This window comes from Kitasatospora sp. NPDC023176 (assembly GCF_055560495.1).
The window spans coordinates 1-57671 of sequence record NZ_JBVHIP010000044.1; the positions used below are offsets into that span (position 1 = coordinate 1).

Here is a 57671-nt window from a genome sequence, read left to right on the forward strand (position 1 = left end):
ATACCCTACCCACACACCACACCCCCCCCCAACACCCCACCCCGAATAACACCCCCCCCCCCCCCCCCCCCCCCCCCCCCCCCCCCCCCCCCGGCACCCACCCACCCTCCCGAGAGCCCACCCCCACAAACAGACCCCCGCGTCAGCGTCCCCCCACCCCGTAGGCTTCAGGAGTTGAAGGGGAAGCCCGGCGGAGGGTTCCCCACCCCTGGGAGGGTGGATCATGTCGACGGACACACCGGGCTCACAGTCGTCCCTGCACCGGGCGAACCTGGAACGGGTGCTCCGCGCGGTGCGGATGGCCGGCTCGCTCACCCAGGCCGAGATCGCCCGCGGCACCGGCCTCTCCGCGGCCACCGTCTCCAACATCGTGCGGGAACTGAAGGAGAGCGGCACCGTGGTGGTCGCCGACACCTCCTCCGGCGGCCGCCGCGCCCGCAGCGTCTCGCTGAGCGGTGACGCGGGCATCGTGGTGGGCATCGACTTCGGCCACACCCACCTCCGGGTGGCCGTCGGCAACCTCGCGCACCGGGTGCTGGCGGAGGAGAGCGCCCCGATCGACGTGGACGTCTCCGCCGCGCAGGGCTTCGACCGGGCGGAGGCGATGGTCGAGCGGCTGCTGGAGCAGGCCGGGTTCCGCCCGGAGAAGGTGATCGGGGTGGGCCTCGGGGTGCCCGGCCCGATCGACGTGGAGACCGGCGCGCTGGGTTCGACCGCGATCCTGCCCGGCTGGACGGGCATCGCCCCGGGCCGGGAGCTGGCGGAGCGGCTCGGCATGGCGGTGCACGTGGACAACGACGCCAACCTGGGCGCGCTGGGCGAGCTGGTCTGGGGCGCCGGCCGGGGCCTGAGTGACCTCGCGTACATCAAGGTCGCCAGCGGGGTGGGCGCGGGCCTGGTGGTGAACGGCCAGATCTACCGCGGCCCGGGCGGCACCGCGGGTGAGATCGGGCACATCACCCTGGACGAGGCCGGCCCGGTCTGCCGCTGCGGCAACCGCGGCTGCCTGGAGACCTTCGTCGGCTCCCGCTACCTGCTCTCGCTGCTCACCTCCACCCTGGGCGCGGACCTCACCCTGCCCCGGGTGGTGGAGCTGGCCCACCAGGGCGACCTGGGCTGTCGCCGGGTGATCGCCGACGCCGGCCGCCAGATCGGTACGGGCGTGGCGACCTTGTGCAACCTGCTCAATCCGCGCCGGGTGATCCTCGGCGGCGACCTCGCCGAGGCCGGTGAGCTGGTGCTGGCCCCGATCCGGGACTCGGTGGCCCGCTACGCCATCCCCAGCGCAGCCCGTCAGCTGTCGGTGGTCCCCGGCACCCTCGGCGGCCGGGCCGAGGTGCTCGGCGCGCTGGCCCTGGTGATGAGCGAGATGGGCGAGTCCGGCGCCCTCGGCCATCGCTGAGCCGCGCACCCCACGCGCTCACCCGGACAGCCGCAGCCACCGGCGAACACCTGTTCGTCAATACGAATTGACGCACACCCCCTGACCGACCTCCGGGAATGGCGGTAACCGGCCGGTGGCACCGGGCGTGCCGCTCGGCGTCCGCCAAGCGGACATTAGACTCGACCGGTCGGTACCGGCCGCGACCACCGGCCTGCCGCCGGACCGGGCAGCGACGCCCGTCGGACCGTCCGTGGTCCGCGAACACTGAACGAGGAGGAACGGGTGGCCCTGCTGACCCGCATTCGGGGACCGCGCGATCTCGACCGGCTCACGCCCGGACAGCTGGCCGCACTGGCCCAGGAGATCCGGACCTTCCTGGTGACCGAGGTCTCCAAGACGGGCGGCCACCTCGGGCCCAACCTCGGCGTGGTGGAGCTCACCATCGCGCTGCACCGCGTCTTCGACTCGCCGCGCGACCGCGTCCTCTTCGACACCGGCCACCAGAGCTACGTCCACAAGCTGCTCACCGGCCGCCAGGACTTCTCCCGGCTGAAGATGAGCGGCGGCCTGTCCGGCTACCCGTCCCGCGCCGAGTCCGAGCACGACGTGATCGAGAACTCGCACGCCTCCACGGTCCTCTCGTACGCCGACGGCCTGGCCAAGGCCAACAAGATCCAGGGCAAGGCCGACCCGGTCGTCGCCGTCATCGGTGACGGCGCGCTCACCGGCGGCATGGCCTGGGAGGCGCTCAACAACATCGCCGACGCCAAGGACCTGCCGGTCGTCATCGTCGTCAACGACAACGAGCGGTCCTACTCGCCGACCATCGGCGGTCTGGCCAACCACCTCGCCACGCTGCGCACCACCCAGGGCTACGAGCGCTTCCTCTCCTGGGGCAAGGACGCCCTCCAGCGCACCCCGGTGGTCGGCCAGCAGCTGTTCGAGACCCTGCACGGCGCCAAGAAGGGCCTCAAGGACTTCATCGCCCCGCAGGGCATGTTCGAGGACCTCGGCCTCAAGTACATCGGCCCGATCGACGGCCACGACCTGACGGCCCTGGAGTCCGCGCTGACCAAGGCGCGCGGCTTCGGCGGCCCGGTGATCGTGCACTGCCTGACCGAGAAGGGCCGCGGCTACCACGCCGCCGAGAACAACGACGAGGACCGCTTCCACGCCGTCGGCGTCATCCACCCGGACACCGGCCTGCCGGTCAAGAACTCGGGCAAGGACTGGACGTCCGTCTTCGGCGAGGAGATGGTCGCCCTCGGCCACGAGCGCGAGGACATCGTCGCGATCACCGCCGCGATGCTCCACCCGGTCGGCCTGGCCCCCTTCGCCAAGGCCTTCCCGGACCGCATCTTCGACGTCGGCATCGCCGAGCAGCACGCCGTCACCAGCGCCGCCGGCCTGGCCACCAACGGCCTGCACCCGGTGTTCGCGGTCTACGCGACGTTCCTGAACCGGGCCTTCGACCAGGTCCTGATGGACGTCGCCCTGCACAAGCTGGGCGTCACCTTCGTGCTCGACCGGGCCGGTGTCACCGGCACGGACGGCGCCTCGCACAACGGCATGTGGGACATGTCGATCCTCCAGGTCATCCCGAGCCTGCGGCTGGCCGCCCCGCGCGACGCGGACCAGGTCCGCGCCCAGCTGCGGGAGGCCGTCCAGGTCGAGGACGCCCCGACGGTGGTCCGCTACTCCAAGGGCACGGTCGGCCCGGCCGTCCCCGCGGTCGGCCGGGTCGGCGGCATGGACGTGCTGCGCGCCGCCGAGGAGTCCGCCGGCGCCCACCGCGCCGACGTGCTGATCGTCTCGGTCGGCGCGATGGCCCCGACCAGCCTGGAGGTCGCCGAGCTGCTGGCCGCCCGGGGCGTCACCGCCACCGTGGTGGACCCGCGCTGGGTCAAGCCGGTGGACGAGGCCCTGCCGGGTCTGGCCGCCGAGCACCGGGTGGTCGTCACGATCGAGGACAACGGCCGGGTGGGCGGCGTGGGCGCCGCCGTCGCCCAGGCGCTGCGGGACGCGGACGTGGACCTGCCGGTGCGCGACTTCGGCATCCCGCAGGAGTTCCTGGACCACGCCAGCCGGAACGAGATCCTGGCCGAGATCGGTCTGAACGCCCCCGACATCGCCGAGAAGGTGGCAGCCCTGGTCGCCAAGCTGGACGCGGCGCGGGTCGAGGCCTGAGGCGCGGTCGGCGGAACGGGTCGGCAGTCCGCTGCCGGGTGACCCGTTCCGCCGACAACCGATTGTCGTAACCCCGTAACAGTTCGTCACGGAGCAGGCTGACAATCGCACTGAATGGCGGGACCGGCGCCATCCATGCCGATCCCGCCCGGTAGGTTGTCAACCGTGCCCACCCCCACCCGCCTCCGCCTCGCCGGACTGGTCGACCGCCTGCCCGCGCGCGCGCGTACCCACATCCGCCAGGGGTACTGGACGAGGCTGGTGCCGCTGCTCACGCTGGTCGCGGTGGCCACCCACATCCCGTCCTTCGCCCGGCCGGTCTGGAGCCCCGACGAGGGCTTCCTGGCCACCCAGGCGCGGATGCTCGCCGACGGCGGAGTCCTCTACGACACCGTGGTGGACCGCAAGCCGCCGCTGCTCCCCTGGCTCTACCAGGCCTCCTTCGCCGTCTTCGGCTCCGCCTCGCTGTGGCCGCTGCGCACCCTGGCGGTGGCGGCCCACCTGGTCACCGCGATCCTGCTGGCCTCGATCGCCCGCGGCCGCTGGGGCAACCGGGCCGGGGCCGGCGCCGGACTGCTCTACCTGTTGGTCTCCATCGGGCTCTCCCCGGAGGACACCCAGGCGGCGACCTTCGAGGTCTTCATGCTGCCCGCGATGGTGGCCGCCTTCCGGTACGCCGAGCGGCGCCGCTGGCTGGCCGCGGGCATCGCGGTCGCGCTCTGCTCGCTGACCAAGCAGACCGGCGGGGCGGTGCTGCTGCCGGTGCTCTGGATGCTCCTGCAGGACGCCCGCCGACGAGGGGTGCGCTGGCCGCCCGCGCTGTTCAAGATCGGGTTCGGTTTCGCGGTGCCGATAGCCCTGGTGGCGGTCATCCTGACCAAGCCGAAGGGCTTCCTCTTCTGGGTGGTCACCGGCAGCGGAGACTACGCCTCCTTCGGCGGCGCCTGGCTGCAGATGCTCGGCCGGGCCTTCGGCAACCTGGGCATCCTGGTCGTGGCGGGCCTCGGCTTCCTGTTCCCGGTCGGCCGCCGGCTCTGGTTCAAGTACCGCCACCGGCCGCTGCCGGTGGCCGGCGAGGAGCACGGCTCGACCACCGACCTGTGGGTCTGGCTGCTCTCCTCGGCCGTCGCGGTCAGTGTGGGCTTCCACTTCTTCGGCCACTACTACCTGCAGCTGATCCCCCCGCTGGTGCTGCTGGGCACCGGCGCGGTCGCCACCTCGGCGATCCGCTGGAAGCCGGTCCTGGTGTACACCACGGTCGCCGCCACGGTGTTCTGGGGCCTGGCGCTGGCCTGGCCGGGGGAGCAGATGAGCCGCAACACCGAGGTCGCCACCGCGGTCGCCGCCCAGACCACCCCCAAGGACACGATGCTGGTCTGGGGCATGCACCCCGAGCTGTACTGGCTGGCCGACCGCAAGCCCGCGAGCCGCTACCTGACTGCCGGCTTCCTCACCAACTACAGCGGCGGCAAGGACGGCAGCGGCAACGTGGGCGAGCAGTTCAGCGTCAACAACGCCTGGCAGACCTTCGACAAGGAGCTCGCCAACGGCCTGCCGGAGATCTTCGTGGACGACTCCGGCGTCGCCCCGTACCAGCCCGTGCTGGTCCCGCGGATCGAGAACCTGCTGGACACCCACTACGAGATGATCGGCGTCATCGGCGACACCGTCGTCTACCGCCTCAAGCACTGAGGCCCGAGCGGCGCCGAAGAACACGGAGGAGCCCCCGGCGACCGAGGTCGCCGGGGGCTCCGCTCGTAGCGCTACGCCTTACGCGGGCACCGAGGCCACGCCGGGGGCGAGGAACTTCTTGCCGTTCACCCGCTCCGAGACGCCCTCACGGTCCAGGTACGGGGTGATCCCGCCCAGGTGGAAGGGCCAGCCGGCGCCGGTGATCATGCAGAGGTCGATGTCCTGGGCCTCGCCGACGACACCCTCCTCCAGCATCAGGCCGATCTCCTGGGCCACGGCCTCCAGGGAGCGGTTCAGGACCTGCTCCTCGGTGAGCACCGAGTCGCCGAAGGTCAGCAGCTCCAGCACCTCGGGGTCGAGGAACTGCTTGCCGTCCACCCAGGTGTAGAAGCCGCGCTTGCCGGCCTTGACCACCTTGCCGAGGTTCTCGGAGACGGTGAACCGCTCCGGGAAGGCGCCGGCCAGGGTCTCCGAGACGTGCAGGGCGATGGCCGGGCCGACCAGCTCCAGCAGCACGATCGGGGACATCGGCAGGCCGAGCGGCTCGACGGCCTTCTCGACGCTGGCGATCGGGGTGCCCTCGTCGATGATGTTCTGGATCTCGCCCATGAAGCGGGTCAGGATCCGGTTCACCACGAACGCCGGGGCGTCCTTGCAGAGCACCGAGGTCTTCTTCAGCTTCTTCGACACGGCGAAGGCGGTGGCCAGCGACGCGTCGTCGGTCTGCTCGCCGCGGACGATCTCCAGCAGCGGCAGGATCGCGACCGGGTTGAAGAAGTGGAAGCCGACGACCCGCTCGGGGTGCTTCAGCTTCGAGGCCATCTCGGAGACCGACAGCGAGGAGGTGTTGGTCGCCAGCACACAGGTCGGCGAGACCACGTTCTCCAGGTCCGCGAAGACGGTCTGCTTGACGCCCATCTCCTCGAACACGGCCTCGATGACGAAGTCCGCGTCGCCGAAGGCGGCGGCCTTGTCCAGCGAGCCGGTGACCAGGCCCTTGAGGCGGTTGGCCTTGTCCTGGCCGATCCGGCCCTTGCCGAGCAGCTTGTCGATCTCGGCGTGGACGTAGCCGACGCCCTTGTCGACGCGCTCCTGGTCGATGTCGGTGAGGACCACCGGCACCTCCAGACGGCGGGCGAACAGCAGCGCCAGCTGCGAGGCCATCAGGCCGGCACCGACGACGCCGACCTTGGAGACCGGGCGGGCCAGCGACTTGTCCGGCGCACCGAACGGGCGCTTGGCCCGGCGCTGCACCAGGTTGAAGGCGTAGATGCCGCTGCGCAGCTCGCCGCTCATGATGAGGTCGGCCAGGGCCGCGTCCTCGGCGTCGAAGCCGGCCTGCAGGCTGGCCTTGTCGGCGAAGTCGGCGTCCTTGACGGCGGCGATGATGTCCAGCGCCTTGTAGGCGGCCGGGGCGGCGCCGTGCACCTTGGCGTCGGCGACCATGCGGCCCCAGAGGACGGCGTCGTCCCAGGCCTTGCCGCGGTCGATCGCCTCGCGCTCGACGACGACGTCGCCCTTGAGGACCTTGGCGGCCCACAGCAGCGACTGCTCCAGGAAGTCGGCCGGCTCGAAGATCGCGTCGGCGATCCCCAGCTCGAACACGTCCTTGCCCTTGAGCTGCTTGTTCTGGTTCATCGAGTTCTCGATGATGACCTTGACGGCCTTACCGGCACCGATCAGGTTCGGCAGGATGGTGCAGCCGCCCCAGCCGGGGACGAGGCCGAGGAAGACCTCGGGCAGCGAGAACGCCGGGACGCCCGCGGACACCGTGCGGTAGTCGCAGTGCAGGCCGACCTCGACGCCGCCGCCCATGGCCGCGCCGTTGTAGAAGGCGAAGGTCGGGACGGGCAGCGCGGCGATCCGCTTGAAGACCTCGTGGCCGCCCTTGCCGATGGCCAGCGCGTCGGCGTGCTGCTTGAGCAGCTCGACGCCCTTGAGGTCGGCGCCGACGGCGAAGATGAACGGCTTGCCGGTGATCGCGGCGCCGACGATCTTGCCCTCGGCGGCCTCGGCCTCGACCTGGTCCAGCGCCTCGGACAGCTTGAGCAGCGAGCCCGGGCCGAAGGTGGTCGGCTTGGTGTGGTCGAAGCCGTTGTCCAGGGTGATCAGGGCCAGCTTGCCGGCCTGCAGCGGCAGGTCCAGGTGGCGCACGTGCGCGGTCGTGACGACCTCGCCCGGGAACAGCTCGGCGCCGTGCTGGAGCAGCTCAGTGGTGTTGCTCATGCTCACTTACCACCCTCGAACTCGGCCGACTTTTCCGCGCCGCTCCAATGCGGGTTCTCCCAGATGATGGTGCCGCCCATGCCGAAGCCGATGCACATCGTGGTGAGGCCGTAGCGGACGTCCGGGCGCTGCTCGAAGCGGCGGGCCAGCTGGTTCATCAGGCGCACGCCCGAGGAGGCCAGCGGGTGGCCGAAGGCGATCGCGCCGCCGAACGGGTTGACCCGCTCGTCGTCGTCCGCGATGCCGTAGTGGTCCAGGAAGGACAGCACCTGGACGGCGAAGGCCTCGTTGACCTCGAAGGCCTGGATGTCGTCGATGGTCAGACCGGCCTTGGCCAGCGCCTTCTCGGTGGCCGGCACCGGGCCGATGCCCATGACCTCGGGCTCGACGCCCGCGAAGGCGTAGGAGACCAGGCGCATCTTGACCGGGAGGCCGAGCTCCTCGGCGACGTCCTCGGCGGCCAGCAGCGAGGCGGTGGCACCGTCGTTCAGACCGGCCGAGTTGCCCGCGGTGATGTTGCCGTGCGGGCGGAACGGGGTCTTCAGGCCGGCCAGCGACTCCATCGTGGTGCCCGGGCGCATCGGCTCGTCCACGGTGGCCAGGCCCCAGCCGGTCTCGCCGACCTCGGGGTTGGTGTTGCGGATCGAGATCGGCACCAGGTCGGGCTGGATGTCGCCGTTGGCGTACGCCTTGGCGGCCTTCTCCTGGGAGCGCACGGCGTAGGCGTCGCAGCGCTCCTTGGTGATGTGCGGGAAGCGGTCGTGCAGGTTCTCCGCGGTCATGCCCATGAACAGGGCGGACTCGTCGACCAGCTTCTCGGAGACGAAGCGCGGGTTCGGGTCCACGCCCTCGCCCATCGGGTGGCGGCCCATGTGCTCGACACCGCCGGCCACGACCACGTCGTACGCGCCGAAGGCGATGCCGCCGGCGGTGGCGGTCACGGCGGTCAGGGCGCCGGCGCACATGCGGTCGATCGAGTAACCGGGGACGGACTTCGGCAGGCCGGACAGCAGGGCGGCGGTGCGCCCGATGGTCAGACCCTGGTCGCCGATCTGCGTGGTGGCCGCGATGGCGACCTCGTCGATGCGCTCGACGGGCAGGTTCGGGTTACGGCGCACGAGCTCCCGGATGCACTTGACGACGAGGTCGTCGGCGCGCGTCTCGTGGTAGATGCCCTTCGGGCCGGCCTTGCCGAACGGGGTGCGGACGCCATCGACGAAGACGACGTCCCTCGCGGTACGAGGCACGGGGGCTCTCCTCCCAGGGACCAACATTTGAGGTGGGCAGGCTGCCGCCGGAAGAACCCGAGCGGCGCCGCATCACGGCCATGCTACCCGCCGGTAACCAACCTGCCCAGGCCTCTCGGAGGGTTCTGACCATGTGTCCCGCGACACGTCCGTCGGCACGTCCGACCAGGAAGGCTTCCCGCAGACGTCGAAGGGGATGCCGTCCGTGCGGACGACATCCCCTTTTCGGAGCCCTGCCGGCGGTGCTCCACCGGCGTTCCGGCGGCGGCCCGTCGGTGGATCAGCCCTCGGCGGTGGCGGTGGCGGCGGTGACGAAGGCGGTGGCCAGCACCGGCGCCACCAGGTCGACCTGCCACTGCCGGGCACCGAGCCGGCGCAGTGCGGCGGCCACGCCGTCGGCACTCGGATCGGCCGGCGGCTCCCAGGAGACCCGGCGCACCAGGTCCGGGGTGATCAGGTTCTCGGCCGGCAGGTGGTGGCGCTCGGCCAGCTCGCTGACCGCGGCGCGGGCGCCGGACAGCCGGGCGGCCGCGACCGGGTCCTTCTCCGCCCAGGCGCGCGGCGGCGGCGGTCCGTCGTGCGGTGCGGCGGCCGGCGGCAGCTGGTTCTCCGGGACCTCCCGGCCGCGCTGTACGGCCGCCAGCCACTGGTCCAGCTGGCGCCGGTGCAGCCGCGGACCGAAGCCCTGCACGGCCTGCAGCGCGGCGATGTTCAGCGGCATGGCCAGCGCGGCGTTGACGATCGCGGCGTCGGAGAGCACCCGGCCGGGGGAGACGTCGCGCTCCTGGGCCGTCCGGTCGCGGGCCAGCCACAGCTCGCGCACCACGGCCAGCTGGCGGCGTCGGCGGACCTTGTGCAGCTGCGAGGTGCGCCGCCACGGGTCGGTGCGCGGGGCCGGGCGGGGCGCGGCGGCGATCGCGGCGAACTCCTCCAGGGCCCAGCCGAGCTTGCCCTGGGCGTCCAGCTCCCGTTCGAGTGCGTCACGCAGCTCGACCAGCACCTCGACGTCCAGGGCGGCGTAGCGGAGCCAGGGCTCGGGCAGCGGGCGGGTGGACCAGTCGACCGCCGAGTGCTCCTTGGCCAGACTCAGCCCGAGCACGTTCTCGGTCATCGGCCCGAGGCCGACCCGGGCGAAGCCGGCGATCCGCCCGGCCAGCTCGGTGTCGAACAGCCGGGTCGGTCTCATGCCCACCTCGGCCAGGCACGGCAGATCCTGGGTGGCGGCGTGCACCACCCATTCGGCGTCCGCGATGGCGGCGCCCAGCCCGCTGAGGTCCGGGCAGGCGATCGGGTCGATCAGGGCGGAGCCGGCGCCGGCTCGGCGCAGCTGGATGAGGTACGCACGCTGGCCGTAGCGGTAGCCGGAGGCCCGCTCGGCGTCAACGGCGACCGGTCCGGTGCCCGCGGCGAAGGCGGCGATCGTGGCGGCCAGCGCCTGCTCGTCCGCCACGACGGGCGGGATCCCCTCCTTCGGTTCGAGGAGCGGGACCGGGGCTGCTTCTTCTGGGATGGCTGCTACGGCGTCGGTCACCCACCAAGGGTACGACGGTCCCTGGAACTGGGAGTGTTGTCGGACTGGTCAGACTGTTGATCGCCCGCTCTGCTACGCGTCCACCCGCGTCCGGGCCGTCGCTCGCGTGACCGTCCGCCCGAGTCCCCGGGCGCCAGCGGGCGAGCGTGCGGCGGCCCAGGAGGAACGTTCCTCCTGGGCCGCCGCAGCGGTTCGGCTCGGTCGACTCAGTGGATGATGCCGGTGCGCAGCGCGACCGCCACCATCCCGGCGCGGTCGCCGGTGCCGAGCTTGCGGGCGATCCGGGCGAGGTGGCTCTTCACGGTGAGCGCCGACAGGCCCATCGCCACGCCGATCGCCTTGTTCGACTGGCCCTCGGCGACCAGCCGCAGCACCTCGACCTCGCGGCCTGACAGCTCGCGGTAGGCGGCCTGCTGCGGGCCCGGTGCCCCGGGGGCTCCGGGCGCACCCGGGGCGCCGGTGGCACCCGGCATGCCCGGCATCCCGGGGCGGCGCATCCGGCCGGCCAGCCCGGCGGCACCGAGCGGCAGGCCCGGGCGGCCGGGCATCGCGACATTGGTGCGGGTGCCGGTGACCACGTATCCCTTGACACCGCCGGCCAGCGCGCTGCGGACGGCGCCGATGTCGTCGGCGGCGGAGAGGGCCAGGCCGTTGGGCCAGCCCGCGGCGCGGGTCTCGGCGAGGATGGTCAGCCCGGAGCCGTCCGGCAGATGGACGTCGGCGACGCAGATGTCACGTGGGGTGGAGACCCGGGGGCGGGCCTCGGCGATCGAGGACACCTCGATCACGTCGCGGACGCCGAGCGCCCAGAGGTGGCGGGTGACAGTGTTTCGGACGCGGGGATCAGCGATGACCACCATGGCGGTGGGCTTGGTCGGGCGGTAGGCGACCACGTTTGCGGGGTGCTCAAGAAGGACCGACACCAGGCCTCCTGCGGGGAGTGGCGGACGGAACCCCGAGGGGGCGGTCGGAGTGTTCCGCGTTCGGAAAGGGTCACAGTCTGCTTCGGCAGCTACCGTGCCCGGCTTTAGCGAAAGATCACGATCTAGTGAGTAACAATACGGACAAATCGCGCATATGACTGATGCGACATGCCTGGAATTCGTACAAAATCGATCAGATTCGTCACGGATCGGTCGACTTTGACCGGTTAATTGACGCAGAGCAGGACGGAAGTCACACTCCGTCAGTCCTGGGGGTGGCTGTCGGGGCCGAAGGTGCCGTCGGGGCCGGACGCCACCCGTCAGTGCGACCGCGGGCGTCGCCGGGCGGGCATCGGGACCACTCCACCGAGTGACGTGACCTCGGTCGGGGTCTGCGGGGCCGGGGAGACCGGCGGCAGGCCGGCGCTGATGCAGAGCAGGTCGCCCCAGGCCGCCAGGTGCCGTTCGAAGCGGCCGTCGGCCGGGGTCCAGGAGGCCCGGATCTCGATCTCGGTCGAGGACGGGCGGTCCGCCAGGCCGCCGAAGTACTGCGAGGCACAGCGGGTCACCGTGCCGGACGGCTCCGCGTACCCGGCGCCGTGCGCCTGCAGGGCGTCCAGCAGCCAGGCCCAGCCGACCTCGGAGAGCATCGGGTCGCCGGCCATCTCCGGCTCCAGCTCGGCCCGGGTCATGGTGACCACCCGGAACTCCCCGTTCCAGGCCTCCTGCCCGGCCGGGTCGTACAGCAGCACCAGCCGGCCGTCGGCCAGCTCCTCGCCGTCCACCTCCACGGTGGCGGTCAGCGCGAACGCGTGCGGGGCCAGCCGGCGCGGGGCCGGCGCGGGGGAGAGCTGGACCTCGGGCCGCAGCCGCGCCCCGTCGAGGGCCTCCACGGCGGCCCGGAACTCGCTCGGCGCCCCCTCCCGACCTGTTCCGCCACCTGTTCCGCCACCCTGTGCGGGGTGCCCGCCGACCGCTGCCATGACCCGAAGACTAGGTCGAAAACCCGGGTTATCGCCGCAACTTCCGTCCGAGCGGCGTGCCGGAACGGCAAACCCGGCCAGATCTTGGAGGAACCGACGAGACCGCCCGAGAAGGGCGGCCCCAGGCGCATGCGAAGATTTGACCCGTGAGCGAGACTACGGCAGACCCGACGGCGGCCACCCTCGACGGCCGAACCACCCCCGCGCGCCGCGGCGCCGCGTACGACTCCGCGTTCCTGCGCGCCTGCAGGCACGAGCCGGTGCCGCACACCCCGGTGTGGTTCATGCGCCAGGCCGGCCGCTCGCTGCCCGAGTACCTGAAGGTCCGCGAGGGCATCCCGATGCTGGACTCCTGCATGCGGCCCGAGCTGGTCAAGGAGATCACCCTCCAGCCGGTGCGCCGGCACAAGGTGGACGCGGCGATCTTCTACAGCGACATCGTGGTGCCGCTCAAGGCCGTCGGCATCGACGTCGACATCAAGCCCGGCATCGGCCCGGTCATCGCCGACCCGATCCGCACCTTCGAGGACCTCAAGCGGCTGCGCCCGCTGGAGCCCGACGACGTCCCCTATGTCACCGAGGCCGTCGGCCTGCTGGTGGACGAGCTCGGCGAGACCCCGCTGATCGGCTTCGCGGGCGCGCCGTACACGCTCGCCAGCTACCTGGTCGAGGGCGGGCCGTCCAAGAACCACGAGAACACCAAGGCCATGATGTACGGGCAGCCCGAGCTGTGGGCCGCCCTGGTGGACCGGCTCGCGGACATCACCTCCGCGTTCCTGAAGGTGCAGATCGAGGCCGGCGCCTCCGCGATCCAGCTGTTCGACTCCTGGGCCGGCGCGCTCGCGCCGGAGGACTACCGCCGCTCGGTCATGCCGGCCAGCGCCAAGGTCTTCGACGCCGTCGCCTCCTACGGGGTGCCGCGGATCCACTTCGGCGTCGGCACCGGCGAACTGCTCGGGCTGATGGGCCAGGCCGGCGCGGACATCGTCGGCGTCGACTGGCGGGTGCCGCTGGACGTCGCCGCCGAGCGGGTCGGCCCCGGCAAGGGCCTCCAGGGCAACCTCGACCCGGCGGTGCTGTTCGCGCCGACCGAGGTCGTCGAGACCAAGGCCCGCGAGGTGCTGCAGGCCGCCGAGGCGCTCGGCACCAGCGGCCACATCTTCAACCTCGGCCACGGTGTGATGCCGTCCATGGACCCGGACGCGCTCAGCCGGCTGGTCGCCTTCGTGCACGAGGCCAGCGCGCGCTGACGCCCCGCGGTGGCGGGCCCCCGGGGAGCCGGGGGCCCGCCATCGTCGCGTACCGGTCCGCTCAGTCCTCGGGCCCGGCGGGCTCGGCCTCCTCGTCCGGGGCGAGGGGTCGCGGCCTGGTCCGGCGCCAGTACCGGTAGACCAGCGCCGCCGGGATTCCGAGCACCAGCAGGAACGGCGCCACCGCGGCCAGCGCCACCACCAGTGCGGAGGCGATCGTCACCAGCACGTGCCAGCCGCCGCCGAGCGCGGAACCCACCGAGTCGCCGAAGCCCTCCTTCTCGGCCCTCGGTGCCGGGGTCGGCGTCGGCACCGCGACCTCGCGGCGGACCTCCAGCGTGACGGTCGAGTACGACGTCCGGGCGGACAGCTCCTTCTGCTGCTTCTGCAGCGACTCCAGGTCCGCCTCCCGGCGGCTCAACTCGCCCTCCAGCGAGGTGATATCGCTCAGCGACTTGGCCTGCGCCATCAGCGCCCGCACCCGGTCCACGCTCGCCTGCTGGGACTGCACCCGACTCGCCACGTCCGCGACCTGCTGGGTCAGGTCGTCCGCCTGGCTCTTGCGGGACACCACCTCGCCCAGGGCCGCCAGCTGGTCGACGGTCTGCTGGTAGGCCGCGGACGGGATCTTGAGCGTCAGCTGGCCGGACTCGTCCGCGCCGCCGCCGCTGACCGACTCGCCGCCCACGTAGCCGCCCGCTGCGGTAGTCAACTCCCTTGCCTTGCCCAGTACTTGGCTGACGTCCTTGGTGCGCAGGTCCAGCTGCGCGGTGTACGAGATCAGCCGGTTGTCGGCCACCGGGGTGACCCCGGCCGCCGTCGCGGCGCCGGACGGCTGCGCACCCGCCGGAGCTGCCGCCGCGCCGGGCGGATTCGCCGCCTTGGCCGGCCCCGCGGCCGAATCGTTCCCCGCCGGGCCCCCGCCGCCCGCGCTGCAGCCCCCCACCAGCAGCACCGCCGCGGCCACCGCCGCCCCCAGCGCCCCGGCTCTCGCCTGTCCACCCATTCCCGGCCCCTCCCCAAGTCCGTTGGCAGTTCCTGCCATTGGACGCAAGAGCCTGCCGGACGGACCCACCCGGGAGATCGCGAGTCCATCACGGCTCGGCGCCGGGTCGGACACGACCTACCCGACGCCGCCCGCGCCCCGGCCCCGATCTCCTCGGCGCGGTCCGCCCCGGTCGCGTCCACCACCCGCGCCCGCCTCGTCCCCGCCCCCCACCCGCGCCCGCGGCGTCGGCAACCCGCCCGCCCCCTCCGGACATGCCACCACCGCCCGCCGCTGCGCGACCGGCCGCACGGCATCGGCGGACGTCTTGGCCAGCCCGTCGTAGCGACAAGGTCAGCAAGTATGCCAAGGCCGGCATCCCGCACTACTGGATCGTGGAGGAGGAGGACGATCTGCCAGTCGTGCACGTCTTTGAGCTGGAGCCGGTGACCTCCTCTTACGTCTCGGCCGGGATCTTCCGGGGCAAGCTCGAACGCCGGGTGCCCTTTCCGATCGTGCTCGACCTGGACGCGTTGTCGAAGGGGCCGAGGCGTGCAGCGGATTGAGGGATCGGTGTAAAGACCTGCGAGACTGCGAGGCATGTCGGATGCACAGGTCGTCGTCGTCGGTGGTGGGATCGCGGGGCTGGCTGCGGCCGCCTTCCTGAGCGGGGCGGCCGGGGGGCCGGCGCGGGCGCGGGTGACGGTGCTGGAGGCGTCGGGGCGGGTCGGCGGGAAGCTGTGGGGCGGCGAGGTCGGCGGGGTCCGGGTGGACCTCGGGGCCGAGTCGGTGCTGGCGCGGCGGCCGGAGGCGGTGGAGCTGGCGCGGGCCGTCGGGCTGGGGGTGGAGCTGGAGCCGCCGACCACCGCGAAGGCGGCGATCTGGACCAGGGGCGCGCTGCGGCCGCTGCCCGGCGGGCAGGTGATGGGCGTCCCGGGTGACCTGGAGGCGCTGGCCGCCTCCGGGGTGCTCACCCCCGAGGGGCTGGAGCGGGCCCGGCACGAACGGGCCACCGAGGTCGGGGCGGACGTCGCGATCGGCCGCTACGTCGCCGACCGGCTCGGCCAGGAAGTGGTGGACCGGCTGGTCGAACCGCTGCTGGGCGGCGTCTACGCCGGTCGCGCCGAGGAGATCTCGCTGCGCGCCGCGGTGCCGCAGCTGCTGCCGATCGCCCAGGGCGGCGGCTCACTGGTCGCGGGGGTGCACGAGCTGGCGTCCCGGCCGCAGGTGGTCGGCACCCCGGTGTTCCAGGGCCTGCGCGGGGGCCTCGGCACCCTGCCCGAGGCGGTGGCCGCGGCCTGCGTCAAGGCGGGCGTGGACCTGCGCACCGACACCCCGGTGGAGGAACTGCGCCGCACCCCCGAGGGCTGGCGGGTGGTGGCCGGCGGTGAGGTGCTGACCGCGGACGCCGTGGTGCTGGCCGTGCCGGCGCCCGCCGCGGCCCGGCTGCTGCGCGCGGACGCCCCGGCGGCGGCCGCCGAGCTGGACGCCGTCGAGTACGCGGGCATGGCGCTGGTGACCCTGGCGTTCCGCCGCGCCGACCTGACCGAGCCGCCCAGCGGCAGCGGCTTCCTGGTGCCCCCGGTGGACGGCCGCCGGATCAAGGCCTCGACCTTCTCCTCCAACAAGTGGGGCTGGCTGGAGCGTTCCGCCCCGGACGCCTTCCTGCTGCGCACCTCGCTCGGCCGCCACCGCGAGGACGCGGTGCTGGAGCTGCCGGACGAGGAGCTGGTGGCCCGCTCGCTGGCGGACCTGGAGGAGGCGATCGGCCTGACCGCCCGGCCGTACGACACCTTCGTCTCCCGCTTCACGGCCGGCCTGCCGCAGTACCCGGTGGGCCACCCGGACCGGGTGGCCCGGGTGCGGGCGGCGGCCCGGGAGGTGGGTGCGCTGGCGCTGTGCGGCGCCGCGTACGACGGGGTGGGGATCCCGGCCTGCATCGGTTCGGCCGCCGCCGCCGCGGCGGCCATCGACAAACTGTTGACCCCGGCGACCGGGGACGGTTCCACGGAGAGGACAATGGGCGCATGACTGAGAGCGTTGAGCGGGAGCCCGAGCAGCGGCCCGAGAAGAAGAAGGCGCGCGACCTGAACCAGGTCATCCGCTACACCATGTGGTCGGTGTTCAAGCTCAAGGGCGCCCTGCCCGAGGACCGCACCGCCCTCGCCGCCGAGGTGGACGAGCTGTTCGCCCAGCTCGACGCCAAGGACGTGACGATCCGCGGCACCTACGACGTGTCCGGGCTGCGCGCGGACGCCGACATCATGGTCTGGTGGCACGCCGAGGACTCGGACGACCTGCAGGAGGCGTACAACCGCTTCCGCCGCACCGGCCTCGGCCGCCAGCTGGAGCCGGTCTGGTCGAACATGGCCCTGCACCGCCCGGCCGAGTTCAACAAGTCGCACATCCCGGCGTTCCTCGCCGACGAGCACCCGCGCGACTACGTCTGCGTCTACCCGTTCGTCCGCTCCTACGAGTGGTACCTGCTGCCGGACGCCGAGCGGCGCGCGATGCTCGCCGAGCACGGCCAGATGGCCCGCGGCTACCCCGACGTGCGGGCCAACACGGTGGCCTCGTTCGCGCTCGGCGACTACGAGTGGCTGCTCGCCTTCGAGGCCGACGAGCTGCACCGGATCGTCGACCTGATGCGCGACCTGCGCCCCTCCCGGGCCCGCCTGCACGTCCGCGAGGAGGTGCCGTTCTTCACCGGCCGCCGCAAGCCGGTGAGCGAACTGCTGAACGGCCTGGTCTGACCCACGCCGTACGGAGGCCGGCTCCCCCTCGCCCAGGCAGGGGGAGCCGGCCTCCGGCCGTTCCCGCGGGCTCAGGTGCGGTGGGGGCGGAGGGCGGCGCGCAGGCGGGGGTCGGGGAGGACGGCGGGGCCGTTCATGGCGACGGCGGTGAGGAGTTCGCGTTCCTCGTCGTCGGCGAGGCCGCGTTGCCGGGCCGGGCGGACCTCGCGGAGGACCTCCTGGCCGATCGGGGAGGCCCAGCGGGTGTACGGGTAGACGTCGACCCGGGCCATCAGCAGGGTGCCCGCGGTGAGCACCAGCGGCAGGGAGAACCAGGCGAGCGGGGCGAGGGCGTCACCGCCGGTGAAGCCGCTGACGGACAGCGCGGCGGCGAGCAGGACCACCGTCAGCAGCATCGCGTGCCGGACCTGGCGGACCACCACCACGGTGCTGCGCTGGATCAGCGCCGGGGTGGCCAGGCCGGCCAGCGAGAGCCGGGCGCCGATCTCCAGCACGGTGGGGTGCTCGCCCATCGCCCGGCGCAGATCGTCCGTACGGCACTGGCCCTCGGGACCGACGGTGGCGACGACCGCCCGCTCCAGCCGGCTGCGGCCCCTGGGGTCGACCACGGTGGTCCAGCCGGTGTGGGCGAGGTGCAGCCGGCCGCGGCCGGCCATCAGGACGAGGGCGAGTTCGACCACCCGGTCCGGGCCGCCGGCCAGGTACGCCGTCTCGTACAGCCCGATGCCGACGGCCTCCGGCGGGCGCAGCCCGTCCTGGTCGGTGAGGGCGTCGGCGGTGGCGGTCATCCGCACCAGCCGGAGGCAGGAGAGCACCGCCGCGACGCAGGCCGGTATCAGGAACAGCAACCACATGGGCTTGTTCTATGCCTGGGGCCGTGGCGCGGGGAACGGCTTCCCGGAGCGCGATACCGAACTGTGACGTCAGGAGCCGCCGCAGCTGCTGCCGCAACTCGAACCGCAGCTGCTCCCGCAGCTGGACGAGGAGCCGCAGCTGCTGGAGTGCGAGGAACCGCACGAGGAGTGGTGCGAGGAGCCGCAGGAGGAGTGGTGGTGCGAGGAGCCCGAGTCGGAGGAGGCGCCGCACGAGGTGACGGAGGCGCCGCAGGAGGAGCTGCTCGACGAGGACGAGGAAGAAGAGGACGACGAGGACGAGGAGGAGAAGGACGAGGAGGAGAAGAAGGACGAGGACGCGGAGGCCTGCCGGACCGCCTCCTCCTGGGCCGCCGCGGCCAGCATCGCGGCCTCCACCTCCGGGCTGTCCAGCGAGGCGGCGGCCAGTCCGCCGAGGGCGACCGCGCCGAGCATCGCGCCGCCCGTGAGCCGGGGCGAGACGCCGGAGCTCGGCGACCACGGGGTGCTGCCCTGCATCAGGCTGAGCTGGCGCTGCCCGGCCGGGGTGACCCGGCCGTCGGCCAGGGAGTTGGTGAGCAGGGTGATGAGGCCGATGAACAGCAGCAGGCCCGGGTACCAGAGGTTGGCGCGGTCGTAGCCGGCCTGGTCGTCGTCGAGCAGCAGGGCGAGCCCGGCGGAGACCACGACGAGGAGCATCGCGAGCCAGAGCAGCCGACGGGCGTGGAAGGCCCGGCGCAGCCGCTCGGGGTGGCGCATCAGGCCGCGGTCGGCGAGCCGGTCACCGATCTCCTGGACGGCGGCCGAGCGGGTCACCGTGCGCCGTAGCGCGCCGAGCTCCCGGCTGCCGGTCGGGCCGACGGCGTCGTGGACCGCCTGGTCGACGGCGTCGTACGGCTTGGAGCCGGTGAGGGTGACCAGGCCGGCGCGGTTGATGACGACCTGCTCGCCGAGGTGCATCCGGACCAGGGCGGTGTCGAAGACCCGGCCGGGGCCGCCTGCGAGGAAGGCGGTGTCCAGCAGCGGCAGGCCGCGGCCGGGCAGGCCCTGCGGGTTCGGGACGTGCCGGACCCGCTGCCGGGTCTGCGCGGCGTACAGGGCGGCCGCGATCAGCAGGGCGGCCGGGATCAGGAAGTAGCTGTTGTGCCACATGGGCGTTCCCCCGGGAAGACGTCGGTTCAGTGGCCGCGCAGGGCGCGGCGCAGCCGGGCGAGTGGTCCGGCCGGCTGCGGCGCGGGGTGGAGCCAGTGCTCCAGGGCGCGGCGGTGGTCGGTGGCGGGCGGGCCGCCGTCGGTGAGCACCCACGCGGCGAAGGCCCGGGCGTCGGCGTGGTAGCCGCCGGTCTGCGGGTGGGTGCGGGCGTAGCGGAGGAAGAGCGGCCCGTACGCCGCCCCGAGCAGGCGGGGCAGGTCGGGGGCGACCTTCGCGGTGGTGTCACGCCGTTTGGCGGCGAGGCCGGTGGACTGGGCGCTGACCTGGTCCGGGTCGAAGCCGGGTGGGACGGGCGCGCCGGCCACCAGGGCGGCCAGCAGTTCCGTCTGGCGCCGGGCGAGGCGCTCCCGGGCTTCGTCGGTCGCGGACTCGCCGCGGTCCAGGTCGTTCATCGCGGGGTGCTCCCCTCCAGCACCCGGCGGATGGCGTCCAGTTCACCGGCCAGTTCTGAGGGCGGCGGGAAGTCGGCGTCCCGTTCCAGCAGGACGCCGGGCGGTGCGACCCGCGCGCAGAGTTCGGCCAGGACCTCCAGGACCGGTTCGGTGACGGGGTGGGCGTGGGTGTCGTGCCACACGCCGTCGACCAGGGTGCCGCCGGCGACGTGCACGTAGGCGAGCGCCTCCAGCGGCAGCCGGTCGAGTTCGGCGGCCGGGTCGGTACCGAGGTTGACCCGGTTGGTGTGCAGGTTGGCGACGTCGATCAGCAGTCGGACGCCGGTGCGCGCGACCAGTTCGGCGAGGAACTCGCCCTCGGTGAACTCGTCGTCGGGCCAGGCGAGTTGGGCTGCGATGTTCTCCAGGGCGAGCGGTACCGGGAGCTGGTCCTGGGCGATCCGGACGTTCTCGGCGATCACCCGCAGCGAGTCCCGGGTGCGGGGGACGGGCAGCAGGTGGCCGGCCTCCAGGCCACCGGCCCGGACGAAGGCCAGGTGCTCGGTGACCAGCGGGGAGCCGAGCGCGAGCGCCGCCCCGGCGAGCCGGCCGAGCCGGTCGCGGTCGGGCCGGTCCGCGCCGCCGAGGCCCAGGCCGACGCCGTGCGGGACGACGGTGACGCCGCGTCCGCGCAGGGCGGTGAGTGAGTCGGGCAGGTGGTCGGCGCAGATGTTCTCGGCGACCACCTCGACCCAGTCCAGGCCGGCTTGGCGCTCGACCACGGTGTCGATCTCGCCGCGCCAGCCGAGGCCGATGCCGAGCCGGGGTGCGGAGCCGGCGGTGGAGCCGACAGCGGAGCCCACGGTGGCGGCGACGGTGGCGGCGACGGGCAGGGTCAGGGCAGGGGAAGTCATCGGTTCGCCCCCTTCGGAGGGCTGGACGGGGGGCCGTCGGGCGGTGCGGGCGTCGTCGCCAGGACTGCGCGGCCGTGTTGCTGAGGATGTCCCCGGGCGGGGTGGCTGCCAAGCCTCACCCGGTCTTCTCAGAGCATTATTTGAGCTTGCCGTCCTGGTGATCAGGGACTCCGACCCCCGGGCGCGACCGTTCCCGCAGGTGTGGTGCCGCCTTGGGGCGAAATCGGAGGCGGTGGCGGGCTGCTTGCGGCTAGCGTGCGATTGATGACTGAGACTGCACTGACGATCCGTGACTTCCGCCCCGACGACGCCGAGGCGGTGGCCGCCGCGCACCGGGCCGGGCGCGAGCACCTGGTGATGAGCGCCGAGGCCCTGCCGTGGCTGAACGCCCAGCCGAATCCCGACGAGCACTTCCGTACCTTCGTCGCCGAGTTGGACGGCCGGGTGGTCGGCGCGGTGCGCTGCGCGGTGGTGCTCGGGACGTCGACCGCCGGCGTCGGCTACGCCAACGGCAGCGTGCTGCCGGAGTTCCGCCGGCGCGGCGCGGCCACCGCGCTGCTGGCCGCGGCCGAACGGCACCTGGCCGGCCACGGGGTGGCCGAACTGCACACCTGGCTGGACGACGAGCCGGCCCCGCTGGCCTTCGCCGCCGCCCGGGGCTACGAACTGGGGCGTTCCGCGCAGTTCGGCGGGCGGGACCTGACGCTGCCGCTGCCGCAGGCCCCGGTGCGGCCGGCCGGCGTGGAGCTGCGCCCGGCGACCGACTGGGCGGACGATCCGCGCCCGCTGTTCCTGGTGGAGGCGGACGCGATCCGGGACGAGCCCGGCGAGCTGCCGATGGACGCCCTGGCCTACGAGGAGTGGCTCCGCGGTGACTGGGCCCGACCGGACCTGGATCGGGGGCTGACGGTGGTCGCCGTGGTGGACGGCGAGCCGGCCGCGTTCAGCCTGGCGCAGACCGACGGGGTGGATCGCTACTGGTCCGCGTTCACCGCCTGCCGCCGGGAGTTCCGCGGCCGCGGGCTGAGCAAGCTGGCGAAGCTGGAGTCGCTGCGGCTCGCGGCGGCGGCGGGCTACCGGCGCGCGTACACCAGCAACGACACCACCAATGCGCCGATGCTGGCGATCAACGCGTGGCTCGGGTACGAGCGCTGCGCGGGGGAGCGCAAGGGCATCAAGCGCCTGAAGTGACCCTCGACAGGTCGACTGTGACGTTCGGTGTCGGCGGGAGGGGGTAATTCCAGCCACGGGCGGGGACATGACCAGGGCGCACAGTTCGTGGTCGAGTCTTCCTCCAGGGGGATCATATGGAGATCCTGCTGCAGGTGCTGATCGCATCGGTTCCGGCCGTGATCGGCTTCCTCGCGGCCCGCTCGCTAGCCCGTACCAGGCTGTTCCTGCGCTACGGCTTCCTGCGGGCGATGCTGGCGCCGTACGGTCGGGTGCAGATCGTCATCCCCAGCCTGGAGGTGGCGGAGTTCGCCGTCACCTCCGACGGCTGCCAGCTGACCAGCCGCGGGCCGAAGAACGTGCTGTTCGTGCCGATGGCCGAGGCCAGGGCGATAGCTGAACTGACCGACCTGCTGCGGAAGGTCAACCGCAAGGCGACGATCGAGCTGGTGGTGGCCGGGGCGCAGGACCCGCGGATGCCGACCTTCTCGATCGGCGGTCCGAGCGTCAACTCCTACTCCGGCGGCGTGCTGGACGCGGTGTTCCCGGACTTCGCGATCGAGTACCCGGACGAGGCCCGCGCCCGCTGGGGCGGGATGACCTTCGAGGCGCTGTACGGCCCGACCGGGGAACTGGTCCGCGACCACGGCTTCATCTTCATCACCCGCACCCCCCGGCACGCGCCCTGCATCGTGCTCTGCGGGGTGTTCGCCTTCGGTTCGGCGATGGCGGTGGAGGCGCTGACCACGGCGAACCGGACTTCCCCGCTGGCGGTGCTGTTCCGCTCGGGGGAGAAAGGATTCGTCGCGGTGGAGGGGCGGGTGATCGGCCTGGACACGGTGGACGTCACGGTCGAGGTCTGCCGGGTCCTGCCCGCGCCGCGGTCCGACGTCCCGTCAGGATTCCGGGGCGAAGTGTCCATCAGTCATCCCGAGCAGTGAGACGATTGGTCTCGACCACGTGGTGCGAATCCGGACAGTGCGGGAGAGACCGGGGCATGAACTCCAGCTGTTCGTACAGCTTTTGCCCCATCCCTGACGCAACATGGGCATAATCGCGCGCATGACGATCAACCGTGCGAACGTGAGCGCGATTGCCGAGGACCTGTATGTGTGGCTCCCCCCGAAGCGGGGCTGGGGCCTGGCCAACTGCGGCCTGCTGGCCTCCGAGACCACCGCGCTCTGGATCGACACCCCGTACGACCCCTCGCTGGCCGGGGAGTTCCTCGCCGCCAGTCGGCGCCTGCTGCCGACCGGGGCCGACATCGACCGGGTAGTCGTCACCCACGCCAACGGCGACCACTTGTGGGGTGCCGGGGTGCTCCCGGACGCCGAGGTGATCGCCACCCGCGAGGCGCTGGAGCACATCCACTGGGAGCCCACCCCCCAGCAGCAGCACGCCCTGCTCACCAACAGCGACCCGGACTCCCCGCTCGGCGGCTACCTCCGGGAGCACTTCGGCGGCTTCGACTGGTCCACCACCCAGCCGGTGCACCCGGACACCGTCTTCACCGGCGAGCTGGAGCTGACGGTCGGCCGCTACCCGGTGCGGATCACCAGCCTGCCCGCCGCCCACACCGGCGGCGACCTGATGGTCCACCTCCCGCACCAGCGCGCGGTGTTCACCGGGGACGTGATCTTCTCCTCCACCCCCGAGCAGCCCGGCGACCACCCCTCGCACTGGGCCGGCCCGCTGGAGAACATCATCGGCGCCTGCGAACAGGCCCTCGCCACCGGTGCGGAGATCTTCGTCCCCGGCCACGGCCCGGTACTCGACCGCGACGGCGTCCAGGAGCACATCGGCTACCTGGAGTACGTCCGCGAGCGCGCCCACGCCCTGCACGCCGCCGGGATACCCGCGCTGGACGCCGCCCGGCGGGTGATCGCCGAGCAGTGCCACCCCGAACTCGGCCTGCCCGAGCGGCTGGTGCTCACGGTCGCGGCCGAGTACCGGCACCTGGACGGCTCCGCGCTGCCCGGCATCCTGGACGCCATGGGCGAGGTCGCCCTGGTGGCCCGCGAACTGGCCGAGGACTCCACCCGCGTCCCGCGCCCGCGCGCTGGCCGGAGCTGACAGCCGGGGCGCGTACCGGCGCCCGCACCCCGCACCCCGTATCCGCACCCGAGCCCGCACTCGCGCACCCCGCTCCCGCGTCCCGCCCGGAACCGAACCCCGGGCGACGGGCGACGGCCCAGGCCCAGCACCAAGGACACCCGAGGACTCCGATGACGCAGATCGCGCTGATCGCCCTGGCGCTGGTCGCCGCCGCGGCCACGGTCGTGCTCTCCCACAGCCGGGCCAAGGCCGTCGGCCGGGCGGTGGCCGCCGAGGCCGCGCTCGGCCACGGCGAGCAGCAGGCCCGCGCCGCGGAAGCCAAACTCGCCCGCGCCGAACGACAGTTGAACGACGCCCAGGAGGCCGTACGGAACGCCGCCGAGCAGGCCCGGCGAGCCGAGGAACACACCCGGGCCGCCGACCAGCGGGGCGCCGCCGCCAACGCCCGGGCCAAGGAGGCGAACGCCGGCGTCGGGGAGGCGAACGCCCGGGCCGAGGAGGCCGAGGCCCGGCAGGCCACCGCCGACCGGCGCGCCGCCGCGCTGCTCGCCGAGATCGGCCACCTCGCCCAGGAGCGGGTCTCCGCCACCGCCGTCCGGCTGACCCACACCAACGCCCCGCTGGTCGGCCCGCTGGACGCGCGGACCGTCGGCCCCGAGGGCGTCCGGGCCCTGCAGTTCGTCCTGGACGCCACCACCGCGGCCCTCGCCGACGAGCGCGAGCGGGTCGACGCCGCCGCCCGGGCCGCCATGCGCGGCGCCACCTCCCGGATCCAGACCCTGCTGTACCAGATCCAGAGCCTGGTCCAGCAGCTCCAGCACGACAACGACGACCCCCGGCTGCTGGAGGTCGACTTCCGCAACGAGGTCGCGCTGCGCCGGATCCAGACCGTCGCCGTGCTCTGCGAGGCCTGGCCTGGCCTGGCCCGGACCGACTCCCCGCTCGCCGAGGTGGTCGTCGGCGCGCTCTCCCGGGTGCCCGGCTACGCCCGGATCAAGGTCGCCAACCACCTGCGGGAGCAGCGGCTGGCCGTGGTCGCCCGGGCCGCCGAGCCGATCGCCATCGCCATCGCCGAACTGCTCGCCAACGCCACCGCCTACTCCCACCCGGAGACCGACGTCCCGGTCACCGTCCAGCAGGGCGGCCGCGGCGCGCTGGTGATCGTCGACGACAGCGGCATCGGCATGGACGAGGACCAGCTGCGCCGGGCCCGCCGGCTGCTGGCCGGCCCGGCGGACGTGCTGCTCACCGAACTGGGCAACCCGCCCAAGACCGGCTTCGCGGTGGTCGGCAAGCTGGCCCGCCAGTACGGCTTCACCTGCCACATCGAGCCCTCGCCGTACGGCGGCATGCGGACCATCCTGCGGATCCCGGCCGCGCTGGTGACGACGGTGGACGACGAGCAGCCGCTGTCGGTGCTCACCCCGCTGCCGCTGCGGGCCGGCAACGGCCCGGTCCCGGCGCCCGCCGTCGCGGCCGTCCCGCCGATGCGCGACGCCGACGAGCAGGAGCCGCCGGTGCTCGCCGACCGCCACAACCAGCCCGGCCCGCACCCGGCACCCGCCATCCACGTGGTGCCCGACCCCGATGCGGGCGCCGCCCCCGACGGGGACGGCAGCGGCCTGCCCAGTCGGCGCCGGCGCCGTCCGCTCACCAACGAGGAGCCGGGGACGGCCCCGGGAGCGCCGGCGGCGGAGCCGGCGGGCGGCCCGGGGGAGCGGCCCGCACCGTACGTCCGCAGCCCCGAGCAGGCCGCCGCCCACTGGCAGGCACTGCAACGCGGCACCGACTCCGGCCGGGCCGCCGCCTCCGCCGCCGGTGCCGCCGGCAGCGCCGGGACCCGTGAGCCGGGCGACACCACCGCGACCGGCGGGAGCAGCAGCACCGGCGGCCGCGACGCCAGTGACCACACCACCGGACCGACCTTAGAAGGAGCCGAGCAGTGAGCAGCTCGCCCAGCCCGACCGCCGCCGAGATCTCCTGGGTGCTGAGCCCGCTGCTGGAGCTGCCGGGGGTGCTGCACGCGGTGGTCGCCACCGGTGACGGCCTCGTCGAGGCCGCCTCCGACGGCCTCGGCCGGGCCTCCGCCGAGCGGGTCGCCGCGATGACGGCCACCGTGCACGCCGCCGCCCGCGCCTTCACCACCGCGTTCACCGACACCGAGCGGCCGCGGCTGGCCCAGACCGTGGTGGAGTCCGACCTCGGCTACGCCATCGTCGTCCCCGCCGGAGAGAACACCTCGCTCGCCGTGTTCACCGCCCCGGACGCCCAGCTCGGCAACGTGGCCTACCAGATGCAGCTCCAGGTCGCCGCCCTGGGCCGGGCGCTCGCGAGCCCGCCCCGGCAGCAGAGCGCCGGGCCGCAGGGCGCCGGCCGGCGGGCCACCGGGCAGCGGGCCGCCGGGTCGCAGGGCACCGCCGCCGGGTCATGAACGAGCGTGCGCGGATGAGTGAGCGAAGCGAGGTGGAAGCATGAGCGCCGTCCCCCGCAGGCGGATGGTGCCTGCCTACCTGGCCACCGGCGGCCGCAGCCGCCCCGGCACCGAGGGCTTCGAGCGGCTGACCGTGCTGTTCGCGGACCGGGCCGACCGGGCCGAACCGCCGGCCGACCTCGAACCCGAACACCGCCGGCTCTGGGAACTGCTGCGCCCCGGCGCGCTGACGGTGGTGGAGGCCGCCGCGCACCTGAGCCTGCCGGTCAGCGCCACCGTCTTCCTGGCAGCCGACCTGGTCGAGGCCGGCTGCCTGCACGCCCGCGCGCCGATCCCGCGGGCCCAGCAGACCGACCGCTCCATCGTCGAGAGGCTCCTCGTTGGACTCCGTGCGCTCCGGTGACCCCGGCCCCGGCTCTCCCGCCGGGCGGTCGCGCCGGGTGGGCTACCTGCCCGACCGGGACCAGACACTGATGAAGCTGGTGGTCGCCGGCCCGTTCGGGGTCGGCAAGACCACGCTCATCCGCACCCTCTCCGAGATCGCCACCCTGCACACCGAGGAGGCGATGACCGAGACCGGACGGCCGGTGGACGACCTGGCGGGCCTGCCCGAGAAGTCCACCACCACCGTCGCGGTGGACTTCGGCCGGCTCACGCTGCCCGGCAACACGGTGCTCTACATGTTCGGCACCCCCGGCCAGCGGCGCTTCTTCCCGCTGTGGCAGGACATCGCCCGCGGCGCCCTGGGCGCCCTGGTGCTGGCCGACACCCGCCGGCTGGCCGACTCCTTCGAGATCATGGACATGGTCGAGGAGCAGGGCCTGCCGTACGCCGTCGCCGTCAACCGCTTCCCGGACTCCCCGGACCACCCGCCCGAGGTGCTGCGCGCCCACCTGGACCTGCACGCGGCGACCCCGCTGCTGCTGTGCGACGCGCGCGAGCGCGGCAGCAGCATCGACGCGCTGATCGCCCTGGCCGAGCACGTCCTCGACACCCTGCCCGCAGGCCCCGACACCCACGAGGGACAGTGACCACCGAAACCCGACCGACCCCGATCTACGGCCCGGTCTTCGCCGCCGACCCCCAGCTGGTGTACGAGCGGCTGCGCCGCCACGGCGCGGTCGCCCCGGTGGAGATCGCCCCCGGGGTCGCGGCCCTGCTGGTCACCGACTACCGGGCCGCCCTGGACTTACTGCGCGACACCGACACCTTCTCCAAGGACTCCCGCGCCTGGCAGGCGACCGTCCCGCCGGACTCCCCGCTGCTGCCGGTGCTCGGCTACCGCCCGACCGCGCTGTTCAGCGACGGCGCGACGCACGCCCGCTACCGCGCGGTGATCACCGACGGCCTCGCCCTCTTCGAACCGCACCGGCTGCAACGCCAGGTCGCCGAGGTCGCCCACCAGCTGATCGACCGCTTCGCGGCGGTCGGCAGCGCCGACCTGATCGCCGAGTACGCCCGCCAGCTGCCCGCCTTCGTGCTGACCACCTGGTTCGGGGTGCCCGAGGAGGAGCACGCCCAGGTGGTCGCCGCGATCACCGGGCTGATCGAGTCCACCGCGAAGGCCGGCGCCGCGTACGGCAAGCTCGTCGCGGTGGTCACCGCGATGGTCGCCGAGCGCCGCGAGCGCCCCCGGCACGACCTCGCCTCCTGGTTCGTCACCCACCCGGTCGGGCTGGACGACGACGAGGTGATCCGGCAGATCACCCTGACCATGATCGCCGGACACGAGCCGACCACCAACCTGATCGGCAACGCCCTGCTGCGCCTGCTCACCGACGCCCGTTACGCCGGCTCGCTGTTCGGCGGCGCGATGACCGCCCACCAGGCGATCGACGAGGTGCTGTGGCACGAGCCGCCGTTGGCCAACCTCTCCGCCCACTATCCGCGGTACGACATCACCTTCCACGGCCGGGAGATCGCGGCCGGCTCGCTGGTGCTGGTCTCGTACGCGGCCGCCAACTCCCAGGCCGCGCCGCCGACCGACGGCGACGGGCTGCGCAGCGGCGAGAGCGCCCACCTGGCCTGGGCGGCCGGCCCGCACGCCTGCCCGGCCCGGGACCCGGCCCTGCTGATCGCGATCACCGCCATCGAGCAGCTGACCAGCCGGCTCAGCGACCTCGAACTCGCCACTCCGGCCGAGGAGTTGCTCTGGCGCCCGGGGCCCTTCCACCGAGCCCTGGTGCACCTGCCGGTCCGCTTCGCGCCGCTGGCCGGATAGCCCGAAGGCCCGGACGGCGATCGTCCGGGCCTTCGGTGCCGGCTGCTACTCGGCCGGCCGCAGCGTCAGCGAGATGCTGTTGATGCAGTACCGCTGGTCGGTCGGCGTGCCGTAGCCCTCACCCTCGAAGACGTGCCCCAGGTGCCCGCCGCACTTGGCGCAGCGCACCTCGACCCGGCGCATGCCGAGGGTGGTGTCCTCGATGTACTGGACCCGGTCCTCGGCCAGCGGCGCGTAGTACGAGGGCCAGCCGCAGTGGCTGTCGAACTTGGTCTCGGAGCTGAACAGCTCCGCCCCGCAGGCCCGGCAGCCGTACACGCCGACCGTCTTGGTGTCGGTGTACTCGCCGACGAACGGGCGCTCGGTGCCCGCCTCGCGGAGCACGTGGTACTCCTCGGGGCTGAGCTGGGCGCGCCACTCGGCCTCGGTCTTCTGGATCTCGTAGCTCATCACGACTCCCGCTCGGCGTACGTCGGACCTTGTCGGACGTTGTCAGACGTTGGAGGCAACGTTCGCGAGGTGCTTCAGAATTTCGGGCCCGAGGTTGGTGACGTCGCCGGCGCCCATGGTGAGCAGCAGGTCGCCCGAGCGGGCCAGGCCGGCCAGCAGGGCGGGGGCGGCGGCGAAGTCGTGCTCGGGGGTGACGTCGGCGCCGGCCCGGCGGGCGGCGTCGATGATCAGCTCGCTGGTGACGCCCGGGATCGGGTCCTCGCGGGCCGGGTAGATGTCCAGCACCACCGAGGCGTCGGCCAGCGCCAGGGCCTGGCCCATCTCCTCGGCGAGCTGCTGGGTGCGGCTGAACAGGTGCGGCTGGAAGACCACCAGCACCCGGCCCGCGCCCTCCAGGCCCTCGCGGATGGCCTCCAGATCGGCGGTCATCTCGGTCGGGTGGTGGGCGTAGGAGTCGATCACCTGGACGCCGGCCGCCTCGCCCTTGAGCTGGAGGCGGCGGCGCACGCCGGTGTAGGCGCCGAGCGCCTTGGCCAGGTCGGCGGCCGGGACGCCCAGCGCGACGCCGGCGGCCAGCGCGGCGACCGCGTTGTGGGCGTAGTGCCGGCCGGGCACCGAGACGGTGAAGGCCAGCTCGGCGCCGTCCAGTTCCACGGTGACCTCGCTGGTCATACCGCGGGCGACGACGGACAGGACGCGCAGGTCGGCGTCCTCGGCGGCGCCGACGGTGACCACGTTGAGCCCCTCGCGGCCGGCCACCCGGGCGGTCAGCTCGCGGGCGCCGTCGTGGTCGGCGGAGACCACCAGGGTGCCGCCGGGGGTGATCCGGCCGACGAAGGTCTCGAAGGACTCGTAGATCTCGTCGATCGAGGCGTAGTTGGCGTGGTGGTCCAGCTCCACGTTGAGCACGATCGCCACCTCGGGCGCGTACTTGTGGAAGCTGCGGTCGCTCTCGTCGGCCTCGGCGACGAAGATCTCGCCGGTGCCGTGCTGGGCGTTGGAGCCGGGCGCGTCGAGGTCGCCGCCGATCGCGTAGGACGGCTCCAGACCCAGCTCGCCGAGGGCGACGGCGAGCATGCTGGTGGTGGTGGTCTTGCCGTGGGTGCCGGCCACCGCCAGCGCCCGGCGGCCGCCCATCAGCGCGGCCAGCGCGTCGGAGCGGTGCACTACCGGGATGCCGCGCTCGTGGGCGGCGACCAGCTCCGGGTTGTCGGCGCGGATCGCGCTGGAGACCACGATGCTGCTGGCGCCGTCCGGCACGTGCTCGGCGGCGTGGCCGACGTGCACCGCGGCGCCGAGGGCGCGCAGCGCGAGGACGGTCTCGGACTCCTTGGAGTCGCTGCCGGAGACGCTGGCACCGCGCACTGCGAGGATCTTCGCCAGGCCGGACATCCCGGCGCCGCCGATGCCGATGAAGTGCGGGGCGTGCAGGTCGTGCGCGGCGTCGTTCAAGGCGTGGCTCCGTACGGGCGATGGCTGTGTGGGCAGATGGGTCCGGCGAGGTGCGGGACGCGCGAGAGGTGCGACGCGTACGAGACGCGCGAATCGTCCTCGCGGAGGGACCGCAAGGACGATTCTGCACCACCGGCGCGCGGTGCTACGCGGAGCTACGAGTCGCTGGCGAACAGCCGCAGCACCGGCACCCCCACCTTGTGGCGGGCCTGGGAGGCCCAGTCGCGGTGGAAGAACTCCTCCACGAAGTGCGGTGAGGTGAGCACCACCACCTCGTCCGCCCGGTGCTCCTCGACCGCCGCGCGCAGCCGGTCCAGCGGCTTCTCCTCGACCAGCTCGCCGATCGCCTCGGCGCCGGCCCGGCGCAGGTGGCGCAGGCTGTGCTCGAGCGATTCGCCGGCCACGGTCGGGCCGCCCTCGGACTCGTCGTGCTCGTGCACCACCTTGTCGAGGTGGCCGAGGGCGACGTCGTCGAGCGCCCGCAGCAGTTCGTCCTGCTTGCCGCGCGGCTGCATCAGGACGACGAAGGACACCTTCTCGTCGCTGTGGAGCGTGGTGACGAGCTCCACGTCCGCGTCCGAGAGCGCCTTTTCGATCATCAGTACCGTCTTGAACACGTGAGTCCCTTCCAGTGGCCGGCCCCCGGGCCCCGGCATCGCATAACGGGATCACGATCGGGGGGTCACGGGGTCATCCGAACCCAGGTGACGCAGGTAGCGAGTGAAGAGGAATCCTTTCTGCTCGATCAATGAGACCAGCCGCATCCGCTGCACGTCAGGCATTTCCGCATCGTGGACGATGCGCGGCGCGTCGCCGCCGGTGAGCAGCGGGGCCAGCGACAGGCACAGCTCGTCCAGCAGGCCCGCCGCCGCCAGCTGCCCCAGCAGCCGCGGTCCGCCCTCGGTCAGCAGCCGCGTCCAGCCCCGTTCCACCAGGGCCGCCACGCCCGTCCGCAGGTCCACCGAGCCGCGCCCGGCGAGCACCAGGTCGGCCACCGCGGCGACCTCCCGGCGGCGCTCCTCGGGGGCGTCCTCGACGGTGATCACCACCGTCCTGACCAGCGGTTCCGTGAACAGCGGCGCGCCCAGGTCGAGGTTCAGCGAACGGCTCACGACCGCGATCGCCGGGGCCGTCGACTGCCCCGCCGCCGCCCGCGCGGCCGCGAACTCCCGGCGCGCCCGGGCCGGCCGGTAACCCTCCGCCCGGACCGTCTCGGCGCCCACCAGCACCACGTCCGACAGGGCCCGCAGCACGCCGAAGATCCGCTTGTCGGCGTCGCCGGACAGCCCCTCGGACAGCCCGTCGAGCTTCGCCGCGCCGTCCAGCCCGGCCACCATGTTGGCGCGCAGCCACGGGCGCCCCCGATTCACCTGGTCGGGGTACGCGTAGACGGCGGCGAGCGATTCCAGGTCGGACGGATCCGCGACCGGAGCGCCCAGCGGGCTGATCAACTGGTGCATGCCCTCAGTGTTCCACCGCGGGTCCTCCGGAGGGGTTTCAGGGGCGACCGGGACCAGGCGTACCCTCTACTACCGTGCCCGCAGCCTCCCGCCCCGCCACCGCGACCGAGTCGATAGCCGCCGCGAGCGCGGCCGGCGCCCCGATCGCGCTCACCGACCGCGGCCCCGTCGTGCCCGCCGAGCGCCTGGTCGCCGAGATGGTCCCGCCGCCCCGGTTCGCCGACGTGAGCTTCGGGACGTACATCCCGGACCAGACCCAGCCCAGCCAGTACGAGGCCGTCCAGGTCCTGGAGGAGTTCGCGGCGACCCTCGGAGGAGGAAACGGTTCCGCGCCCAAGCGCAGCTGGTTCCGCCGCTCCGCCCCCGCGCCCACCGGCCCGGCCGGGGTCTACCTCGACGGCGGCTACGGCGTCGGCAAGACCCACCTGCTCGCCTCGCTCTGGCACGCCGCCCCCGGCCCCAAGGCCTTCGGCACCTTCGTCGAGCTGACCAACCTGGTAGGCGCGCTCGGCTTCCAGCAGGCCGTCCAGACCCTCTCCGGGCACACCCTGCTGTGCATCGACGAGTTCGAACTGGACGACCCGGGCGACACCGTACTGGTCTCCACCCTGCTCGGCCGGCTGGTCGAGAACGGCGTCAAGCTGTGCGCCACCTCGAACACCCTGCCGGAGAAGCTCGGCGAGGGCCGCTTCGCCGCCGCCGACTTCCTGCGCGAGATCCAGGGCCTGTCCGCGCACTTCCGCCCGATGCGGATCGACGGCCAGGACTACCGCCACCGCGGCCTGCCCGACGCCCCGCCGCCGTACGCCGACGACGCCGTCGAGGCCGTCGCCACCCGCACCCCCGGCGCCTCGCTGGACGACTTCGACGCCCTGCTCGCCCACCTCCCCGCCGTCCACCCCAGCCGCTACGGCGCGCTGCTGGACGACGTCACGGCGGTCTGCCTGCGCGGCGTGCGGCAGGTCGACGACCAGTCCACCGCCCTGCGCCTGGTCGTCCTCGCCGACCGGATGTACGACCGCGAACTGCCCATCACCGCCTCCGGCCTGCCCTTCGACCAGGTCTTCCCGGAGGACATGCTGCGCGGCGGCTACCGCAAGAAGTACCTGCGCGCCATCTCCCGCCTGGTCGCCCTCGCCCGCGACAGCGAGAAGCTGAAGCAGGGATGAACCCCTTCCGGGGCGGGGGCCACGAGCTCGACCTCGGCAACGGCGCCACCGAGGTGCTGGTCGAGGTCCTGATGCTCGCGGTCACCGCCCCGGCCCGGGACGACTGGCAGCACGCCTTCGCCGCCGAGCTGGCCCGCCAGGACCAGAACCTGATGGGCCGCGGCACGGTCGGCCTCGACCTCGACGCGCTCGACTGGGGCCCGGACCCGGAACGCGGCCGGGCCTTCGCCCTCGCCGTGGTCGATCTCGCCCTCACCCACCACCGCTGTGACGAGCTCGACTACCACCCCGCGTCCGCCGAGGCCGACCTCCACGCCCTGCGCCGCATCCTCACCGCGAGCGGGGTGGACCCGACCCGGCCGCTGATCGAACTGCTCGCCGCGGCTTTCGACGCCGCGGTCCGCATCGACCCGGCCCGCGAGCCTGCCAGAAGGTTCGAGGCCCACGCGGCCTGACCGGAACGGCGTCGGTTGTCGGTGGGGGGTCGTACGGTGGAGGCGTGCGTCCCATCACGAGTATTGAGCGGTCCGTGGCGCCCTTCGAGGTCGTCAGCCCTTTCCAGCCGAACGGTGACCAGCCGGCGGCGATCGCCGAGCTGGAACGGCGGATCAGGGGAGGGGAGAAGGACGTCGTGCTGCTCGGTGCCACCGGCACCGGCAAGTCGGCCACCACGGCCTGGATGATCGAGAAGCTTCAGCGCCCCACCCTGGTGATGGCGCCGAACAAGACCCTGGCGGCCCAGCTGGCGAACGAGTTCCGCGAGCTGCTGCCCAACAACGCCGTCGAGTACTTCGTCTCGTACTACGACTACTACCAGCCCGAGGCGTACGTCCCGCAGACGGACACCTACATCGAGAAGGACTCCTCGATCAACGAGGAGGTCGAGCGGCTGCGGCACTCGGCGACCAACTCGCTGCTCACCCGCCGCGACGTGATCGTGGTCGCCTCCGTCTCCTGCATCTACGGCCTCGGCACCCCGCAGGAGTACGTGGACCGGATGGTTCCGCTCAAGGTCGGCCAGGAGATCGACCGCGACGTCCTGCTGCGCCGCTTCGTGGACATCCAGTACGCCCGCAACGACGTGGCCTTCACCCGCGGCACCTTCCGGGTCCGCGGCGACACCATCGAGATCTTCCCGGTCTACGAGGAGCTCGCCGTCCGGATCGAGATGTTCGGCGACGAGATCGAGTCGCTCTACACCCTGCACCCGCTCACCGGCGAGATCATCAGCCAGGACGAGCAGATCTACGTCTTCCCCGCCTCGCACTACGTGGCCGGCCCCGAGCGCATGGAGCGGGCGATCACCGGCATCGAGCAGGAGCTGGAGCAGACGCTCGGCAAGCTGGAGAAGCAGGGCAAGCTGCTGGAGGCCCAGCGGCTGCGGATGCGCACCACCTACGACATCGAGATGCTGCGCCAGATCGGCACCTGCTCGGGCGTCGAGAACTACTCGATGCACTTCGACGGCCGCGAGCCCGGCTCGGCGCCGAACACCCTGCTGGACTACTTCCCGGAGGACTTCCTCCTGGTCATCGACGAGTCGCACGTCACCGTGCCGCAGATCGGCGCGATGTACGAGGGCGACGCCTCGCGCAAGCGCACGCTGGTGGAGCACGGCTTCCGGCTGCCGTCCGCGATGGACAACCGCCCGCTGAAGTGGGAGGAGTTCCTGGGGCGGACCGGCCAGACGGTGTACCTGTCGGCGACGCCGGGCCCGTACGAGCTGTCGCGCGGTGACGGGCAGGTCGAGCAGATCATCCGCCCGACCGGTCTGATCGACCCCGAGGTGATCGTCAAGCCGACCGAGGGCCAGATCGACGACCTGGTGCACGAGGTCCGTCAGCGGGTCGAGCGGGACGAGCGCGTCCTGGTGACCACGCTGACCAAGAAGATGGCCGAGGACCTCACCGACTACATGCTGGGCCTGGACATCCGGGTCCGGTACCTGCACAGCGACGTGGACACCCTGCGCCGGGTGGAGCTGCTGCGCGAGCTGCGGGCCGGCCGGTACGACGTGCTGGTCGGCATCAACCTGCTGCGCGAGGGCCTGGACCTGCCCGAGGTGTCGCTGGTGGCGATCCTGGACGCGGACAAGGAGGGCTTCCTGCGCTCCGGCACGTCGCTGATCCAGACGATCGGCCGTGCCGCCCGTAACGTCTCCGGCCAGGTGCACATGTACGCGGACCGGATCACCCCGTCGATGGAGAAGGCGATCGACGAGACCAACCGCCGCCGGGCCGTGCAGCAGGCCTACAACAAGGAGCACGGGATCGACCCGCAGCCGCTGCGGAAGAAGATCGGCGACATCCTGGACACCCTGGCCCGGGAGGACGTGGACACCGACGAGCTGCTCTCCACCGGCTACCGCGGGGCGGGCCAGAAGGGCGGCAAGGCCCCGGTGCCGATGCTGGGCGCGGAGCGCAAGCCGGCCAAGTCGCTGCCGGCCGCCGAGCTGGCCGAGCTGATCCAGGAGATGACGGACCGGATGCACACGGCCGCCGCCGACCTGCAGTTCGAGGTGGCGGCCCGGCTGCGCGACGAGGTCAAGGAGTTGAAGAAGGAGCTGCGGCAGATGCGCGAGGCCGGTGTGGCCTGATCGCGGGGCGCCGGGCTTGGCCGGTTCGGCACCGGTCAAGCTCGGCGGTGTCTCAGCCTTGCCACAAACCGGGTAACCCGGAGGAGTCGCGGGTGCCGCAGGCCCTAGGCTGGCCTGCGGCATCGCGCCCTCGGGACGGGGTCGCGGGCCGTCAGCAGAGGGGGCCTCAGCCGGGGGACGGCGACGGGGTGTTCCACCGGGGAGCCGTGCGGCAGCGACCGCGTGGCCGGCAGAGAGGACAACGTCGTGTCGGTGAACCTGGCCAAGGGGCAGCGGGTCAGCCTCCAGAAGGGGGCGGGCGCCACCCTGACCGTGGTGCGGATGGGGCTGGGCTGGCAGGCCGCCCCGAAGCGGGGCCTGTTCGGCAGCCGGACCAGGAAGATCGACCTGGACGCCTCGGCGCTGCTGTACGCCGAGCGGACCCCGTCCGACGTGGTGTTCTTCCAGCACCTGGAGTCCACCGACGGTTCGGTGTGGCACACCGGGGACAACCTGGAGGGTGGCTCGGGCGACGAGGACGACGAGGCGATCCTGGTCGACCTGCTGCACGTGCCGCCGCACATCACCCAGGTGGTGTTCACGGTCAGCTCGTACACCGGGCAGACCTTCGCCGAGGTGCGCCAGGCGCACTGCCGGCTGGTGGACGAGACCACCGGGCTGGAGCTGGCCCGGTACGAGCTGGCGGGCGGCGGGCCGCACACCGGGCAGATCATGGCGAAGGTGGTCCGGGACGGCAACGGCGGCTGGGAGATGCAGGCGATCGGCGCCCCGGCGAAGGGGCGGACCTTCCAGGACCTGCTGCCGGCGATCGAGCCGTTCCTCTGACGGTTCTTTACCTTCTTTACCTTTCCTTGCCTCCCCTGTTACTCTCGATGGCAGCGGAGGGGAGTATTCCTCGACAGCCGACCCCGTCATCACGGGTGCCCGTCGTGGCACCCCGGGGCGCTGGTCCCGGGTGAGCCTGTGGGCGGAAGAGACCTCCGGCAGTGACGATCTGTCTCGCCTAGCTGCCGGAGGAGCAGTAATGGACGTTTCCGTAACCATGTGGGCCACCACGATCGGTGTGCTGATCGCACTGATCGCGGCGGACTTCTTCATCGGAGGGCGCAAGCCGCACGAGGTCTCGATCAAGGAGGCCGGGATCTGGACGGTCGTCTGGGTCGTGCTGGCCCTGCTCTTCGGCGGTTTCCTCTGGTGGCACTCCGGCGGGCGGCCGGCGGGTGAGTTCTTCGCCGGCTACATCACCGAGAAGTCGCTCAGCGTCGACAACCTCTTCGTGTTCATCCTGATCATGGGCAAGTTCGCGGTGCCGAAGATCTACCAGCAGCGCGTGCTGATGTTCGGTGTGATCATCGCGCTGGTGCTGCGGGCGGGGTTCATCGCCGGCGGTGCCGCGCTGGTCACCCAGTTCTCCTGGGTGTTCTTCCTCTTCGGCGCCTTCCTGATCTGGACCGCCTGGAAGCTGATCAAGGAAGCCAGGGCCGACGAGGAAGAGGAGGAGTTCGAGGAGAACCGGCTGCTCAAGTCGATCACCCGGCGCTTCCCGTCCACCGACGACTACCGCGGCACCAAGCTGTTCGTGGTGGAGAACGGCCGCCGGCTGATCACCCCGATGCTGATCGTCATGCTGGCGATCGGCACCACGGACGTGCTGTTCGCCCTGGACTCGATCCCGGCCATCTTCGGCCTGACCCAGGACCCGTACATCGTCTTCACCGCCAACGCCTTCGCCCTGATGGGCCTGCGCCAGCTGTACTTCCTGATCGGCGGGCTGCTGAAGAAGCTGGTCCACCTGAGCTACGGCCTCTCGGTGATCCTCGGCTTCATCGGCGTGAAGCTGGTGCTGCACGCCGCCCACGAGGCCGGCGCGCACGTCCCGGAGATCGGCATCCCGTTCTCGCTGGGCTTCATCGTGGTGGTGCTGGCCGTGACGACGGTGACCAGCCTGATGGCCTCGAAGAAGGCCGAGCGCGCCGAGCAGGCCGAGCAGACCGAGCAGGCCGAGCGGCGGGAGCCCGAGAAGCTGGACGCCTGAGCCGTCCGACGACCGCGCGGGGGCCCCGCGACGCAGACCGCGTCGCGGGGCCCCCGCGCGTCCGGGCGCGCTACCAGCCCCGCTCGCGCCACTCGTCGAGGTGCGGGCGCTCCGCGCCGAGGGTGGTGTCGTTGCCGTGGCCGGGGTAGACCCAGGCCTCGTCGGGCAGGACGTCGAAGATCTTCTCGGTGACGTCCCGGAAGAGGGTCTTGAAGGCCTCCGGGTCGCCCCAGGTGTTGCCGACGCCGCCCGGGAAGAGGCAGTCGCCGGTGAACACGTGCGGGTGGCCCTGGGGGTCGTCGTAGACCAGCACGATCGCGCCCGGGGTGTGCCCGACCAGGTGCCGGACGGTGAGCCCGACCTCCCCGACCCGCAGCGTGTCGCCGTCCGCGAGCCGCAGCTCGGTGGGCACGTCGATGCCCTCGGCGTCGTGCTCCCCGGCGGCGGTGCGGGCGCCGGTGGTGGCGACCACCTCGGCCAGCGCCCCCCAGTGGTCGTGGTGCCGGTGGGTGGTGACCACGGTCGCGAGCTCGTCCCCGACCGTCTCCAGCAGCGCCGGGGCGTCGGCGGCCGCGTCGATCAGCAGCTGCTCGTCGGTGGCCCGGCAGCGCAGCAGGTAGGCGTTGTTGTCGTACGGGCCGACGGCCACCTTGGTGATGATCAGGTGGGCCAGCTCCCGCACGTCCGGCGGCCCGCCGACCTTGACCGCTCCGTGGTACGTCATCCGTCCGCTCCTCGTCCGGGTCCGGTTGCTACAGGGTTCAGGATCATCCTCGCGCCGTCAGCCCAGCGGGGGAAGCTGGGGGAGCGCGGTGTCGGGGGTGCGCTTCAGGTCGGCGCCGTCGGAGCGGCCGGAGAGCCAGGCGAGGAGGGCGCGGACGGGGCCCTGGACGGTCAGGGCGGGCTCGCCGGTGCCGATCAGGCCGCGGTCCCCGGTGTCCTCGGTGACCAGCTCGACGGCGGGCAGGTCGGCGCCGGCCAGCTTGGCGACGAGCTTGCGGAACTCGACGACCGCGAAGGCCTCCGGCCAGCGGGCGGGGGTGTAGCCGCCGTCCAGGTCGACCGCGTGGTACTCGAGCTCGCCGAGGCGCTTCCAGACGAGCTCCCAGGCCGGGAAGACCGCGCCCGAGCGGTGCCGCACCTCGGCGGCCCAGTCCTCGTCGGTCATCAGCGCGGCCGCGGCGAGGAAGCGCTCGTCGGACTCGCGCAGGTCGGCGAGCTGCTCGTCCAGCGGGCGGCCGGCGCCCTCCTGGATGTCCTCCTCGCGGGCGTTCTCGCTGGCGTACTGCGGGATGTCGGTGCCGGTGCGGGCGCCGGTCAGCAGGTTGACCAGGGAGTCGGCGTTGCGGGCGATGTGGGTCAGGACGTGGCCGCGGGTCCAGCCGGGGAGCGCGGAGGGCTCGGTGACGGCCTCCGGCTTGAGCTCGGCGACGGTCTGCAACAGCTCCCGGGTGCTGTCCGCCACCAGGGCGAGCCGCTCGGCGGCGTGGGCGGCTGCGGACTGCGGGTCGGTCATCGAATCTGCCTTCTGTACGGGGCGGCGCGTTGCCCGGAGCGGGCCTCGCTCGTTGACCCGTCGACGCTACCGCCGAATCCGAGCCCTGAGCAGGGCCTTTTTCGGTCCGGGTACGGACGGTCCGGCGGGCGCTCTCACTCGTTCGGGTGGACTCCGCTGGACAAAGTCGAGATTCGAACGTCTGAGCTATAGGCTGGCTGCCGCATCCTGGAAGAAGAACACCCCACACACCGCAAGCCCTCTCGTCCGGAGAAAGGCGCCAGAAGCAGTGGCCGACCGCCTCATCGTCCGCGGTGCTCGCGAGCACAACCTCAAGAACGTCTCGCTCGACCTGCCCCGCGACTCCCTCATCGTCTTCACGGGCCTCTCCGGCTCCGGCAAGTCCTCGCTCGCCTTCGACACGATCTTCGCCGAGGGCCAGCGCCGCTACGTCGAGTCGTTGTCCTCGTACGCCCGCCAGTTCCTCGGGCAGATGGACAAGCCCGACGTGGACTTCATCGAAGGCCTCTCCCCGGCCGTCTCGATCGACCAGAAGTCCACCAACCGCAACCCCCGTTCGACCGTCGGCACGATCACCGAGGTCTACGACTACCTGCGCCTGCTGTTCGCCCGGATCGGCAAGCCGCACTGCCCGCACTGCGGCCGCCCGATCGCCAAGCAGTCGCCGCAGGCGATCGTCGACAAGGTGCTGGAGCTGGCCGAGGGCACCCGGTTCCAGGTGCTCAGCCCGGTGGTGCGCGAGCGCAAGGGCGAGTTCGTCGACCTGTTCGCCGACCTCCAGTCCAAGGGCTACTCGCGCGCCCGGGTCGACGGCGAGACGATCCAGCTCGCCGAGCCGCCGAAGCTCAAGAAGCAGGAGAAGCACACCGTCGAGGTGGTCATCGACCGCCTGACCGTCAAGGAGAGCGCCAAGCGCCGGCTCACCGACTCGGTGGAGACGGCCCTGCGGCTCTCCGGCGGCATGGTCGTGCTCGACTTCGTCGACCTCCCGGAGGACGACCCGGAGCGCGAGCGGATGTACTCCGAGCACCTCTACTGCCCGTACGACGACGTGTCGTTCGAGGAGCTGGAGCCGCGCTCGTTCTCCTTCAACTCGCCGTTCGGCGCCTGCCCGGACTGCTCGGGCCTGGGCAACCGGATGGAGGTCGACCCGGAGCTGGTCGTGCCGGACGTCGAGCGCTCGCTCGACGAGGGCGCGATCCACCCCTGGTCGGCCGGGCACGCCAAGGAGTACTTCCAGCGCCTGATCGACGCGCTGGCCGAGGAGCTGGGCTTCCGCACCGACCTCCCCTGGGCCGGGCTGCCCGCCCGCGCCAAGAAGGCGCTGCTGTACGGGCACAAGCACCAGGTGCAGGTCCGCTACCGCAACCGCTTCGGCCGCGAGCGCTCGTACAGCACCGGCTTCGAGGGCGCCGTCCCGTTCATCCAGCGCCGGCACACCGAGGCGGAGAGCGACAGCAGCCGCGAGCGCTTCGAGGGCTACATGCGCGAGGTGCCCTGCCCGACCTGCCAGGGCACCCGGCTCAAGCCGGTGGTGCTCGCGGTCACCGTCGAGGAGAAGTCGATCGCCGACGTCTCGTCGATGTCGATCAGCGACTGCGCCGAGTTCCTGGGCGCGATGAAGCTCAACGACCGGGACAAGCAGATCGCCGAGCGGGTCCTCAAGGAGGTCAACGAGCGGCTGCGCTTCCTGGTCGACGTCGGCCTGGACTACCTGTCGCTGGACCGTGCGGCCGGCACCCTGTCCGGCGGCGAGGCCCAGCGCATCCGGCTGGCCACCCAGATCGGCTCCGGCCTGGTCGGCGTGCTGTACGTGCTGGACGAGCCGTCCATCGGCCTGCACCAGCGGGACAACCACCGGCTGATCGAGACGCTGGTGCGGCTGCGCGACATCGGCAACACCCTGATCGTGGTCGAGCACGACGAGGACACCATCAAGACCGCGGACTGGGTGGTGGACATCGGCCCGGGCGCCGGCGAGCACGGCGGCAAAGTGGTGCACTCCGGTTCGCTGAAGCAGCTGCTGACCAACAAGGAGTCGCTGACCGGCCAGTACCTCTCCGGCAAGCGGTCCATCCCGATCCCGGCGGGCCGCCGCGACCGGGACAAGAAGCGCCAGCTGACCGTCCACGGCGCCCGCGAGCACAACCTCAAGGACGTCACGGTCGGCTTCCCGCTCGGGACGCTCACCGCGATCACCGGGGTCTCCGGCTCCGGGAAGTCGACGCTGGTCAACGACATCCTCTACACCCACCTCGCCCGGGAGCTGAACGGCGCCCGCAGCGTGCCCGGCCGGCACACCCGGATCACCGGCACCGACCTGGTGGACAAGGTGGTGCACGTCGACCAGTCGCCGATCGGCCGCACCCCGCGGTCCAACCCGGCCACCTACACCGGGGTGTTCGACCACGTCCGACGGCTCTTCGCGGAGACCCAGGAGGCCAAGGTCCGGGGCTACCTGCCCGGCCGGTTCTCGTTCAACGTCAAGGGCGGCCGCTGCGAGAACTGCACCGGTGACGGCACCATCAAGATCGAGATGAACTTCCTGCCGGACGTCTACGTGCCGTGCGAGGTCTGCCACGGCGCCCGGTACAACCGGGAGACGCTGGAGGTGCACTACAAGGGCAAGTCCATCGCCGAGGTGCTGGACATGCCGATCGAGGAGGCGCTGTCCTTCTTCGAGGCCGTCCCGGCGATCGCCCGCCACCTGCGGACGCTCAACGACGTCGGCCTCGGCTACGTCCGGCTCGGCCAGTCCGCGCCGACGCTCTCCGGCGGCGAGGCGCAGCGCGTCAAGCTCGCCTCCGAGCTGCAGAAGCGCTCCACCGGGCGGACGGTCTACGTGCTGGACGAGCCCACCACCGGCCTGCACTTCGAGGACATCAGCAAGCTGATCACGGTGCTCAGCGGGCTGGTCGACAAGGGCAACACGGTGATCGTGATCGAGCACAACCTCGACGTGATCAAGACCGCCGACTGGGTCGTCGACATGGGCCCCGAGGGCGGCTCCGGCGGTGGCATGGTGGTCGCCGAGGGCACCCCCGAGCAGATCGCGGCCGTCCCGGAGAGCCACACCGGCAAGTTCCTCCGGGACATCCTGCCGGGCGACTTCGCGGACGCCCCGGTCCCGGCGCCCGCCAGGAAGGCACCGGCCAAGAAGGCGGCCGCCAAGAAGGCCCCGAGCAAGCGGGCCGTCGCGGCGAAGAAGTGACCCCGACCGCCCCGCCGCTCCCAGGACGTCCCGGGAGCGGCGGGGCGCGTGCGGCATAGACTTCCGTGGTCCCTCGCAGCAGCAACAACCGTAGGAGCGCACCGATGTCCGAGGCCCCCGAGAGCCCCGCCACCTCCCGCCGCACCCTGCTCTGCGGCGCCGCGGCCGTGCTGGCGGCCGGCGGCACCGTGGCGGTCACCGGCTGCGCCTCCTCGGCCGGCTCCAGCAACTCCAACAGCGCCGCCCCCAAGGGCCCGGTGGACCTCGGCCCGGCCTCGGCCGTGCCGGAGGGCGGCGGCACGGTGTTCCGCGAGCAGAAGATCGTGGTGACCCAGCCGACCGCCGGCCAGTACAAGGCGTTCAGCGCCAAGTGCACCCACGCCGGCTGCATCGTCGACCAGGTCAAGAACCAGCAGATCCAGTGCCCCTGCCACGGCAGCCGCTTCGCCATCGCCGACGGCGCGGTGCAGGACGGCCCGGCCCCCAGTCCGCTGCCCGCCTACACCGTCACGGTCGAGGGCGGGAACCTCAAGGTGACCCCGAGCTGAAGCAGTTGAGCGCCTCCCGATCGATCTCCTCCCCACGGCCCCGACCGCACTCGGTACGGTGGACCCATGGCTGACCCGAGCACCTACCGCCCGGCGCCGGGCGCGATCCCGACCTCCCCGGGCGTCTACAAGTTCCGTGACGCCCACGGCCGGGTCATCTACGTCGGCAAGGCCAAGAGCCTGCGGCCGCGGCTGTCGTCCTACTTCCAGGACCTCGCCGGACTGCACCCGCGCACCGCGACCATGGTCACCACCGCCGCCTCGGTGGAGTGGACCGTGGTCGCCACCGAGGTCGAGGCGCTCCAGCTGGAGTACTCCTGGATCAAGGAGTACGACCCCCGGTTCAACGTCAAGTACCGCGACGACAAGAGCTATCCGGAACTCGCCGTCACCCTCGACGAGGAGTACCCGAGGGTGCAGGTGATGCGCGGGGCGCACAAGAAGGGCGTGCGCTACTTCGGCCCGTACGGGCACGCCTGGGCGATCCGCGAGACGGTCGACCTGCTGCTGCGCGTCTTCCCCGTCCGCACCTGCTCCAACGGCGTCTTCAAGCGCGCCCGGCAGGTCGGCCGCCCCTGCCTGCTCGGCTACATCGGCAAGTGCGCCGCACCCTGCGTCGGCAAGGTCTCGGCGGACGAACACCGGGCGCTGGCCGAGGACTTCTGCGACTTCATGGCCGGGCGCACCGGCAACTACCTGCGCCGGCTGGAAGACCAGATGCAGGAGGCCGCCGCCGACCTGGAGTACGAGAAGGCGGCCCGGCTGCGGGACGACATCGGCGCCCTCAAGCGCGCGATGGAGAAGAACGCCATCGTGCTCGCCGACGCCACCGACGCCGACCTGCTGGCCCTCGCCGAGGACGAACTCGAGGCCGCCGTCCAGATCTTCCACGTCCGCGGCGGCCGGGTGCGCGGCCAGCGCGGCTGGGTCACCGACAAGGTCGAGGACGTCGACACCGCCGGCCTGGTCGAGCACGCCCTCCAGCAGCTCTACGGCGGCGCCGCCTCCGAGGAGCGCAACGAGTCCGTCCCGCGCGAGGTGCTCGTCCCCGCCCTGCCCGAACCGGCCGCCCCCGTCCGGGAGTGGCTCAGCGGGCTGCGCGGCAGCCAGGTCGACCTGCGCGTCCCGCAGCGCGGCGACAAGAAGGACCTGATGGCCACCGTGCAGCGCAACGCCCAGCAGGCGCTGGCGCTGCACAAGACCAAGCGCGCCTCCGACCTCACCACCCGCAGCCGCGCCCTGCAGGAGATCGCCGACGCCCTGGAGCTGGACTCCGTCCCGCTGCGCATCGAGTGCTACGACATCTCCCACCTCCAGGGCGAGGACGTGGTCGCCTCGATGGTCGTCTTCGAGGACGGCCTGGCCCGCAAGAGCGAGTACCGGCGCTTCCAGATCAAGGGCTTCGCGGGCCAGGACGACGTCCGCTCGATGCACGAGGTGATCAGCCGGCGCTTCCGCCGCTACCTCCAGGAGCGCGAGCAGACCGGCGAGTGGGCCGTCCCGGAGGAGGACGAGCCCGACACCGGCACCCGCGACGAGGAGGGCCGCCCCAAGCGCTTCGCCTACCCGCCGCAGCTGCTGGTGGTCGACGGCGGCCAGCCGCAGGTCGCCGCCGCCCAGCGCGCCCTGACGGAGCTGGGCATCGACGATGTCGCGCTGTGCGGCCTGGCCAAGCGCCTGGAGGAGGTCTGGCTGCCCGGCGAGGACGACCCGGTCGTGCTGCCCCGCTCCAGCGAGGGCCTCTACCTGCTCCAGCGGGTGCGCGACGAGGCCCACCGCTTCGCCATCGGCTACCAGCGCGCCAAGCGTTCCAAGCGACTCACCGCCGGGGAACTGGACTCCGTCCCGGGCCTCGGAGAGACTCGCCGCCGGGCGCTGCTCAAGCACTTCGGCTCGCTGAAGAGGCTCCGGGCCGCCACCGTCGACGAGATCTGCACGGTACCCGGCATCGGGCGCCGCACCGCGGAGACTGTTGCGGCGGCGTTGTCGTCCCGTACACCCGCCGCACCCGCGGTCAACACCGCGACCGGCGAGATCATCGACGACGGGGCCGCCGAGCCGGTGGCCGCAGTACCGCAGACCGCACCATCCCAGGAGACGCCATGACGGCCGACGCCGCCCGTCCGTCGGCGCGCCCCGACCCCGCCCGCCTGTCCGGGACGGGGAAGGGCGGCCGTGCCGTGCGCGTTCTCCTCAGCAGAAAGACCGAGAGCGGGGAACCGAAGTGACCGTGTCAGACGTGGCCGAGAACGCGCCGGAGCTGGTGATCATCTCCGGTATGTCCGGAGCCGGCCGTTCCACCGCCGCGAAGTGCCTGGAGGACCTGGGCTGGTTCGTGGTGGACAACCTGCCGCCGGCCCTGATCCCGACCATGGTCGACCTGGGCGCCCGCTCCCAGGGCAACGTCGCCCGGATCGGCGTGGTCGTGGACGTCCGCGGCCGGCAGTTCTTCGACGACCTGCTCACCTCGCTCGACGAGCTGGAGAAGCGCGGCGTCCGCCTCCAGGTGGTCTTCCTGGACTCCTCCGACGACGCGCTGGTCCGCCGCTTCGAGAGCGTGCGCCGCCCGCACCCGCTGCAGGCCGACGGCCGGATCGTGGACGGCATCGCCCAGGAGCGCGACCTGCTGCGCGACCTGCGCGGCGAGGCCGACCTGGTGATCGACACCTCCAACCTCAACGTGCACCAGCTGCGCGCCAAGCTGGACGCCCAGTTCGCCGACCACGACGAGCCCGAGCTGCGCGCCACCGTGATGTCCTTCGGCTTCAAGTACGGCCTGCCGGTCGACGCCGACCTCGTGGTGGACTGCCGCTTCCTGCCCAACCCGCACTGGGTGCCCGAGCTGCGGGCCCGTACCGGCACCGACGCGGACGTCGCCGACTACGTGTTCCAGCAGCCCGGCGCCAACGAGTTCCTGGACGGTTACGCCCAGCTGCTGCGCATCATCACCGAGGGGTACCGACGGGAGGGGAAGCGCTACATGACGCTTGCCGTAGGCTGCACCGGTGGCAAGCACCGTAGCGTCGCCATGTCCGAGCGTCTGACCAAGCGTCTCATCGCCGACGGAGTCGAGACGGTGCTCGTCCACCGTGACATGGGACGGGAGTAACCGCCGCCTTCCCTGCCGGGCCGCCGGCGGAGCCGGTGGCGGGTCAGAGGAACGCGAGGTGATTGTGGCGGGATACGTGCCCGGGCGGCAGCCGCAGAGCAGGACCGGCGAACGGGCGGGCAGCCCCTCGCCGAACCGTCTGCGGAGCAGTCCCGCCCGGGCCAATCCGGCCCCTAGGATCACCGCGCTGGGCGGCGGCCAGGGCCTGTCCGCCTCGCTGTCGGCGCTGCGCCGGCTCACCAGCGACCTCACCGCGGTGGTCACCGTCGCCGACGACGGCGGCTCCAGCGGGCGGCTGCGCGAGGAGCTGGGCGTCCTGCCGCCCGGGGACCTGCGCAAGGCGCTGGCCGCGCTGTGCGGCGACGACGACTGGGGCCGCACCTGGTCAGAGGTGATCCAGCAGCGCTTCACCGGCAACGGCGAGCTGGGCGGCCACGCGGTCGGCAACCTGCTGATCGTCGCCCTCTGGGAGAAGCTCGGCGACCCGGTGGCGGCGCTGGACTGGGTCGGCCGGCTGCTGAACGTCCAGGGGCGGGTGCTGCCGATGTCGGCGGTGCCGCTGGACATCGAGGCCGCCGTGCGCGGCCACGACCCGGACCGCCCGGCCGAGGTCTCGGCCGTCCGCGGCCAGGCCAGCGTCGCGGTCACCCCCGGCACCGTGCAGTCGATCCGGCTGCTGCCGGACGGGCCGCCCGCTGTCCCGGAGGCGGTCACCGCCGTCCGGGAGGCGGACTGGGTGGTGCTCGGCCCCGGCTCCTGGTTCACCAGCGTGCTGCCGCACCTGCTGGTGCCCGAGCTGGCCAAGGCGCTGGTCGAGACCCGCGCCCGCCGCCTGCTCACCCTGAACCTGGCCCCGCAGCCCGGCGAGACCGAGGGCTTCACCCCGCAGCGTCACCTGGAGGTCATCGCCGACCACGCTCCCGACCTCGCCGTCGATGCGATCCTGGTGGACGAGCGCGCCGTCACCGGCGGTGCCTTCGGCCAGGCGGACCTGGCCGGTCTGGAGAAGGCCGCCGAGCGGATGGGCGCGGCTCTGGTGCTCGGTACGGTGGCCCGCACCGACGGCACCCCGCGACACGACCCGGAGCTGTTGGCAGCCGCGTACGACCGGATTTTCCGGACACATGGAAGGATCGGGCCATGGCGATGACTCCAGCGGTGAAGGACGAGATCAGCCGGCTCCCGGTCACCCGGGCCTGCTGTCGCAAGGCGGAGGTGTCGGCGATCCTGCGGTTCGCGGGCGGACTGCACATCGTGAGCGGCCGCATCGTGATCGAGGCAGAGCTGGACACCGGGGCGGCGGCACGGCGGCTGCGCAAGGACCTGCTGGAGATCTTCGGGCACTCCTCCGACCTCGTGGTGATGGCCCCCGGCGGGCTGCGGCGCGGCAGCCGCTTCGTCGTCCGGGTGGTCAAGGACGGCGAGCTGCTGGCACGCCAGACCGGTCTCGTGGACGGCCGCGGCCGGCCGATCCGGGGCCTGCCCCCGGCGGTCGTCTCCGGCGCCACCTGCGATGCCGAGGCGGCCTGGCGCGGGGCCTTCCTCGCCCACGGCTCGCTCACCGAGCCGGGCCGCTCCTCCTCGCTGGAGATCACCTGCCCCGGTTCCGAGGCGGCGCTGGCGCTGGTCGGCGCGGCCCGCCGGCTCGGCATCCCGGCCAAGGCCCGCGAGGTGCGCGGGGTGGACCGGGTGGTCATCCGCGACGGCGACGCCATCGGCGCGCTGCTGACCCGGCTCGGCGCCCACGAGTCGGTGCTCGCCTGGGAGGAGCGCCGGATGCGGCGCGAGGTCCGGGCCACCGCCAACCGGCTCGCCAACTTCGACGACGCCAACCTGCGCCGCTCGGCCCGTGCCGCGGTGGCGGCCGGTGCCCGGGTGCAGCGCGCGCTGGAGATCCTCGGCGAGGAGGTGCCCGAGCACCTGGCCGCGGCCGGCCAGCTGCGGATGCAGCACAAGCAGGCCTCGCTGGAGGAGCTGGGCGCGCTCGCCGACCCGCCGCTGACCAAGGACGCGGTGGCCGGCCGGATCCGCCGCCTGCTGGCGATGGCCGACAAGCGGGCCGCCGAGCTCGGCCTGCCGAGCACCGAGGCCAACCTGACCGACGAGATGGCGCTCAACTGATCTGTTCCGCAGGGCGCGCCCGCCCCGAGTCGAAGGTCCGAGCGGCCCGGCGGCGAGTGGGTGGGCAACAGCGGCCGGTGTCCGGATTCCGGGCACCGGCCGTCGTCGTGTCCGGGCCCGCGCCGGGAGCCGAAATTGGTCAAGACCACTTGACCAGGACCAACGGCCCCGGCGGGCAAGGACGGAGGGCCCGGAATCACGCCACGCCACGTCTTGCCAGGTGGCGCGATGTGCCCTCCCAGGGTCCGGAGGGGTAGGGTCGTAGGCGGTCGGGGACTTCCCAAATCTCATCCCCGTCGGCTCAGCGCCGGCGTACCTAACGAGGAGATCGGTTCGTGACGATCCGGGTAGGCATCAACGGCTTCGGCCGCATCGGCCGCAACTTCTTCCGCGCCGTCAAGGCCCAGGGCGCGGACATCGAGATCGTCGGTGTCAACGACCTCACCGACACGAAGACCCTGGCTCACCTGCTGAAGTACGACACCACCCTGGGCACCTTCCCGGGCGAGGTCTCGCACACCGAGGACAGCATCACCGTCGACGGCCACACCTTCAAGGTGACCGCCGAGCGTGACCCGGCCAACCTGCCGTGGGCCGCCCTGGGCGCCGACATCGTCGTCGAGTCCACCGGCATCTTCACCAAGGCCGAGGCCGCGAAGAAGCACCTCGCCGCCGGCGCGAAGAAGGTCATCATCTCGGCGCCCGCCACCGACGAGGACGTCACCATCGTCCTGGGTGTCAACGACGAGAAGTACGACGCCGCCAACCACCACATCATCTCCAACGCCTCCTGCACCACCAACTGCGTGGCGCCGATGGCGAAGGTGCTGAACGAGAGCTTCGGCATCGTCAAGGGTCTGATGACCACCGTCCACGCGTTCACCAACGACCAGGTGACCCTGGACTTCCCGCACAAGGACCTGCGCCGTGCTCGTGCGGCCTCGCAGAACATCATCCCGACCTCGACCGGTGCCGCCAAGGCGACCGCCCTGGTCCTGCCGGAGCTGAAGGGCAAGCTGGACGGCACCTCGCTGCGCGTCCCGGTCCCGACCGGCTCGATCACCGACCTGGTCGTCACCCTGGAGCGCGAGGTCACCAAGGACGAGGTCAACGCGGCCTTCCAGAAGGCCGCGCAGGAGGGCCCGCTCAAGGGCATCCTGGCCTACACGGAGGACCCGATCGTCTCCTCGGACATCGTCAACGACCCGGCCTCCTGCATCTTCGACAGCCAGCTCACCATGGTCCAGGGCAACCAGGTCAAGGTGCTCGGCTGGTACGACAACGAGTGGGGCTACTCGAACCGCGTCGTCGACCTGGTCACCCTCGTCGGTGGCCAGCTCTGACGCGGTGGGAGCTGACGTGATGTAGGGGCGAGGGCCCGGACGGCGAAACGAGCCGACCGGGCCCTCGCTCTGCGTACAAGGACTTCTCAGGCGGCCCCTGCGCCGTGCCGCCTCTGCGCATCAACCATCTCGCCAGGAGACCGAAGAACCCGTGAAGACCATCGAAGACCTGGACGTCGCCGGCAAGCGCGTCTTCGTACGCGCTGACCTGAACGTCCCGCTGTCGGACGGCCGGATCACCGACGACGGCCGGATCCGCGCCGTCGCCCCGACCATCGCCAAGCTCGTCGAGCGCGGCGCCAAGGTCGTCGTCGCCTCCCACCTCGGCCGCCCCAAGGGCGCGCCGGACCCGCAGTTCTCGCTCGCCCCGGTCGCCGTCCGCCTCGGCGAGATCCTCGGCCGGGACGTCGCCTTCGCCACCGACACCGTGGGCGACTCCGCCACGGCCGCCGTGGCCGCGCTGGCCGGCGGCGAGGTCGCGCTGCTGGAGAACCTGCGCTTCAACGCCGGTGAGACCAGCAAGGACGACGCCGAGCGCAAGGCCTTCGCCGAGCAGCTGGCCGCCCTGGCCGACCTGTACGTCGGCGACGGCTTCGGCGCCGTGCACCGCAAGCACGCCTCGGTGTACGACCTGCCGGGCCTGCTGCCGCACGCCGCCGGCGACCTGATCGCCACCGAGGTCGGCGTGCTGAAGAAGCTCACCGAGGACGTCGCCCGCCCGTACGTCGTCGTGCTCGGCGGCGCCAAGGTGTCCGACAAGCTCGGCGTGATCGACAACCTGCTGGAGAAGGCCGACCGGATCCTGATCGGCGGCGGCATGGCGTACACCTTCCTCAAGGCCCAGGGCCACGAGGTCGGCATCTCGCTGCTGCAGGAGGACCAGATCCCGACCGTCCTGGAGTACCTGGACCGGGCCGAGAAGCGGGGCGTCGAGTTCGTCCTGCCGAAGGACGTCCTGGTCTCGGCCGACTTCCCGGACCTCAAGGGCAAGACCCCGGCCACCTTCCAGACCGTCGACGCGGACAGGATCCCCGCCGACCAGGAGGGCCTGGACATCGGCCCGAAGACCCGCGAGCTGTACGCGGCGAAGCTGGCCGACGCTGGCACCGTGTTCTGGAACGGCCCGATGGGCGTCTTCGAGCACCCGGACTACGCGAACGGCACCAAGGCCGTCGCGCAGGCCCTGGTCGACAGCGACGCGTTCACCGTGGTCGGTGGCGGCGACTCCGCCGCGGCCGTCCGCATCCTGGGCTTCGACGAGACGAAGTTCGGGCACATCTCGACCGGCGGTGGCGCGAGCCTCGAGTACCTGGAGGGCAAGACCCTCCCCGGTCTCGCCGCCCTGGAAGGCTGAAAGCATGACTGAGCGTCTCCCGCTGATGGCGGGCAACTGGAAGATGAACCTCAACCACCTCGAGGCCATCCAGCACACCCAGAAGCTGGCGTTCGCGCTGGCCGACAAGGACTACGAGGCCGTCGAGGTCGCCGTCCTGGTGCCGTTCACCGACCTGCGTTCGGTGCAGACCCTGGTCTTCGGCGACAAGCTGAAGATCAAGTACGGCTCGCAGGACATCTCCCAGCACGACGGCGGCGCCTACACGGGCGAGGTCTCCGGCCCGATGCTGGCCAAGCTCCAGTGCACCTACGCGGTGATCGGCCACTCGGAGCGCCGCCAGTACCACGGCGAGAACGAGGAGATCGTCAACGCCAAGGTCAAGGCCGCCTACCGGGCCGGGGTCACCCCGATCCTGTGCATCGGCGAGCCGCTGGAGATCCGCAAGGCCGGCACCCACGTCGAGCACACCCTGGCCCAGCTGGACGGCGCCCTGGAGGGCGTCCCGGCGGACCAGGCCGAGTCGATCGTGGTCGCCTACGAGCCGGTCTGGGCGATCGGCACCGGCGAGGTGGCCACCCCGGAGGACGCGCAGGAGGTCTGCGCCGCCATCCGCGGGCGGCTCGCCGAGCTGTACTCCGCCGAGCTGGCCGACAAGGTCCGTGTGCTGTACGGCGGTTCGGTCAAGTCGTCGAGCGCGGCCGGTCTGATGGCCAAGCCCGACATCGACGGCGGCCTGATCGGCGGTGCCTCGCTGGACGCCGACGAGTTCGTCAAGATCGTGCGCTACCGTGAGCAGGCAGTAGGCTAACGCCGCCGCAGCAACGTAGGCTTTGGGGCCGGACCGCCGTACGCGGCCCGGCCCCTTCGCGAAGATACGAGAGAGTTGGTCCCGTCGTGGTTCTCGGGTTCTCGATTGCCCTGATCATCTTCAGTGCGCTGATGATCCTCTTGGTGCTTCTGCACAAGGGGAAGGGCGGCGGTCTTTCCGACATGTTCGGCGGTGGCGCGATGTCCACCGGCGGCGGTTCGGCGGTGGCCGAGCGCAACCTGGACCGCATCACCATCGTGGTCGGCGTGGGCTGGTTCGCCTGCATCATCGTGCTGAGCCTGGTCATGAAGTACAAGAGCTGACGCAACCCTGACGCCCCGTCGCCCGAGCGCCTATCCTGGGACGGTCGGGGGCGGAGGCGATGGTGGCGGAAGCTTAAGTCCTGCTTACACTAGGACGACTTTCGCCACCGACGCGCACCGCGGCGGGTCGGCGCAACAGCACGCAGGGAGTCAGACCGTGGCAAGTGGCAACGCCATCCGTGGCAGCAGGGTCGGGGCAGGCCCGATGGGGGAGGCGGAGCGCGGTGAGTCCGCTCCGCGCAACCGGATCTCCTTCTGGTGTGCCAACAAGCACGAGACCCGGCCCAGCTTCGCCGCCGAGGCCGTCATCCCGGACACCTGGGACTGCCCGCGCTGCGGCTTTCCGGCCGGCCAGGACGAGGACAACCCGCCCGCACCCTCGCGCAACGAGCCGTACAAGACCCACCTCGCCTACGTCCGGGAGCGGCGCACCGACGCCGACGGCGAGGCGATCCTCGCCGAGGCGCTGGCCAAGCTGCGCGGCGAGATCTGACGCACGAGCGAGATCCGGGGCGAGCCGAGCGCCGAACGGACTGACGACAAAGGGCGCCACCGTCGAGTGACGGCGGCGCCCTTCGGCGTTCCCGCTGTTACGCCGAGGCCGGCGGGTACAGCTGCGGCGGGATCCGCTCGGCGGCGGCGCGGTCCAGCAGCCACAGGGTGCGGCTGCGGCCGTACGCGCCGGAGGCCGGGGCCTGCAGCTCGCCGGGGCCGGACAGGGCCAGCGCGACCGCGCCCGCCTTGTCCTCGCCGGCGGCCAGCAGCCAGACCTCACGGGCCGCCCGGATCGCCGGGAGGGTGAGCGAGATCCGGGTCGGCGGGGGCTTGGGGGCCCCGCGCACGCCGATCACGGTCAGCTCGGTCTCCCGCACGCCCGGGTGCTCCGGGAAGAGCGAGGCCACGTGGGTGTCCGGGCCGACGCCGAGCAGCAGCACGTCGAAGGCCGGGACGCCGAACCGGTCGCCCGGTCCGGCGGCCTTCGCCAGCTCCTGCGCGTAACGGGCGGCGGCCGCCTCCACGTCCGAGCCGTCCACGCCGTCCGAGGCGGGCATCTCGTGCACCCGCGCCGGGTCGAGCGGAACGGCGTCCAGCAGCTCGGCGCGGGCCTGGACGGCGTTGCGGTCCGGATCGGCGGCGGAGACGAAGCGCTCGTCGCCCCACCAGAGGTCCAGCCGGCCCCAATCGACCGCGTCGCGCGCCGGGGAGGCGGCGATCGCGGCCAGCAGGGCGTTGCCGTTACGGCCGCCGGTGAGCACCACCGAGGCGGAGCCGCGGGCGGCCTGGGCGTCCACGATCCGGGTGATCAGCCGGGCCGCGGCCGCCTGGGCCATCAGCTCCTTGTCCCGGTGGACGACCAGCTGCGGGGTCGCGGCGGTCATGCGCTGCCCTTGGCGGCGCGCTTGCCCGCGGCCTTCCTCGCGGTCGGCTTCTCCGCGTCGGCGGTCACCCGGGTCGCATTGGCCACCGCGGCGTCGGCGGCCGCGGCCGCCGCCTCGCCGACCGAATCGGCCGCGGCCGGATCGGCCAGCGCCGGGTCGGCCGCCGGGCCGGACTCGGCGTGCTCGCGCAGCCGCTCGACGGGCGTGCGCACGGCCGTCGAGTAGATGTCGTCCGGGTCCAGCCGGCGCAGCTCCTCGGCGATCAACTCCGCGGTCTCGCGCCGCTTGAGCGCCACCTGGCGGTCCGGCGAGCCGGGCATGGAGAGCGTGCCCATCAGGCCGTCCGGGCGGTCCAGGGTGATGTCCCCGCCGGTGGTGCGCAGGTGCACCGCGGTGATGCCGGGGCCGCCGGTGACGACCCGCTCGACCGGCACGTGCAGCCGGTTGAGCAGCCACAGGCCGAGCAGTTCGACGCTGGGGTTGTAGGACTCGCCCTCGACCATCACCGAGGTGATGGCGGACGGCCGCTGGTCCAGCGCGGCGGCCAGCATCGAGCGCCAGCCGGTGATCCGGGTCCAGGCCAGGTCGGTGTCGCCCGGGGTGTAGCTCTCGGCCCGCTGGGCGAGCTGACCGACCGGGGACTCGGCGGTGACGGCGTCGGTGATCCGGCGCTGGGCGAGCGCGCCCAGCGGGTCCTGCGCCGGGTGCTGCGGCGCGTTGTCCGGCCACCAGACCACGGTCGGGGCGTCCGGCAGCAGCAGCGGCAGGACCACCGACTGGGCGTGCAAGGCGAGTTCGCCGTGCATGCGCAGGATGACCGTTTCTCCGGAGCCGGCGTCCGAGCCGACCAGGATCTCGGCGTCCAGCCGGGTCTCGGCACGGGCCCGGGGCGAGCGGCCGGCGCGCTTGATCACCGCGAGGGTGCGCATCGGATGCTCACGGGAGGCCTCGTTGGCGGCCTTGAGGGCGTCGTACGCGCTGCCCTCGTCGGTCACGATCACCAGGGTGAGCACCATGCCGGCGGCGGTGGAGCCGCTGGCCCGGCGCGCCTCCATCAGCTGGGCGTTGATCTTGCTGGAGGTCGTGTTGGTGAGGTCGATCTTCATGGCCGGCGCCAGCTCCTGCCGTCTCGTGCGAGCATCTCGTCCGCCTCGGACGGGCCCCAGGTGCCCGCCGGGTACTGGGCGGGCTTGCCGTGGGCGTCCCAGTACTTCTCGATCGGGTCGAGGATCTGCCAGGAGAGCTCGACCTCCTGGTGACGCGGGAACAGGTTGGCGTCGCCGAGCAGCACATCGAGGATGAGCCGCTCGTACGCCTCCGGGCTGGACTCGGTGAAGGACTCGCCGTAGGCGAAGTCCATCGTGACGTCCCGGACCTCGAAGGAGGTGCCCGGCACCTTGGAGCCGAACCGCACCGTCACGCCCTCGTCCGGCTGGACCCGGATGACCAGGGCGTTCTGCCCCAGCTCCTCGGTCGCGTAGGAGTCGAACGGCAGGTACGGGGCGCGCTGGAAGACCACCGCGATCTCGGTGACCCGGCGGCCCAGCCGCTTGCCGGTGCGCAGGTAGAACGGGACACCCGCCCAGCGGCGGTTGTTGATCTCCAGCTTGATCGCCGCGTAGGTGTCGGTCTTGGAGTCCGGGTCGATGCCGTCCTCGTCCAGGTAGCCGGCCACCTCCTCGCCGCCCTGCCAGCCGGCCGCGTACTGGCCGCGCACGGTGTGCCGGCCGAGGTCGGCCGGGAGCTTGACGGCGCTGAGCACCTTGAGCTTCTCGGCCACCAGCGCCTTCGGGTGGAAGGACGCCGGCTCCTCGATGGCGGTGAGCGCCATCAGCTGCAGCAGGTGGTTCTGGATGACGTCACGGGCGGAGCCGATGCCGTCGTAGTAGCCGGCCCGGCCGCCGATGCCGATGTCCTCGGCCATGGTGATCTGCACGTGGTCGACGTACGACCGGTTCCAGATCGGCTCGAACATCTGGTTGGCGAAGCGCAGCGCCAGGATGTTCTGGACCGTCTCCTTGCCCAGGTAGTGGTCGATCCGGAAGACCTCGTCGCGCGGGAAGACCTCGTGGACGACCTTGTTGAGCTCCTGGGCGCTCTCCAGGTCGTGGCCGAAGGGCTTCTCGATGACGGCGCGGCGCCAGGAGCCCTGCGGCGGGTCGGCCAGGCCGTGCTTCTTGAGCTGCTGGACGACGGTCGGGAAGAACTTCGGCGGGACGGACAGGTAGAAGGCGAAGTTGCCGCCGGTGCCCTGGGCCTTGTCCAGCTCCTCGATGGTCTCGCGGAGCTTGTCGAAGGCCTCGTCGTCGTCGAAGGTGCCCTGGACGAAGCGCATGCCCTTGGCGAGCTGCTGCCAGACCTCCTCACGGAACGGGGTCCGGGCGTGCTCCTTGACCGCGTCGTGGACCTCCTTGGCGAAGTCCTCGTCCTCCCACTCGCGGCGGGCGAAGCCCACCAGGGAGAAGCCCGGCGGCAGCAGACCCCGGTTGGCCAGGTCGTAGATGGCCGGCATCAGCTTCTTGCGGGACAGGTCGCCGGTGACCCCGAAGATGACCAGGCCGGACGGCCCCGCGATGCGCGGGAGCCGCCGGTCGGAGGGGTCACGAAGCGGGTTGACCGGAGCGGGCGGGAGGTCGTCCGCGTCCGATTCCGACGTCAACTCGGGGAAATCAGTGCTCACTTGGTGTGCTCCGCTTTCGTGCGCTGGCTGTGTGAGCGGGGGTCACTTCTCGTTGGCGAAGGAGGCCAGCGAGGCGGTGACGGTGTCGAGCAGTTCCTGCCAGGACTGCTCGAACTTCTCCACGCCCTCGTCCTCCAGCACCTGGACGACGTCGTCGTAGTCCACGCCGGCGGCCGCGATGGCGTCCAGGACGGCCTTGGCGTCGGCGTAGTTGGGGACGATGGTGTTGCCGGTGATCACGCCGTGGTCGCCGGTGGCGTCCAGGGTGGCCTCGGGCATGGTGTTGACGGTGCCGGGGGCGACCAGCTCGGTGACGTACAGGGTGTCCGGCAGGGCCGGGTCCTTGACGCCGGTGGAGGCCCACAGCGGGCGCTGCGGCTTGGCGCCGGCGGCCTCCAGGGCCTTCCAGCGGGCGTTGCCGGCGGTCTTGCCGTCGACGCTGCCGAAGACCTCCTCGTACGCCTGGTAGGCGAGGCGGGCGTTGGCCAGGGCGGCCTTGGAACGCAGGTTCCGGGCGTCGCCGCCGATCTTGTCCAGGCGCTTGTCGATCTCGGTGTCCACGCGGGACACGAAGAAGGAGGCGACCGACTCGATCTGGGAGAGGTCCAGGCCCTTGGCCTTGGCGGTCTCCAGGCCGGTCAGGTAGGCGTCGATGACGGCCCTGTAGCGGTCCAGGGAGAAGATCAGCGTGACGTTGACGCTGATGCCCAGGCCGATGACCTCGGCGATGGCGGGCAGGCCGGCCTTGGTGGCGGGGATCTTGATCAGGACGTTCGGACGGTCGACCAGCCACCACAGCTGCTTGGCCTCGGCCACCGTCGGGGCGGTCTCGTGCGCCAGGCGCGGGTCGACCTCGATGGAGACCCGGCCGTCGCGGCCGTTGGAGGCGTCGTAGACCGGGCGCAGCACGTCCGCGGCGTCGCGCACGTCCGAGGTGGTGATCATGCGGATCGCCTCGTCGGTGGTGACCTTGCGGACCGCGAGGTCGCGCAGCTGGCTGTCGTAGGAGCTGTCGCCGCTGCCGGCGATGGCCTTCTGGAAGATGGTCGGGTTGGTGGTGACACCCACCACGTGCTTGTTCTGCACCAGCTCGGCCAGGTTGCCGGAGTTCAGCCGCTTGCGGCTGAGGTCGTCCAGCCAGATCGCAACGCCTTCGTCGCTGAGGCGCTTCAGTGCGTCAGTCATGGTGCTTCAGTCCCTTGTTCTTCTGCTTCGTGGGGTAGTCAGAGGGGGCCGCGTGCCCGCGTGCGGGCGGGCACGCGGCCCGGAACGCGTTAGCGGTTGACGGCCTCGAGGGAGCGCAGGGCGTTGTGCGCCTCGGCCACCACGCGCTCGGCGGTCAGGCCGAACTCCTCGAACAGCACCTGGTAGTCGGCGGAGGCACCGAAGTGCTCCAGCGAGACGATCCGGCCGTGGTCGCCGACCAGCTCGCGCCAGCCCTGGGCGATGCCGGCCTCCACCGAGACGCGGGCCTTGACCGACGGCGGCAGCACGCTGTCGCGGTAGGCCTGGTCCTGCTCCTGGAACCACTCGAAGGACGGGACGGAGACGACGCGGGTGGCGATGCCCTCGGCCTCCAGGACCTCGCGGGCCTGGACGGCCAGCTGGACCTCGGAACCGGTGCCCAGCAGGATCAGCTGCGGGTCACCGTTGCCGGCCTCGGCCAGCACGTAGGCGCCCTTGGCGGTGCCCTCGGCGGAGGCGAAGACCTCGCGGTCGAAGGTCGGGACGTTCTGACGGGTGAGCGCC

General features: G+C 72.3%; 50 protein-coding genes and 1 pseudogene (1 of these 51 running past the window's edge). 31 read left to right on the forward strand and 20 right to left on the reverse strand.

The window, feature by feature from the left end; translation table 11 throughout:
* The first annotated feature begins 223 nt into the window (after nucleotides 1-223).
* From ACZ3YL_RS36955 to ACZ3YL_RS36965, 3 genes are all read left to right on the forward strand, one after another.
* Entirely contained in the window at nucleotides 224-1402 is a 1179-nt protein-coding gene (locus ACZ3YL_RS36955; protein WP_188303610.1) for an ROK family transcriptional regulator, read from the forward strand.
* A 264-nt stretch (nucleotides 1403-1666) separates the two neighbouring features.
* Nucleotides 1667-3571, forward strand: coding sequence for a 1-deoxy-D-xylulose-5-phosphate synthase (dxs, locus tag ACZ3YL_RS36960; RefSeq protein ID WP_188303609.1), 1905 nt, complete (start codon nucleotides 1667-1669; stop codon nucleotides 3569-3571).
* A 165-nt stretch (nucleotides 3572-3736) separates the two neighbouring features.
* A complete protein-coding gene (locus ACZ3YL_RS36965) occupies nucleotides 3737-5263 on the forward strand; it encodes an ArnT family glycosyltransferase (RefSeq protein ID WP_317620954.1) in 1527 nt (508 codons plus the stop codon).
* Between the two features lie 78 nt (nucleotides 5264-5341).
* Here ACZ3YL_RS36965 and ACZ3YL_RS36970 read toward each other — a convergent pair whose 3' ends face one another.
* The 5 genes from ACZ3YL_RS36970 to ACZ3YL_RS36990 all read right to left on the reverse strand — a co-directional run bounded on the left by ACZ3YL_RS36970 (nucleotide 5342) and on the right by ACZ3YL_RS36990 (nucleotide 12173).
* Nucleotides 5342-7489: a 3-hydroxyacyl-CoA dehydrogenase NAD-binding domain-containing protein gene (locus tag ACZ3YL_RS36970; protein ID WP_465661882.1), complete on the reverse strand. Its 2148-nt coding sequence runs from the start codon at nucleotides 7487-7489 to the stop codon at nucleotides 5342-5344.
* A gap of 2 nt (nucleotides 7490-7491) precedes the next feature.
* Complete coding sequence (locus ACZ3YL_RS36975) at nucleotides 7492-8736, reverse strand: thiolase family protein (protein WP_188303606.1); 1245 nt, start codon at nucleotides 8734-8736, stop codon at nucleotides 7492-7494.
* A gap of 280 nt (nucleotides 8737-9016) precedes the next feature.
* Entirely contained in the window at nucleotides 9017-10267 is a 1251-nt protein-coding gene (locus ACZ3YL_RS36980) for an HRDC domain-containing protein (RefSeq protein WP_188303605.1), read from the reverse strand.
* 206 nt (nucleotides 10268-10473) lie between these two features.
* Complete coding sequence (locus tag ACZ3YL_RS36985) at nucleotides 10474-11190, reverse strand: LuxR C-terminal-related transcriptional regulator (RefSeq protein WP_188303604.1); 717 nt, start codon at nucleotides 11188-11190, stop codon at nucleotides 10474-10476.
* 320 nt (nucleotides 11191-11510) lie between these two features.
* Complete coding sequence (locus tag ACZ3YL_RS36990) at nucleotides 11511-12173, reverse strand: DUF3000 domain-containing protein (RefSeq protein ID WP_188303603.1); 663 nt, start codon at nucleotides 12171-12173, stop codon at nucleotides 11511-11513.
* A gap of 146 nt (nucleotides 12174-12319) precedes the next feature.
* Between ACZ3YL_RS36990 and hemE the strand changes: the two genes are divergently transcribed.
* Nucleotides 12320-13423, forward strand: a complete 1104-nt coding sequence (gene hemE, locus ACZ3YL_RS36995) for a uroporphyrinogen decarboxylase (protein WP_188303602.1) — start codon at nucleotides 12320-12322, stop codon at nucleotides 13421-13423.
* A 61-nt stretch (nucleotides 13424-13484) separates the two neighbouring features.
* Here the strand turns inward: hemE and ACZ3YL_RS37000 are convergent, their stop codons facing one another.
* Nucleotides 13485-14429 carry a DUF4349 domain-containing protein gene (locus ACZ3YL_RS37000; RefSeq protein WP_465661885.1) on the reverse strand — a complete coding sequence of 315 codons (945 nt, stop codon included), beginning with the start codon at nucleotides 14427-14429 and terminating at the stop codon, nucleotides 13485-13487.
* A gap of 374 nt (nucleotides 14430-14803) precedes the next feature.
* On the opposite strand from ACZ3YL_RS37000, the gene ACZ3YL_RS37005 reads away from it, so the two are divergent.
* From ACZ3YL_RS37005 to hemQ, 3 genes are read left to right on the forward strand one after another with little or no spacing between them, the layout of a single operon-like run.
* Nucleotides 14804-14974, forward strand: a complete 171-nt coding sequence (locus ACZ3YL_RS37005; RefSeq protein WP_465661887.1) for a hypothetical protein — start codon at nucleotides 14804-14806, stop codon at nucleotides 14972-14974.
* Nucleotides 14975-15008: 34 nt separating this feature from the next.
* Entirely contained in the window at nucleotides 15009-16439 is a 1431-nt protein-coding gene (gene hemG / locus ACZ3YL_RS37010) for a protoporphyrinogen oxidase (protein ID WP_465661889.1), read from the forward strand.
* Nucleotides 16436-17161: a hydrogen peroxide-dependent heme synthase gene (hemQ, locus tag ACZ3YL_RS37015; RefSeq protein ID WP_188306042.1), complete on the forward strand. Its 726-nt coding sequence runs from the start codon at nucleotides 16436-16438 to the stop codon at nucleotides 17159-17161. Before hemG ends, hemQ begins: the two co-directional genes overlap by 4 nt.
* 71 nt (nucleotides 17162-17232) lie before the next feature.
* Here hemQ and ACZ3YL_RS37020 read toward each other — a convergent pair whose 3' ends face one another.
* From ACZ3YL_RS37020 to ACZ3YL_RS37030, 3 genes and pseudogenes are all read right to left on the reverse strand, one after another.
* Nucleotides 17233-18015, reverse strand: a complete 783-nt coding sequence (locus tag ACZ3YL_RS37020; protein WP_188306043.1) for a TIGR04222 domain-containing membrane protein — start codon at nucleotides 18013-18015, stop codon at nucleotides 17233-17235.
* 69 nt (nucleotides 18016-18084) lie between these two features.
* Complete coding sequence (locus ACZ3YL_RS37025) at nucleotides 18085-19164, reverse strand: TIGR04222 domain-containing membrane protein (RefSeq protein ID WP_465661891.1); 1080 nt, start codon at nucleotides 19162-19164, stop codon at nucleotides 18085-18087.
* Nucleotides 19165-19190: 26 nt separating this feature from the next.
* Nucleotides 19191-20458, reverse strand: a pseudogene (locus ACZ3YL_RS37030) (MbnB/TglH/ChrH family RiPP precursor modification enzyme).
* 315 nt (nucleotides 20459-20773) lie between these two features.
* Between ACZ3YL_RS37030 and ACZ3YL_RS37035 the strand changes: the two are divergent.
* The 8 genes from ACZ3YL_RS37035 to ACZ3YL_RS37070 all read left to right on the forward strand — a co-directional run bounded on the left by ACZ3YL_RS37035 (nucleotide 20774) and on the right by ACZ3YL_RS37070 (nucleotide 28386).
* Entirely contained in the window at nucleotides 20774-21700 is a 927-nt protein-coding gene (locus ACZ3YL_RS37035) for a GNAT family N-acetyltransferase (RefSeq protein WP_465661893.1), read from the forward strand.
* A gap of 116 nt (nucleotides 21701-21816) precedes the next feature.
* A complete protein-coding gene (locus ACZ3YL_RS37040; protein WP_188306045.1) occupies nucleotides 21817-22620 on the forward strand; it encodes a hypothetical protein in 804 nt (267 codons plus the stop codon).
* A 121-nt stretch (nucleotides 22621-22741) separates the two neighbouring features.
* Nucleotides 22742-23752, forward strand: a complete 1011-nt coding sequence (locus ACZ3YL_RS37045) for an MBL fold metallo-hydrolase (protein ID WP_465661895.1) — start codon at nucleotides 22742-22744, stop codon at nucleotides 23750-23752.
* 152 nt (nucleotides 23753-23904) lie between these two features.
* Nucleotides 23905-25680 (forward strand): ATP-binding protein, encoded by a 1776-nt coding sequence (locus ACZ3YL_RS37050; protein WP_465661897.1) that lies wholly within the window; start codon nucleotides 23905-23907, stop codon nucleotides 25678-25680.
* Complete coding sequence (locus tag ACZ3YL_RS37055) at nucleotides 25677-26165, forward strand: roadblock/LC7 domain-containing protein (protein ID WP_188308925.1); 489 nt, start codon at nucleotides 25677-25679, stop codon at nucleotides 26163-26165. Before ACZ3YL_RS37050 ends, ACZ3YL_RS37055 begins: the two co-directional genes overlap by 4 nt.
* A gap of 40 nt (nucleotides 26166-26205) precedes the next feature.
* Entirely contained in the window at nucleotides 26206-26568 is a 363-nt protein-coding gene (locus ACZ3YL_RS37060) for a DUF742 domain-containing protein (RefSeq protein WP_188308924.1), read from the forward strand.
* A 70-nt stretch (nucleotides 26569-26638) separates the two neighbouring features.
* Nucleotides 26639-27196 (forward strand): GTP-binding protein, encoded by a 558-nt coding sequence (locus ACZ3YL_RS37065; protein ID WP_188308932.1) that lies wholly within the window; start codon nucleotides 26639-26641, stop codon nucleotides 27194-27196.
* A complete protein-coding gene (locus ACZ3YL_RS37070; protein ID WP_465661899.1) occupies nucleotides 27193-28386 on the forward strand; it encodes a cytochrome P450 in 1194 nt (397 codons plus the stop codon). The genes ACZ3YL_RS37065 and ACZ3YL_RS37070 overlap by 4 nt, the downstream gene beginning before the upstream one ends.
* A gap of 45 nt (nucleotides 28387-28431) precedes the next feature.
* Here ACZ3YL_RS37070 and msrB read toward each other — a convergent pair whose 3' ends face one another.
* From msrB to ACZ3YL_RS37090, 4 genes are all read right to left on the reverse strand, one after another.
* A complete protein-coding gene (gene msrB, locus ACZ3YL_RS37075; RefSeq protein ID WP_188308922.1) occupies nucleotides 28432-28836 on the reverse strand; it encodes a peptide-methionine (R)-S-oxide reductase MsrB in 405 nt (134 codons plus the stop codon).
* Nucleotides 28837-28878: 42 nt separating this feature from the next.
* Nucleotides 28879-30267 carry a UDP-N-acetylmuramate--L-alanine ligase gene (murC, locus tag ACZ3YL_RS37080; RefSeq protein WP_465661928.1) on the reverse strand — a complete coding sequence of 463 codons (1389 nt, stop codon included), beginning with the start codon at nucleotides 30265-30267 and terminating at the stop codon, nucleotides 28879-28881.
* 176 nt (nucleotides 30268-30443) lie between these two features.
* Nucleotides 30444-30905, reverse strand: a complete 462-nt coding sequence (locus ACZ3YL_RS37085) for an indole-3-glycerol phosphate synthase (RefSeq protein ID WP_188308921.1) — start codon at nucleotides 30903-30905, stop codon at nucleotides 30444-30446.
* Nucleotides 30906-30956: 51 nt separating this feature from the next.
* Nucleotides 30957-31748, reverse strand: coding sequence for a pyrimidine reductase family protein (locus ACZ3YL_RS37090; RefSeq protein WP_188308920.1), 792 nt, complete (start codon nucleotides 31746-31748; stop codon nucleotides 30957-30959).
* A gap of 113 nt (nucleotides 31749-31861) precedes the next feature.
* On the opposite strand from ACZ3YL_RS37090, the gene zapE reads away from it, so the two are divergent.
* From zapE to ACZ3YL_RS37115, 5 genes are all read left to right on the forward strand, one after another.
* Nucleotides 31862-32917, forward strand: coding sequence for a cell division protein ZapE (gene zapE / locus ACZ3YL_RS37095; RefSeq protein ID WP_465661930.1), 1056 nt, complete (start codon nucleotides 31862-31864; stop codon nucleotides 32915-32917).
* Complete coding sequence (locus ACZ3YL_RS37100; RefSeq protein ID WP_465661901.1) at nucleotides 32914-33372, forward strand: hypothetical protein; 459 nt, start codon at nucleotides 32914-32916, stop codon at nucleotides 33370-33372. Before zapE ends, ACZ3YL_RS37100 begins: the two co-directional genes overlap by 4 nt.
* A 44-nt stretch (nucleotides 33373-33416) precedes the next feature.
* On the forward strand, nucleotides 33417-35513 hold the full coding sequence (uvrB, locus tag ACZ3YL_RS37105) for an excinuclease ABC subunit UvrB (protein ID WP_188308917.1): 2097 nt from the start codon (nucleotides 33417-33419) through the stop codon (nucleotides 35511-35513).
* 246 nt (nucleotides 35514-35759) lie between these two features.
* On the forward strand, nucleotides 35760-36338 hold the full coding sequence (locus tag ACZ3YL_RS37110; RefSeq protein ID WP_188308916.1) for a TerD family protein: 579 nt from the start codon (nucleotides 35760-35762) through the stop codon (nucleotides 36336-36338).
* 199 nt (nucleotides 36339-36537) lie between these two features.
* On the forward strand, nucleotides 36538-37548 hold the full coding sequence (locus ACZ3YL_RS37115; protein ID WP_188308915.1) for a TerC family protein: 1011 nt from the start codon (nucleotides 36538-36540) through the stop codon (nucleotides 37546-37548).
* A 70-nt stretch (nucleotides 37549-37618) separates the two neighbouring features.
* Here the strand turns inward: ACZ3YL_RS37115 and ACZ3YL_RS37120 are convergent, their stop codons facing one another.
* Together ACZ3YL_RS37120 and ACZ3YL_RS37125 are read right to left on the reverse strand one after the other, a co-directional pair.
* Entirely contained in the window at nucleotides 37619-38272 is a 654-nt protein-coding gene (locus ACZ3YL_RS37120; RefSeq protein WP_465661903.1) for an MBL fold metallo-hydrolase, read from the reverse strand.
* A gap of 57 nt (nucleotides 38273-38329) precedes the next feature.
* On the reverse strand, nucleotides 38330-39064 hold the full coding sequence (locus tag ACZ3YL_RS37125) for a maleylpyruvate isomerase family mycothiol-dependent enzyme (RefSeq protein ID WP_188308913.1): 735 nt from the start codon (nucleotides 39062-39064) through the stop codon (nucleotides 38330-38332).
* A 268-nt stretch (nucleotides 39065-39332) separates the two neighbouring features.
* On the opposite strand from ACZ3YL_RS37125, the gene uvrA reads away from it, so the two are divergent.
* The 11 genes from uvrA to ACZ3YL_RS37180 all read left to right on the forward strand — a co-directional run bounded on the left by uvrA (nucleotide 39333) and on the right by ACZ3YL_RS37180 (nucleotide 52356).
* Nucleotides 39333-42275 (forward strand): excinuclease ABC subunit UvrA, encoded by a 2943-nt coding sequence (gene uvrA / locus ACZ3YL_RS37130; protein ID WP_465661905.1) that lies wholly within the window; start codon nucleotides 39333-39335, stop codon nucleotides 42273-42275.
* Between the two features lie 104 nt (nucleotides 42276-42379).
* Entirely contained in the window at nucleotides 42380-42823 is a 444-nt protein-coding gene (locus tag ACZ3YL_RS37135) for a Rieske (2Fe-2S) protein (protein WP_465661907.1), read from the forward strand.
* Nucleotides 42824-42889: 66 nt separating this feature from the next.
* A complete protein-coding gene (uvrC, locus tag ACZ3YL_RS37140) occupies nucleotides 42890-44929 on the forward strand; it encodes an excinuclease ABC subunit UvrC (protein ID WP_465661909.1) in 2040 nt (679 codons plus the stop codon).
* 118 nt (nucleotides 44930-45047) lie between these two features.
* Nucleotides 45048-45932, forward strand: coding sequence for an RNase adapter RapZ (gene rapZ, locus ACZ3YL_RS37145; protein WP_317621418.1), 885 nt, complete (start codon nucleotides 45048-45050; stop codon nucleotides 45930-45932).
* Between the two features lie 64 nt (nucleotides 45933-45996).
* Nucleotides 45997-47082 (forward strand): gluconeogenesis factor YvcK family protein, encoded by a 1086-nt coding sequence (locus ACZ3YL_RS37150; RefSeq protein ID WP_188308928.1) that lies wholly within the window; start codon nucleotides 45997-45999, stop codon nucleotides 47080-47082.
* A complete protein-coding gene (gene whiA / locus ACZ3YL_RS37155; protein ID WP_188308910.1) occupies nucleotides 47073-48053 on the forward strand; it encodes a DNA-binding protein WhiA in 981 nt (326 codons plus the stop codon). Before ACZ3YL_RS37150 ends, whiA begins: the two co-directional genes overlap by 10 nt.
* A 335-nt stretch (nucleotides 48054-48388) precedes the next feature.
* Nucleotides 48389-49396, forward strand: a complete 1008-nt coding sequence (gap, locus tag ACZ3YL_RS37160; RefSeq protein WP_188308909.1) for a type I glyceraldehyde-3-phosphate dehydrogenase — start codon at nucleotides 48389-48391, stop codon at nucleotides 49394-49396.
* A 151-nt stretch (nucleotides 49397-49547) separates the two neighbouring features.
* Nucleotides 49548-50750 (forward strand): phosphoglycerate kinase, encoded by a 1203-nt coding sequence (locus tag ACZ3YL_RS37165; protein WP_188308908.1) that lies wholly within the window; start codon nucleotides 49548-49550, stop codon nucleotides 50748-50750.
* 4 nt (nucleotides 50751-50754) lie between these two features.
* The gene (gene tpiA / locus ACZ3YL_RS37170) at nucleotides 50755-51540 is read left to right on the forward strand and encodes a triose-phosphate isomerase (RefSeq protein ID WP_188308907.1); all 786 of its coding nucleotides are present in this window, start codon (nucleotides 50755-50757) and stop codon (nucleotides 51538-51540) included.
* An 86-nt stretch (nucleotides 51541-51626) separates the two neighbouring features.
* Complete coding sequence (gene secG / locus ACZ3YL_RS37175) at nucleotides 51627-51863, forward strand: preprotein translocase subunit SecG (RefSeq protein WP_188308906.1); 237 nt, start codon at nucleotides 51627-51629, stop codon at nucleotides 51861-51863.
* Nucleotides 51864-52020: 157 nt separating this feature from the next.
* Nucleotides 52021-52356, forward strand: a complete 336-nt coding sequence (locus tag ACZ3YL_RS37180; RefSeq protein ID WP_184938344.1) for an RNA polymerase-binding protein RbpA — start codon at nucleotides 52021-52023, stop codon at nucleotides 52354-52356.
* Between the two features lie 97 nt (nucleotides 52357-52453).
* Here the strand turns inward: ACZ3YL_RS37180 and pgl are convergent, their stop codons facing one another.
* The 5 genes from pgl to tkt all read right to left on the reverse strand — a co-directional run.
* On the reverse strand, nucleotides 52454-53242 hold the full coding sequence (gene pgl / locus ACZ3YL_RS37185) for a 6-phosphogluconolactonase (protein ID WP_465661912.1): 789 nt from the start codon (nucleotides 53240-53242) through the stop codon (nucleotides 52454-52456).
* On the reverse strand, nucleotides 53239-54348 hold the full coding sequence (gene opcA / locus ACZ3YL_RS37190) for a glucose-6-phosphate dehydrogenase assembly protein OpcA (protein ID WP_465661914.1): 1110 nt from the start codon (nucleotides 54346-54348) through the stop codon (nucleotides 53239-53241). The genes pgl and opcA overlap by 4 nt, the downstream gene beginning before the upstream one ends.
* Complete coding sequence (gene zwf / locus ACZ3YL_RS37195; protein WP_188308927.1) at nucleotides 54345-55901, reverse strand: glucose-6-phosphate dehydrogenase; 1557 nt, start codon at nucleotides 55899-55901, stop codon at nucleotides 54345-54347. The genes opcA and zwf overlap by 4 nt, the downstream gene beginning before the upstream one ends.
* A 63-nt stretch (nucleotides 55902-55964) precedes the next feature.
* Nucleotides 55965-57107 (reverse strand): transaldolase, encoded by a 1143-nt coding sequence (gene tal, locus ACZ3YL_RS37200; protein WP_465661916.1) that lies wholly within the window; start codon nucleotides 57105-57107, stop codon nucleotides 55965-55967.
* Nucleotides 57108-57196: 89 nt separating this feature from the next.
* A protein-coding gene (gene tkt, locus ACZ3YL_RS37205) for a transketolase (RefSeq protein ID WP_188308902.1) crosses the window boundary here: on the reverse strand, nucleotides 57197-57671 show its final stretch. It continues 1625 nt past the right edge of the window; 475 of the gene's 2100 nt are visible here — the last part of the coding sequence; its start codon lies off the right edge, out of view; its stop codon occupies nucleotides 57197-57199.

Coding starts and splice junctions, on each gene's coding strand:
- ACZ3YL_RS37125 (WP_188308913.1), bottom strand. CDS start 39,064: ATGACCGACCCGCAGTCCGCAGCCGCCCACGCCGCCGAGCGGCTCGCC.
- ACZ3YL_RS37135 (WP_465661907.1), top strand. CDS start 42,380: ATGTCCGAGGCCCCCGAGAGCCCCGCCACCTCCCGCCGCACCCTGCTC.
- ACZ3YL_RS37035 (WP_465661893.1), top strand. CDS start 20,774: ATGACTGAGACTGCACTGACGATCCGTGACTTCCGCCCCGACGACGCC.
- ACZ3YL_RS36970 (WP_465661882.1), bottom strand. CDS start 7,489: ATGAGCAACACCACTGAGCTGCTCCAGCACGGCGCCGAGCTGTTCCCG.
- uvrC (WP_465661909.1), top strand. CDS start 42,890: ATGGCTGACCCGAGCACCTACCGCCCGGCGCCGGGCGCGATCCCGACC.
- tpiA (WP_188308907.1), top strand. CDS start 50,755: ATGACTGAGCGTCTCCCGCTGATGGCGGGCAACTGGAAGATGAACCTC.
- ACZ3YL_RS36955 (WP_188303610.1), top strand. CDS start 224: ATGTCGACGGACACACCGGGCTCACAGTCGTCCCTGCACCGGGCGAAC.
- ACZ3YL_RS37040 (WP_188306045.1), top strand. CDS start 21,817: ATGGAGATCCTGCTGCAGGTGCTGATCGCATCGGTTCCGGCCGTGATC.
- ACZ3YL_RS37120 (WP_465661903.1), bottom strand. CDS start 38,272: ATGACGTACCACGGAGCGGTCAAGGTCGGCGGGCCGCCGGACGTGCGG.
- tal (WP_465661916.1), bottom strand. CDS start 57,107: ATGACTGACGCACTGAAGCGCCTCAGCGACGAAGGCGTTGCGATCTGG.
- ACZ3YL_RS37050 (WP_465661897.1), top strand. CDS start 23,905: ATGACGCAGATCGCGCTGATCGCCCTGGCGCTGGTCGCCGCCGCGGCC.
- ACZ3YL_RS37060 (WP_188308924.1), top strand. CDS start 26,206: ATGAGCGCCGTCCCCCGCAGGCGGATGGTGCCTGCCTACCTGGCCACC.
- ACZ3YL_RS37000 (WP_465661885.1), bottom strand. CDS start 14,429: ATGGGTGGACAGGCGAGAGCCGGGGCGCTGGGGGCGGCGGTGGCCGCG.
- ACZ3YL_RS37020 (WP_188306043.1), bottom strand. CDS start 18,015: ATGTGGTTGCTGTTCCTGATACCGGCCTGCGTCGCGGCGGTGCTCTCC.
- ACZ3YL_RS36990 (WP_188303603.1), bottom strand. CDS start 12,173: ATGGCAGCGGTCGGCGGGCACCCCGCACAGGGTGGCGGAACAGGTGGC.
- opcA (WP_465661914.1), bottom strand. CDS start 54,348: ATGAAGATCGACCTCACCAACACGACCTCCAGCAAGATCAACGCCCAG.
- pgl (WP_465661912.1), bottom strand. CDS start 53,242: ATGACCGCCGCGACCCCGCAGCTGGTCGTCCACCGGGACAAGGAGCTG.
- ACZ3YL_RS37025 (WP_465661891.1), bottom strand. CDS start 19,164: ATGTGGCACAACAGCTACTTCCTGATCCCGGCCGCCCTGCTGATCGCG.
- hemG (WP_465661889.1), top strand. CDS start 15,009: ATGTCGGATGCACAGGTCGTCGTCGTCGGTGGTGGGATCGCGGGGCTG.
- ACZ3YL_RS37100 (WP_465661901.1), top strand. CDS start 32,914: ATGAACCCCTTCCGGGGCGGGGGCCACGAGCTCGACCTCGGCAACGGC.
- msrB (WP_188308922.1), bottom strand. CDS start 28,836: ATGAGCTACGAGATCCAGAAGACCGAGGCCGAGTGGCGCGCCCAGCTC.
- ACZ3YL_RS37115 (WP_188308915.1), top strand. CDS start 36,538: ATGGACGTTTCCGTAACCATGTGGGCCACCACGATCGGTGTGCTGATC.
- ACZ3YL_RS37045 (WP_465661895.1), top strand. CDS start 22,742: ATGACGATCAACCGTGCGAACGTGAGCGCGATTGCCGAGGACCTGTAT.
- hemQ (WP_188306042.1), top strand. CDS start 16,436: ATGACTGAGAGCGTTGAGCGGGAGCCCGAGCAGCGGCCCGAGAAGAAG.
- whiA (WP_188308910.1), top strand. CDS start 47,073: ATGGCGATGACTCCAGCGGTGAAGGACGAGATCAGCCGGCTCCCGGTC.
- ACZ3YL_RS37065 (WP_188308932.1), top strand. CDS start 26,639: ATGAAGCTGGTGGTCGCCGGCCCGTTCGGGGTCGGCAAGACCACGCTC.
- ACZ3YL_RS37090 (WP_188308920.1), bottom strand. CDS start 31,748: ATGCACCAGTTGATCAGCCCGCTGGGCGCTCCGGTCGCGGATCCGTCC.